Annotated in this window: 48 protein-coding genes, 1 tRNA gene and 2 riboswitches (1 of these 51 only partly in view); of the genes, 29 read left to right on the forward strand and 20 right to left on the reverse strand. The window is 72.3% G+C overall.

What is annotated here, in order from left to right; all coding sequences use genetic code 11:
• The 3 genes from Mco01_RS13400 to Mco01_RS13410 form a co-directional block, all read right to left on the reverse strand.
• On the reverse strand, positions 1 to 413 hold the 5' portion of the coding sequence (locus Mco01_RS13400; protein ID WP_204057214.1) for an ABC transporter ATP-binding protein. It extends 331 nt beyond the left edge of the window; only the first 413 of its 744 coding nucleotides appear in the window; it begins with the start codon at positions 411 to 413; its stop codon lies off the left edge, out of view.
• Positions 414 to 525: 112 nt separating this feature from the next.
• Positions 526 to 1,191, reverse strand: a complete 666-nt coding sequence (locus tag Mco01_RS13405) for a response regulator transcription factor (protein WP_239103589.1) — start codon at positions 1,189 to 1,191, stop codon at positions 526 to 528.
• Between the two features lie 63 nt (positions 1,192 to 1,254).
• Positions 1,255 to 2,430, reverse strand: coding sequence for a sensor histidine kinase (locus tag Mco01_RS13410; RefSeq protein WP_239103585.1), 1,176 nt, complete (start codon positions 2,428 to 2,430; stop codon positions 1,255 to 1,257).
• Positions 2,431 to 2,596: 166 nt separating this feature from the next.
• Between Mco01_RS13410 and Mco01_RS13415 the strand changes: the two genes are divergently transcribed.
• Complete coding sequence (locus Mco01_RS13415) at positions 2,597 to 3,550, forward strand: hypothetical protein (protein ID WP_204057216.1); 954 nt, start codon at positions 2,597 to 2,599, stop codon at positions 3,548 to 3,550.
• Positions 3,551 to 3,563: 13 nt separating this feature from the next.
• Here the strand turns inward: Mco01_RS13415 and Mco01_RS13420 are convergent, their stop codons facing one another.
• Positions 3,564 to 4,172 (reverse strand): hypothetical protein, encoded by a 609-nt coding sequence (locus Mco01_RS13420; RefSeq protein WP_204057217.1) that lies wholly within the window; start codon positions 4,170 to 4,172, stop codon positions 3,564 to 3,566.
• 166 nt (positions 4,173 to 4,338) lie between these two features.
• On the opposite strand from Mco01_RS13420, the gene Mco01_RS13425 reads away from it, so the two are divergent.
• Together Mco01_RS13425 and Mco01_RS13430 are read left to right on the forward strand one after the other, a co-directional pair.
• Positions 4,339 to 6,696: a sensor histidine kinase gene (locus Mco01_RS13425; RefSeq protein ID WP_204057218.1), complete on the forward strand. Its 2,358-nt coding sequence runs from the start codon at positions 4,339 to 4,341 to the stop codon at positions 6,694 to 6,696.
• Positions 6,693 to 7,340, forward strand: coding sequence for a response regulator (locus Mco01_RS13430; RefSeq protein ID WP_204057219.1), 648 nt, complete (start codon positions 6,693 to 6,695; stop codon positions 7,338 to 7,340). The genes Mco01_RS13425 and Mco01_RS13430 overlap by 4 nt, the downstream gene beginning before the upstream one ends.
• A 248-nt stretch (positions 7,341 to 7,588) precedes the next feature.
• Here Mco01_RS13430 and Mco01_RS13435 read toward each other — a convergent pair.
• The 3 genes from Mco01_RS13435 to bcp form a co-directional block, all read right to left on the reverse strand.
• Positions 7,589 to 7,661 (reverse strand) — tRNA-Leu (locus Mco01_RS13435).
• Entirely contained in the window at positions 7,626 to 8,132 is a 507-nt protein-coding gene (locus Mco01_RS13440; protein WP_204057220.1) for an HNH endonuclease signature motif containing protein, read from the reverse strand. Before Mco01_RS13440 ends, Mco01_RS13435 begins: the two co-directional genes overlap by 36 nt.
• A 58-nt stretch (positions 8,133 to 8,190) precedes the next feature.
• Complete coding sequence (gene bcp, locus Mco01_RS13445; protein ID WP_204057221.1) at positions 8,191 to 8,658, reverse strand: thioredoxin-dependent thiol peroxidase; 468 nt, start codon at positions 8,656 to 8,658, stop codon at positions 8,191 to 8,193.
• 134 nt (positions 8,659 to 8,792) lie between these two features.
• Between bcp and Mco01_RS13450 the strand changes: the two genes are divergently transcribed.
• Entirely contained in the window at positions 8,793 to 9,128 is a 336-nt protein-coding gene (locus Mco01_RS13450; protein WP_204057222.1) for a DUF3618 domain-containing protein, read from the forward strand.
• A gap of 150 nt (positions 9,129 to 9,278) precedes the next feature.
• Here the strand turns inward: Mco01_RS13450 and Mco01_RS13455 are convergent, their stop codons facing one another.
• Positions 9,279 to 10,454: an amino acid deaminase/aldolase gene (locus tag Mco01_RS13455; protein ID WP_204057223.1), complete on the reverse strand. Its 1,176-nt coding sequence runs from the start codon at positions 10,452 to 10,454 to the stop codon at positions 9,279 to 9,281.
• A 198-nt stretch (positions 10,455 to 10,652) separates the two neighbouring features.
• Here Mco01_RS13455 and Mco01_RS13460 point away from each other — a divergent pair, with 198 nt between their 5' ends.
• Together Mco01_RS13460 and Mco01_RS13465 are read left to right on the forward strand one after the other, a co-directional pair.
• Positions 10,653 to 11,258 carry a DUF6286 domain-containing protein gene (locus Mco01_RS13460; RefSeq protein WP_204057224.1) on the forward strand — a complete coding sequence of 202 codons (606 nt, stop codon included), beginning with the start codon at positions 10,653 to 10,655 and terminating at the stop codon, positions 11,256 to 11,258.
• 2 nt (positions 11,259 to 11,260) lie between these two features.
• Positions 11,261 to 11,737, forward strand: coding sequence for a hypothetical protein (locus tag Mco01_RS13465; RefSeq protein ID WP_204057225.1), 477 nt, complete (start codon positions 11,261 to 11,263; stop codon positions 11,735 to 11,737).
• Here Mco01_RS13465 and Mco01_RS13470 read toward each other — a convergent pair.
• From Mco01_RS13470 to Mco01_RS40195, 6 genes are all read right to left on the reverse strand, one after another.
• Positions 11,666 to 13,063 (reverse strand): hypothetical protein, encoded by a 1,398-nt coding sequence (locus tag Mco01_RS13470; RefSeq protein WP_204057226.1) that lies wholly within the window; start codon positions 13,061 to 13,063, stop codon positions 11,666 to 11,668. The genes Mco01_RS13465 and Mco01_RS13470 overlap by 72 nt on opposite strands.
• 40 nt (positions 13,064 to 13,103) lie before the next feature.
• Positions 13,104 to 14,477: an L-serine ammonia-lyase gene (locus Mco01_RS13475; protein WP_204057227.1), complete on the reverse strand. Its 1,374-nt coding sequence runs from the start codon at positions 14,475 to 14,477 to the stop codon at positions 13,104 to 13,106.
• A gap of 26 nt (positions 14,478 to 14,503) precedes the next feature.
• Positions 14,504 to 14,893, reverse strand: coding sequence for a glycine cleavage system protein GcvH (gene gcvH / locus Mco01_RS13480; protein ID WP_204057228.1), 390 nt, complete (start codon positions 14,891 to 14,893; stop codon positions 14,504 to 14,506).
• Positions 14,890 to 15,981 carry a glycine cleavage system aminomethyltransferase GcvT gene (gcvT, locus tag Mco01_RS13485; protein WP_204057229.1) on the reverse strand — a complete coding sequence of 364 codons (1,092 nt, stop codon included), beginning with the start codon at positions 15,979 to 15,981 and terminating at the stop codon, positions 14,890 to 14,892. Before gcvT ends, gcvH begins: the two co-directional genes overlap by 4 nt.
• A 31-nt stretch (positions 15,982 to 16,012) precedes the next feature.
• Positions 16,013 to 16,109: riboswitch (glycine riboswitch) on the reverse strand.
• A riboswitch (glycine riboswitch) is annotated at positions 16,110 to 16,207 on the reverse strand.
• A gap of 126 nt (positions 16,208 to 16,333) precedes the next feature.
• Positions 16,334 to 16,654: an AfsR/SARP family transcriptional regulator gene (locus tag Mco01_RS39780; RefSeq protein ID WP_275410490.1), complete on the reverse strand. Its 321-nt coding sequence runs from the start codon at positions 16,652 to 16,654 to the stop codon at positions 16,334 to 16,336.
• Positions 16,609 to 16,839 (reverse strand): BTAD domain-containing putative transcriptional regulator, encoded by a 231-nt coding sequence (locus Mco01_RS40195; RefSeq protein ID WP_204057231.1) that lies wholly within the window; start codon positions 16,837 to 16,839, stop codon positions 16,609 to 16,611. The genes Mco01_RS39780 and Mco01_RS40195 overlap by 46 nt, the downstream gene beginning before the upstream one ends.
• A 356-nt stretch (positions 16,840 to 17,195) precedes the next feature.
• Between Mco01_RS40195 and Mco01_RS13500 the strand changes: the two genes are divergently transcribed.
• From Mco01_RS13500 to Mco01_RS13510, 3 genes are all read left to right on the forward strand, one after another.
• Positions 17,196 to 18,125 (forward strand): RHS repeat-associated core domain-containing protein, encoded by a 930-nt coding sequence (locus Mco01_RS13500; protein ID WP_204057232.1) that lies wholly within the window; start codon positions 17,196 to 17,198, stop codon positions 18,123 to 18,125.
• Positions 18,126 to 18,231: 106 nt separating this feature from the next.
• Positions 18,232 to 19,152, forward strand: coding sequence for a hypothetical protein (locus Mco01_RS13505; RefSeq protein WP_204057233.1), 921 nt, complete (start codon positions 18,232 to 18,234; stop codon positions 19,150 to 19,152).
• A 428-nt stretch (positions 19,153 to 19,580) separates the two neighbouring features.
• Positions 19,581 to 19,877, forward strand: a complete 297-nt coding sequence (locus Mco01_RS13510) for a hypothetical protein (RefSeq protein WP_204057234.1) — start codon at positions 19,581 to 19,583, stop codon at positions 19,875 to 19,877.
• 90 nt (positions 19,878 to 19,967) lie between these two features.
• Here the strand turns inward: Mco01_RS13510 and Mco01_RS13515 are convergent, their stop codons facing one another.
• From Mco01_RS13515 to Mco01_RS13540, 6 genes are read right to left on the reverse strand one after another with little or no spacing between them, the layout of a single operon-like run.
• The gene (locus Mco01_RS13515) at positions 19,968 to 20,273 is read right to left on the reverse strand and encodes a hypothetical protein (RefSeq protein WP_204057235.1); all 306 of its coding nucleotides are present in this window, start codon (positions 20,271 to 20,273) and stop codon (positions 19,968 to 19,970) included.
• Positions 20,270 to 20,569, reverse strand: a complete 300-nt coding sequence (locus Mco01_RS13520) for a type II toxin-antitoxin system Phd/YefM family antitoxin (protein ID WP_204057236.1) — start codon at positions 20,567 to 20,569, stop codon at positions 20,270 to 20,272. Before Mco01_RS13520 ends, Mco01_RS13515 begins: the two co-directional genes overlap by 4 nt.
• 45 nt (positions 20,570 to 20,614) lie before the next feature.
• Positions 20,615 to 21,301 carry a gamma-glutamyl-gamma-aminobutyrate hydrolase family protein gene (locus Mco01_RS13525; protein ID WP_204057237.1) on the reverse strand — a complete coding sequence of 229 codons (687 nt, stop codon included), beginning with the start codon at positions 21,299 to 21,301 and terminating at the stop codon, positions 20,615 to 20,617.
• 9 nt (positions 21,302 to 21,310) lie between these two features.
• Positions 21,311 to 22,075, reverse strand: a complete 765-nt coding sequence (locus Mco01_RS13530) for a 3-oxoacyl-ACP reductase (protein ID WP_204057238.1) — start codon at positions 22,073 to 22,075, stop codon at positions 21,311 to 21,313.
• A gap of 4 nt (positions 22,076 to 22,079) precedes the next feature.
• Positions 22,080 to 23,465, reverse strand: coding sequence for an aldehyde dehydrogenase family protein (locus Mco01_RS13535; RefSeq protein ID WP_425559994.1), 1,386 nt, complete (start codon positions 23,463 to 23,465; stop codon positions 22,080 to 22,082).
• Positions 23,432 to 24,820: a glutamine synthetase family protein gene (locus Mco01_RS13540; protein ID WP_204057240.1), complete on the reverse strand. Its 1,389-nt coding sequence runs from the start codon at positions 24,818 to 24,820 to the stop codon at positions 23,432 to 23,434. The genes Mco01_RS13535 and Mco01_RS13540 overlap by 34 nt, the downstream gene beginning before the upstream one ends.
• 110 nt (positions 24,821 to 24,930) lie before the next feature.
• Between Mco01_RS13540 and Mco01_RS13545 the strand changes: the two genes are divergently transcribed.
• From Mco01_RS13545 to Mco01_RS13640, 20 genes are all read left to right on the forward strand, one after another.
• Positions 24,931 to 25,665, forward strand: a complete 735-nt coding sequence (locus Mco01_RS13545; RefSeq protein ID WP_204057241.1) for a FadR/GntR family transcriptional regulator — start codon at positions 24,931 to 24,933, stop codon at positions 25,663 to 25,665.
• A gap of 51 nt (positions 25,666 to 25,716) precedes the next feature.
• Positions 25,717 to 26,574, forward strand: a complete 858-nt coding sequence (locus Mco01_RS13550) for a hypothetical protein (RefSeq protein WP_232326584.1) — start codon at positions 25,717 to 25,719, stop codon at positions 26,572 to 26,574.
• A 57-nt stretch (positions 26,575 to 26,631) separates the two neighbouring features.
• Entirely contained in the window at positions 26,632 to 30,135 is a 3,504-nt protein-coding gene (locus tag Mco01_RS13555) for a WD40 repeat domain-containing serine/threonine protein kinase (protein WP_204057242.1), read from the forward strand.
• A 72-nt stretch (positions 30,136 to 30,207) separates the two neighbouring features.
• The gene (locus Mco01_RS13560) at positions 30,208 to 30,402 is read left to right on the forward strand and encodes a hypothetical protein (RefSeq protein ID WP_204057243.1); all 195 of its coding nucleotides are present in this window, start codon (positions 30,208 to 30,210) and stop codon (positions 30,400 to 30,402) included.
• A gap of 36 nt (positions 30,403 to 30,438) precedes the next feature.
• The gene (locus Mco01_RS13565; protein WP_036327244.1) at positions 30,439 to 31,128 is read left to right on the forward strand and encodes a hypothetical protein; all 690 of its coding nucleotides are present in this window, start codon (positions 30,439 to 30,441) and stop codon (positions 31,126 to 31,128) included.
• A 139-nt stretch (positions 31,129 to 31,267) separates the two neighbouring features.
• A complete protein-coding gene (locus tag Mco01_RS13570) occupies positions 31,268 to 33,022 on the forward strand; it encodes an ABC transporter ATP-binding protein (protein WP_239103586.1) in 1,755 nt (584 codons plus the stop codon).
• 546 nt (positions 33,023 to 33,568) lie between these two features.
• Positions 33,569 to 34,261 (forward strand): SDR family oxidoreductase, encoded by a 693-nt coding sequence (locus Mco01_RS13575; RefSeq protein ID WP_204057244.1) that lies wholly within the window; start codon positions 33,569 to 33,571, stop codon positions 34,259 to 34,261.
• Entirely contained in the window at positions 34,258 to 35,607 is a 1,350-nt protein-coding gene (locus tag Mco01_RS13580; protein ID WP_204057245.1) for a formimidoylglutamate deiminase, read from the forward strand. Before Mco01_RS13575 ends, Mco01_RS13580 begins: the two co-directional genes overlap by 4 nt.
• A 75-nt stretch (positions 35,608 to 35,682) precedes the next feature.
• Complete coding sequence (gene hutI, locus Mco01_RS13585; RefSeq protein ID WP_204057246.1) at positions 35,683 to 36,831, forward strand: imidazolonepropionase; 1,149 nt, start codon at positions 35,683 to 35,685, stop codon at positions 36,829 to 36,831.
• A gap of 229 nt (positions 36,832 to 37,060) precedes the next feature.
• Positions 37,061 to 37,996, forward strand: coding sequence for a sigma-70 family RNA polymerase sigma factor (locus Mco01_RS13590; protein WP_204057247.1), 936 nt, complete (start codon positions 37,061 to 37,063; stop codon positions 37,994 to 37,996).
• A gap of 333 nt (positions 37,997 to 38,329) precedes the next feature.
• On the forward strand, positions 38,330 to 39,646 hold the full coding sequence (locus tag Mco01_RS13595; RefSeq protein WP_275410489.1) for an ammonium transporter: 1,317 nt from the start codon (positions 38,330 to 38,332) through the stop codon (positions 39,644 to 39,646).
• Positions 39,643 to 39,981 (forward strand): P-II family nitrogen regulator, encoded by a 339-nt coding sequence (locus tag Mco01_RS13600; RefSeq protein ID WP_036327230.1) that lies wholly within the window; start codon positions 39,643 to 39,645, stop codon positions 39,979 to 39,981. The genes Mco01_RS13595 and Mco01_RS13600 overlap by 4 nt, the downstream gene beginning before the upstream one ends.
• A 7-nt stretch (positions 39,982 to 39,988) precedes the next feature.
• Positions 39,989 to 42,295, forward strand: a complete 2,307-nt coding sequence (locus Mco01_RS13605) for a [protein-PII] uridylyltransferase (protein ID WP_204057248.1) — start codon at positions 39,989 to 39,991, stop codon at positions 42,293 to 42,295.
• 232 nt (positions 42,296 to 42,527) lie between these two features.
• Positions 42,528 to 45,602, forward strand: a complete 3,075-nt coding sequence (locus tag Mco01_RS13610) for a sensor histidine kinase (protein ID WP_204057249.1) — start codon at positions 42,528 to 42,530, stop codon at positions 45,600 to 45,602.
• The gene (locus tag Mco01_RS13615; protein ID WP_036327223.1) at positions 45,599 to 46,018 is read left to right on the forward strand and encodes a roadblock/LC7 domain-containing protein; all 420 of its coding nucleotides are present in this window, start codon (positions 45,599 to 45,601) and stop codon (positions 46,016 to 46,018) included. The genes Mco01_RS13610 and Mco01_RS13615 overlap by 4 nt, the downstream gene beginning before the upstream one ends.
• A gap of 18 nt (positions 46,019 to 46,036) precedes the next feature.
• Positions 46,037 to 46,396, forward strand: a complete 360-nt coding sequence (locus Mco01_RS13620; RefSeq protein WP_036327221.1) for a DUF742 domain-containing protein — start codon at positions 46,037 to 46,039, stop codon at positions 46,394 to 46,396.
• Positions 46,377 to 46,961, forward strand: a complete 585-nt coding sequence (locus Mco01_RS13625) for a GTP-binding protein (RefSeq protein WP_036327219.1) — start codon at positions 46,377 to 46,379, stop codon at positions 46,959 to 46,961. Before Mco01_RS13620 ends, Mco01_RS13625 begins: the two co-directional genes overlap by 20 nt.
• A 420-nt stretch (positions 46,962 to 47,381) precedes the next feature.
• Complete coding sequence (locus Mco01_RS39090) at positions 47,382 to 50,537, forward strand: sensor histidine kinase (RefSeq protein WP_239103587.1); 3,156 nt, start codon at positions 47,382 to 47,384, stop codon at positions 50,535 to 50,537.
• The gene (locus Mco01_RS13635; protein WP_036327217.1) at positions 50,534 to 50,956 is read left to right on the forward strand and encodes a roadblock/LC7 domain-containing protein; all 423 of its coding nucleotides are present in this window, start codon (positions 50,534 to 50,536) and stop codon (positions 50,954 to 50,956) included. Before Mco01_RS39090 ends, Mco01_RS13635 begins: the two co-directional genes overlap by 4 nt.
• 132 nt (positions 50,957 to 51,088) lie before the next feature.
• On the forward strand, positions 51,089 to 51,349 hold a 261-nt coding region (locus Mco01_RS13640), incomplete at its 3' end, for a DUF742 domain-containing protein (RefSeq protein WP_239103588.1).

Consider the following 51,349-nt stretch of genomic DNA (forward strand, 5'->3'; position numbering starts at 1 on the left):
AGGCCCACCGTCTCGATCACCCGGTCGAACAGGGCCTGGTCGGCCTGCCGCCCGGCGATCTCCAGCGGAAGCCGGATGTTCTGCTCGGCCGTGAGCGTCGGCAACAGGTTGAACGCCTGGAAGACGAACCCGACGCGCTCACGCCGCAGCATCGTGAGCTGCTTGTCGCCGAGGCCGGTGATCTCGACGTCGCCGATGCGGACCTCGCCGTCCGTCACCGAGTCGAGCCCCGCGAGGCAGTGCATCAGCGTCGACTTGCCCGACCCGGACGGGCCCATGATGGCCGTGAACGCCTGGGAGGCGAAGCCGACGTCGATCCCGCGCAGGGCGTGCACCGCCGCGTCGCCCTCGCCGTACACCTTGGTGAGTCCTCGCGCGACAACTGCGGTGCGGACATCGGTTGCTGTGGTCATGAGATCACGCTAGGGGCGCGATCTCCGCGTTTCCTCGGCCTGCCGGACGGGCTTCGGCTGCCCCTCCCGGAGGGCGTCGCGAGCCGTGTGCGACTTCTGAGGTACGCGTCCGTCAGCCGTGAGGACGATCGGGCGTCACGACACCCGTCTCGTACGCGTACACGACCACCTGGGCCCGGTCGCGCAGCCCCAGCTTGGCCAGGATGCGTCCGAGGTGGGTCTTCACGGTCGCCTCGGCGAGGTGGAGCCGCGCCGCGATCTCACTGTTCGACAGGCCCCGGGCCACGTGGTAGAGCACCTCCCGCTCGCGCGCCGTCAGCAGCCCCGCGTCCCGCGTGCGCGCGTCGCCCTCCGGCAGGAGCACAGCGAAGCGGTCGAGCAGCCGCCGCGTCGTGCTCGGAGCCACCACGGCGTCCCCCGAATGCACCGACCGGATGGCGGTCACCAGCTCCGCCGGCGGCACGTCCTTGAGCAGGAACCCCGACGCCCCCGCCTTGATGGCCGCGAAGGCGTACTCGTCCAGGTCGAACGTCGTCAGGATGAGGACCCGCGGGCCGCCCGGGGTCGCGCAGATGAGCCGGGCCGCCTCCACGCCGTCCATCCGGGGCATACGGACGTCCATGAGCACCACGTCGGCCTCCAGCGTCCGCAGCGTCTCGACGGCCGCCCGGCCGTCGGCCGCCTCGCCGACGACCTCGATGTCCGGCTGCGCCCCCAGGACCATCCGGAACCCCGTCCGCACCAGCTCCTGGTCGTCGACCAGCATGACCCGGATCACCGCCACCTCACCGACACCTCACCGCCACGCCGCCTCCTCGCACCCGCGACACCGTACGGCGGCTCACGCGGCCACGCCGACCGGGATCCGCGCCACCACCTGGAACCCGCCGCCCGGGGAGGGCGCCGCCTCGACCACGCCGCCGTACATCGCGACCCGCTCCCGCATGCCGATGAGCCCGTGGCCCCCCTCGAGACGGGGCGCGGCCGCGCCCCGGCCGTCGTCCCGGATCCGCAGCTCGACCTGGCCGCCCGCGAACCGCACGTCCACCCGCGCCCGCGCGCCGGGCCCGCCGTGCTTCAGCGTGTTCGTCAGGGCCTCCTGCACAATGCGGTAGATCGCCAGCTGCTCGCCCTCCGGCAGGTCGCGCGGCGTCCCCGACACCGCGAACTCGATCGGCAGCCCCGACTCCGTGACCTGCTTCACCAGCTCCGCGAGCTGCGCCACCCCCGGCTGGGGGGCGTACTCCTCGGCCGGGCTCCCGGCGTCCTGCCGCAGCACCCCCACCAGCCGCCGCATCTCCGTCAGCGCCTGCCGCCCCGTCGCCGAGATCGCGTGCAACGCCCGGCGCGTCTGGTCGGGGTCGGTGTCCATCGCGTACGCCGCCCCGTCGGCCTGCACCACCATCACGCTGACGTTGTGCGCCACCACGTCGTGCAACTCCCGCGCGATGCGGGCCCGCTCCGCCGAGGCCGCGATCCGCGCCTGCTGGTCGCGCTCCCGCTCGGCCCGCTCCGCCCGCTCGACCAGGCTCTCGACGTACCGGCGGCGGGTGTTGACGTAGATCCCGGCGATCCAGATGGCGACGACGAACACCGACAACGACGGGAGCGCCCGCAGCGTGTCCCCCCACCAGCGCACGACGGCCAGCAGCAGCCCGAACTCGGCGACCAGCCCCGCCGCGACCGCCCAGCGCGGCGTGCACCGTGTGGCCACGGCGTACATCGCGATCAGCACGGCGAGGTCCCCAGGCACGATCTGGATGTCGGCCACCCACTGCCCGAAGCACAGCAGCGCGACGACCGCGAACACCTCGCGCGGATACCGGCGCCGCCACAGCAGGGGAACCATGAGCACGAACGACAGCAGCAGGATGCCCGACCTGCCGAGGTGCACCGGCGACCCCGGTGAGGAGAACGCCGACGCCGACAGCAGGCAGATCAGCGCCACCGGCGACACGGTGAGCGCGTCCACCAGGGCGCTGTGGTGCGCACCCCAGGCGCGCAGTCTGCCGAACACGCCTACAACCATACGTATCGGCTGCTCAGCGCTGGTCAGCCTTGCGGCGGATCCCCTTGTACGACTCAGGTCGCAGGTTCGGCCCCGTTTACGCCGTCCTTACGGATCTCGGCGCATTCTTACTGGCGGGGGTGCTTCGCTGGATCGGGGTAAAGGGAGATCTGTGATGGCGGATCACGACGCAGGGCCGCGCGGCGCCGAGGACGAGTCGCGCGGCCCGGAGCCTGGGGAGACTCCGGCGTCGTCCGCCGCCCCCCACGACCCCGCCGCCGAGCCCACTGCTCCGACCTCCGCCGCCCACCCGGCCGACCCGGCCGAGGCCGCCGGATCGGCCGATGAGGCGCACGGCCACGGGACGGGCACCACGGCCTACACGACCTCCGCGCCATCAGGCGCACCCGCACCAGGTCCCGCCGCCGAGGCCGCAGGACCGGCCGATGAGGCGCACGGGCAGGGGACGGGCACCACGGCTTACACGACCCCCGCGCCGGCAGCGGGATCGGCCGCTCATCCGCAGGCAGCGGCCGGCGGAGCGGCAGGCGCACCCGGGGTCGCCGACGCGCGCTTCGCCACCGGACCCGGCGGCCCGGCTCACACCTACGGCCCGGGACCCGGGGGCGGCTACGCCTACGGCCCGGGCGGCGCCGGGTGGAACGCGCCCGGATGGGGCGCCCCGCCGCCGGCGCAGCCCCCTACCGCCCTCTCCCGCGCCCTGCCGCCGCCGGGCCGCCGAGGGCCGTTCGTCGCGGTCGGCCTGGCCGGGCTGCTCATCGGCGTCCTGCTGGGCGGCGGCGCCGTGGCCGCCGGCACCGCCCTGTGGCACCGCGCCCACGACCACTACTACCGCGTGAGCTGGGAGGAGCGGGGCCCCGGCCAGAAGGGCGCCCCGTTCGGTCGCCGCTTCGGGCCGGGGATGCCGGGGATGCCGGGGGGGCCAGGGGGGCCGGGGCAGCGCGACGGCGGACTTCCCCGGTTCTGCCAGCGGACCCCCACCGGCTTCCGCTGCGACATGCCCGGCCCCGGCGCGACCTCCTCGGCCCCGCCGGCTCCGCCGGTCCCGTCCGCTCCGCCCGCCCCGCCGACGCCGCCGGTCCCGCCGCAGCCGTCCCCGACCTCGTAGCCGGCGCCGCACTTCAGCGACTCGCCGCACGCTCCCGAGCGCGCCGCGACACCACCACGGCGACCGCGGCGTACACCGCGACGTAGGCCGCGGCGAGCAGCAGAGCCGAGCCGCGGAAGCCCAGCGGTCCGCCCTCGCCCACCGGCCCGCCGACTACCCAGCCGACGGCCAGCGAGAAGCCCGCCCACCACGGCAGCACCTTGGCGAGCAGCAGCGCGACGGCGAACAGCACCACGCCGACCAGCGACACGAGCATCGACAGCAGGTACAGCGGGCCGAGCGACTCGGCGTCGGCGCTGAACAGCGACGCCACGAGCGGCGGGACGAAGCCGATCGTGCCGGCCGTCGTCAGGATCAGGGCGAGCGTGCCGAGCCTGCCGTCCCGGCCCTCGTGCAGCGAGTGGATCGCCGCGACCGACACCAGCAGGGCGCCGATCAGCGGGAACCCGTCCACCGTGAACGCGTAGTCGGCGACGTCGACGATCCGGTCGTGCTCGGGGACGGTCGTGAACAGATCCAGCAGGGCGAGCACAGCGGCCGCCGCCGCGCCGGTGAGGAGCCCGATCCGGGCCAGCAGATACGGCCGTGGGCCGGAGGCAGGGGCGTGCGTCTGTGCGGTCATCGTCGAACTCTCCTCGTCGTAGGGGGATGACCCGCATGACGCTAGGAGCGCACGGCATCCCCGTCGTCCGGCCACGCGGGGAGATCCGGGTCCGCCCGTCGTGCGAGCCGGAAATCCGACCGGGGTGGGACGACGCCCGGGACCGGCGTCGCCTATCGTGCGGGCGATGAGCATGTTCCCGAGGCCGATCTCCGCGCCCTCCGGACCGCCGTCCGGCGCGGTTCGCGGGCGGTTCGCCTCGGCGCTGTCCGCGTTCCCGCCCGCCTCCGTGGACGCCGACCTGCTCCTGGGGGCCGCGATCGCGGCGGCGATGGCCGTCGTCGCGGCGTTCGACGGACCGGAGGGGCTCAGCGGCCGCGTCGGCGCCGTGATCGCGGCGCTCGGCCTGCTCATCCTGGCCCGGCGCCGACGAAGCCCCCTCACCACCGTCGCCGTCGTGGTGACGGTCGCGCTCGTCGAGGCCGCCGCGGTCCCGCACGGCAACCCCGGCCCGGTGTTCCTCGCCCTGATGGTGGCCGCCTACTCGCTCGGCGCTCACGCCGCGACCTGGTCGCTCGTGGGCGGCATGGCTCTCGCCTCCGCCGGGGTGGCGGCCGCGCAGTACCTGACCCCTTCGCAGGGGTACGCGCACGCGACCGCGGACGCGTTCCTGATCGTCCTGCTGGTCGTGGCGCCGGCCTCGGTCGGTGGGATCGTGGGCGCCCGCCGGCGGCTGGCACACCGTCTCGACGCCGGCGGTGAACGGCTGCGCGCCGGCCGCGACGACCGGATAGCCGCCGAGCTCGCCCGGGAACGCGAGGGCATCCTCGCCGCGCTGGCGGTCCTGCTCGCCGGCCTGGACGACGCCAGGAGGCACGCGGCCGTCGACGGACTGGCCGACGTCCGCGCGCTGGAGAGCCTCGGCCGCGACATGCTGACCAGGCTGCGGGCTCTGGTGGGCGGCCTGCGGGAAAGGGACGAGGGCGGCGGCAAGGAGCCCGTCCAGCCGGTCGCCCTGCTGCGCGCGCAGGTGCGGCAGGCCCTCGCCCTCACGGACCTGTCCGACGACGTCGGACAGGTCCGGCTCACCCGCTGGGCCGTGCTCCGCCCCTACCGGCTGGACGCGGTGCTGGCCGTCCTCGCCGGATGCGTGCTCGCCGGGCTCGTGGCGCCCGAACTCGCCGGCGGCCCTCCCGGCCTCGCCCAACGGACCGCACACACGCTCCTCGCGTCGGGCATCGCCGTGCCGCTCGCCTGGGCCCGCCGGCGGCCCGTGACCTCGGCCGCCGTGTGCTCCGCCTTCGCCGCGGCCTACACCTGGGCGACCGCCTCACCCGACCCGCTGGCCGGTCTCCCGCCGTCGGCCGTCCTCATCGTGTCGCCGTTGCTGGCCGGGGCGAGCCGCCCGCTCGGGAGGGCGTTCGCGGGCCTGGCCGTCTGCCTCGCGGGCGGGATCGCCGTCAGCGTCGTGAGCCGCGCCGGGACCGTCACCGCCCCGGAGGCCGCCGGCGCGCTCGCCGTGCTGGTGGGCTGCTGGGGCGCGGGATGGGTGCTGCGCGACGCGACCGAGGTGCTCGCCGCGCGGGCGCAGGCGGCGATCGCCGCGGGTGAGGAGCATCGCGAGCACGCCCGCGCCGCGCTGGCCGAGCAGCGCGCCCGTCTCGCCAGGGAGATGCACGACGCGGCGGGCCACATGATGACCGTCATCGTCCTGCAGGCCACCGCCGCGCGCCGCGTCTGGGACGCCGATCCTGCCCTCGCGGCCGAGCACGTCGACGTCCTGCGCCGGACCGTCGCGGACGCCCTCGACGAGCTCCGGCCCCTTGTGCTCTCGCTGGCGCTCGCGGACGGACGCGCGGCGATCGGGCTCGCAGGCCTCCCCACGCTCGTGGACCGCGCGAGGACCTGCGGCCTGAGAGTAGAGCTCACCATCGACCCCAGCCCCAGCACCAGCCCCAGCACCAGCCCCAGCACCAGCCCCAGCACCAGCCCCAGCCCCGGCCCCGACCCCGGCTCGGGCCCCGGCCCGCGGGTGGACCCCGCGGGCGGCCCGGGCGCCGGCTCGGACCCGGGCCCGCGCAGCGGCGCCGCCCCCGGTGGGGGTGACGGCGAGGAGGCACGCGTGGCCGCGGCGCCGCCTCCCGCCCCGGTCCCAGCTCCGTCTCTCGCGTCGGCTCCCTACCCGGCCCCGGCTGGGCCTTCCGCGCCGGCGGCGCCTCTCGCCCCGGCTCCGGCTGTGGCGCCGCTACCCCGCGCCGTCGACGCGGCGGTGTACCGACTCACCCAGGAGGCGCTGACCAACGTCGCCCGGCATGCCCCCGGAGCGTACGTGCGCGTCCGGATCGTCCGAGCCGAACGCCGTCTGTCGCTCGACGTCACGAACGGCCCACCGGCGTACCGGCCCGCCGCCGTCACGCACGGCGGACACGGTCTCACCGGCATGGCCGAGCGGGTCGCGGCCTGCGGCGGCACGTTCCGGGCCGCCCCCCGCCCCGACGGAGGCTTCCACGTCTCCGCGTCGATCCCGTTGGAGGCGTCGTCGTGACGATCCGCGTTCTGCTCGCCGACGACCAGACACTCGTGCTTGCGGGGCTGCGCACCATCCTGTCGGCCGAACCGGACATGGAGGTCGTCGGCCAGGCCCGCGACGGACAGGAGGCCGTGACGCTCGCCCGCGACCTCGACCCCGACGTCGTGCTGATGGACATCCGCATGCCCCGGCTGGACGGGCTTGCCGCCGCACGGACGATCCTCGCCGGCGGCTCCCGCACCCGCGTCGTCATGCTCACCACCTTCGACCTGGACGAGTACGTGTACGAGGCGCTCCGCGACGGGGCCAGCGGGTTCCTCGTGAAGGACCTCCCGGACGAGCAGCTCGTGAGCGGGATCCGGACGGTGGCCCGGGGCGACACCCTGCTCGCCCCCTCGGTGACGCGCCGCCTCATCGAGGTGTACACGCGGCGGGCCCCCGCCCAGGCCTCCCTGCCGCCGGGGGTGCGGGCGCTGACACCGCGCGAGGTCGAGGTGTGGCGGCTCGTGGCCCGCGGGCTGTCGAACACCGAGATCGCCTCGGAGTTGTTCGTCGGCGAGGCCACGGTGAAGACCCACGTGTCACGGATCATGGCCAAGCTCGGCGCCCGTGACCGCGTCCAGGCGGTGGTCCTCGCCTATCAGCACGGCCTCGCGTGACTCCGGCCCGATGCCCCGGGCGACACCAGCGCCAGGACCTCAACCGGGAGTGCGGTCACTCCTGCTCGGTCTGGGCGCGGAGGAGGGCGATGGCCCGGCGGATGGCCGCGGCCCGCGATTTCGCTCCCTCCGCCGCCACGAATCTCTCCAGAAAGGCGAGGTCGTCCGCGCCCGAACATGAGATTCAATTCACGGGCGGCGTGCGATTCTCGCTATAAATGACGCCGTTTTCACCGGAAGAATTCGAGTGGGGCCGGTGGGATTCGAACCCACACTGTACGGCACCTAAAGCCGCGGTCTCTGCCGTTGGACTACGGCCCCTTGTCGTTTTCCTTTGCCCGCGAAATTCTCCGTCTGAGAATGGCAATTAGGGCAGAGGAAACGTAGATTCTCTTTTCTGTTGTCGAGCCAGTTCCCGTTGATATGGTCGATGTGCAACGTGAGCGGTCGGCCCTGCCAAGTGGCGCCTATCCTACAGTCTGCGCAGTGGTAGGGGACTCCCACTTCCCGCAGAGCTCGTCTGAGCTTGGTGGGCTTCTCGCGAGGCGATCCCGGCGCCATGACGACGAGCACGTCCTCCGGAAGGTGGCGCCGAGGTGAGCGCCTTCCCCGCTGATGCGCCTGTCCCAGGAAGTGGGAGGTGTCGATGTCGAAGTGCTTGAGGCGGCGGCTGATGTGGGCGTGGGTGCCGCCGGACCAGGGGATGCCGAGATAGCGCAGCACATCGGCGATGCTGCTGGACACGGCCGCGGCCTCGGCCAGAAGTTCGGGGGTGTACGTGTACTTCCGCACGCAGGGGAATGTATCTCCCGCCACCGACAGTTTCCGCGACCGCGACAATGCCCATATATCAGGAAACGCCGAGTTCCTTCGTCAGGCGGGCGACGTGACCGGTGGCCTTCACGTTGTAGAGCGCCTTTTCGACCTTGCCGTCGGCGTCGATGACGAAGGTCGACCGGATGACGCCCATCACGGTCTTGCCGTAGTTGGTCTTCTCCCCGTACACGCCGTACGCCTTGTGCACGTCGAGGCCGGTGTCCGACAGCAGCGGGAACGTCAGCGCGTCGCGCTCCCGGAACCGGCGCAGCTTGTCCGGCGCGTCCTTGGACACCCCGAGCACGACGAAGCCCCGCGTCGTGAGCGCGCCGAGGTTGTCGCGGAAGTCGCAGGCCTGCTTGGTGCAGCCGGGGGTCATGGCGGCGGGGTAGAAGTACAGGATGACCCGCTTGCCGCGGAACGACTCGAGCGACACCTCCTGGCCGTCGGCGTCGGTAAGGGTGAAGTCCGGCGCGGCGTCGCCCGGCTCGAGCTTGCTCATGACGTCCTCCTGGGAAGGTGACCCGCGGCGTTGGGCGGGCAAGCGTCCACCAAACTACCGGCTCGGCCGCTGTGCGGGACGCCCGTCCGACCTGGCAGACTGATCACACACGAATACCACAGGAGGGGGATCGCATGGCGGACACCGATCCCGAGGCGCTGGAGCGCGAGATCGAGCGGACGCGGGCGGAGCTGGCCCGCACGGTCGACGCCATCGCGGACCGGGTGAGCCCCAAGCGCGTCGCCGAGCGCGGGGTGGCCAGGCTCAAGGCCAACGCGGAGGAGTTCGTCTCCTCGATCGGGGACTTCGTGGGCGTGGGACGTCCCGCTCCGTACGCCGAGGACGCCGAGGAGGACGGCGAGGCCCGCGACGAATACCCGCCGCCGAACCTCGCGCCGCTGCTCATCGGGGTCGGCGCGGTCGTCGTGATCGGCGCCGCCATCGTGCTGCTGCGCCGCCGCGGCCGCTGACCGCCGTCCGCCCGTGACCCACGGCCGGGCAGTGGGACGAGCGCGCGACCTCACTGTCGAGCGGCGGGACGAGCGCGCGGCCTCACTGTCGAGCGGCGGGACGAGCGCGCGGCGCGGCCTCGATGAGCCGCGGGGCGCCGGGAGGGGCGGTCAGAGGAACGCCTTCCCCTCGCCCCGGTACGTCGGGACCTCGTCCACCACGCGGTCGCCTTCGACGAGGTGGAGGGTGGCGAAGTGCTCGCAGAGCTCGCCGGCCTTGGCGTGGCGGAACCAGACGCGGTCGCCCACGCGGAGGTCCTCGGCGGCCTGGCCGAGCAGGGGCGTCTGGACCTCGCCCGCGCCCTCGTTCGCGTCGTAGCGGAGGCCGGCCGGCAGGTACGGCTGGGGTAGCCGGGCCGGCCCGGGCGGGCCGGAGGCGTGGTAGCCGCCGCCCAGGACGGTGGCCACGGTGGGGGACGGCTTGCGCACGACCGGCAGGGCGAACAGCGCCGCCGGGTGCCCGGAGAAGTTCCGGTAGAAGTCGAACAGCCTGGGGTGGAACAGTCCCGAGCCGGCCGCGACCTCGGTGATCACCCGTTCCGCGGCGGTCTTCTCGATGCTGCCGGTGCCGCCGCCGTTGACGAACTCCAGGTCGGTCACCTGCCGGACGGCCCGGACGACGCGGCCCCGGCGGACGATGAGCTCGCGGCGCGACCGGTCCTGCATCCAGCGGATCGCGCGGCCGTACGGCCCGGGGACGTTGTCGCCCACGCCCGCGATCTGGGCCTCGTACGACATGAGCCCGACGAGCCGGAACGCGGGTCGTCTCACCACGTCGGCGGCGAAGCCTGCGGCCTGGTCCGGCTCGCGGACGGGTGAGCGCAGGGCGCCCGCGCGGAACCTGCCGGCCAGCGTCACGAACGCGGCGTCGATGTCCAGGCAGATACGGACGGGCCGCGGCAGGCCGAGGCCCTCGATGAGGTCCAGGTGCTCGGGGGAGTCGACCATGACGGTGATCTCGCGGGCGGCGGTGTCGTCCGAGCCGAGGGCCCGCAGGGCGTCCGCGTCGACGGTGGGGTAGGCCACGAGGACGTCGCGCAGCCCGGTGGAGACCAGCCAGAGGGCCTCGGGCAGCGTGAACGCCATCACGCCGGCGAAGCCGTTCATGGCGAGGACGCGTTCGAGGATGGGGCGGCAGCGGATCGACTTGCTGGCGACGCGGATCGGCTTGCGACCGGCCCGCCGCGTCATGTCGGCGGCGTTGGCGCGCAGGGCGTCCATGTCGAGGACGGCGAAGGGGGGCCGCAGGCCCGCGGTGGCCGTGTCGAGACGCTGTCGGTCGTCCATGGCGGCAGCCTAATACGAGCACTCCAGATATATGAGCCGTGTTCACGTTAACGACGTGACGGCAAAGTCTGCGGCTGCTCACACCCATGATCGAGCAAGAGCGCGGGTGAGCGCCGCCGCCCGCCGCGTCGGGGTGTACCCATGGGCAGGTGACTACCGAGCGGACCAGGCGCGGTGTTCGGGAGGGGTGAGCGGCTGATGAGCGTCGTGCAGGAGATCCTGGCGGGCTCGACGGCCGTCCATGTCCAGGAGGAGCGCAGGCCGCCCCGGCGTGACGGGGTGCGCGCCCTGCGGCCGGGACGCCGGCCCGCCGCCGTGGCGGTGTCCGCCGCGCTGGCGCTCACGGGCTGGGCGGCGACCGTCGAGGCCATCGCCTCCATGATGGACAGGCCGATCATGTGGCCGGCCGTGCGCCGCCTGCTCGCCACGACCTACGCCCATCCGGCCGTGCCCGCCGTCGCCGTCGCGATGATCCTCGCGGGCGCCGGGCTGGTCGCGCTGGCCGTGGTCCCGGGACGGCCCCGGCTCGTGCCGATCGCGGCGGACGACCCGCTGCTCGTCATCGGGCTGACCCGCGCGGGCCTGCGCCGGACGCTCTCCGCGGCGGCCCGGGACGTCGAGGGCGTGCGGAGGGCGCAGGTGCGCATCCTGCGCGGCCGGATCGAGGTCACCGTGGTCACCGGGACGCAGCGGGTCGGGGACCTGCTGCGCGAGGTCGGCGCGGCGGTGGGGGACCGGTTGTCCGGGCTCGGTGCGCAGGGCCGCTACGAGGTGGTCGTGCGTCTGCGCGGCAGGAGGGCCTGACCGTGTACCGCCATCTGGGGAACCGCGCCGGAATCGGCCTGGCCGGCCTGGCCCTGCTCGCCGGCGGGGTCTACGCGCTGGACGCCCGCGGCGACCGGCCCGGTGCGAGGATCGCCGACCTCGGCTTCCTGACCCGCCACTCGTGGGCGACGCCGCTGGCCGCCGGCGCCGCCATCCTGATCGCCCTGGCCGCGACGCGGTGGCTCATGGCGGCGCTCGGCTGGGGCCGGTACGGCAGCCGTACGGGCGCCGGGATCGCCATGCTCGGCGTGGCGATGAAGGGCGTCGAGGGCATCGGGAGGATCCAGGTCAGGGTCGTGCGGGGGCGCCGGCTGCGGATGTCGCTGTCGCTCGACCCGTCGTCCGACCTGCACGAGGTGATCCGGCGGCTGGACGACACGGCCGTCTCACGCGTCCGCCGCGCGGTGGACGGCGGTGAGCTTCCGGCCCTGGTCCGGCTGCACGTCCGCCGCCGCTGACCGCCACGGGGGCGGCACGGCCCGGGATCCGAGGGCGAGCCCGGCGGCCAGACAGGCGAGGGGCACGACCGGCACGACGTACCGGTGGTCGAAGGCGGCGATCAGCGGCGGCAGCAGGAGCAGCGTCGCGGCGAACGCCCAGGGGAGCAGCGCCGCCCAGCGCCGGGCCGCCACCCCGCCGAGCCCGATGAGCAGGATCGCGGCCAGGAGCGGTCCGCGCAGGAAGCCCACCTCCTGGTAGGCCCGCAGCCAGCCGGCGTACGGCTGGACGACCTGAGTGGCCCCGGACGAGCCCTGGTAGGCCGCGGTGAGCTGGGTGGCCGTCCGTCCCGCCGAGGCGACCTTGGGGCTGAACGGCTTGACCGAGGCGGGGAAGACGTACGCGCTCTGCGGCCCGGGGGAGGGGTAGACGCGGCGGTCCCATTCGAAGGCCCACAGGGCGTCGTGCAGGCCGGTCAGCAGGAAGTCGACCGGCTGGCGGCGGATCGCGAGGGAGGCGAACTCTCCGGCCAGTCGCTCACGGTCGGCGCCGGCCTTCTGGATGGGCGACCGGGCGTCCCAGATGTACGCCGGGGCGGCCAGCCTCGGCCCCGATGGGCACAGGACGGCCAGCTCGCGGGGCGGTCGCATCGTCCCGCAGTCGGCGAACGTCATGGTCCGCGACCACAGCCACATGCTGCTGCCGCCCATGCCGTACGACCCGTAGGCGCTGTGGAACCAGACGGCGTACCCGCCGAGCACCGCCGCGGCGGCGAGCAGCCCGGCGAGCGCGGCCCGCCACCCCGGCCAGGCGAGCAGCAGGGCGACGGCGATCAGCGGCAGCCCGATCGTGCGGGTGACGGTGGCGAGCGCGAGCAGCAGCAGGGCCGCCAGCACGGTCCACGGCGCGGGCCTGGGCCGCCACAGGAGCAGGGTCACGGCCGCGACCACCAGCGCCGTGAACAGCAGGTCGGCCATGACGAGGTGTTCGAGCTGGACCTGGTGGACGTCCAGCAGCACCGGCGCCGCCGCGAGCGCCGCGCCCCACCCGGGCAGCCGCGTACGGCGGCGCAGCAGCGCGTACACGCAGGTCGCGATGGCGAGTCCCAGCAGGTGCTGCACGACGGCGACGGCGGCCAGGCTGTGCAGCGGGCTCAGCGCCCACAGGAACACCGAGTAGCCCGAGGGCCGCGACTCCAGCGGGCGCAGGTCGAGGCCCGAGCTGAGATAGGCGAAGGAGTCGGCCCAGAACCACAGGGCCGGCCGGTACCCGAGCACGGCGAGGGCGCGCAGCACCACGCCCAGGGCCAGCACGAGCAGGAACACCCGGTGCGAGCGCAGCTTCACGACACCTCCAGACCGGCCGGGGACCCGGCCAGCCTAGAGGTCAGCACTCGATGACGTTGACGGCCAGTCCGCCGCGCGAGGTCTCCTTGTACTTGTCCAGCATGTCCCTGCCGGTGTCGCGCATGGTCTTGATGGCCTTGTCGAGCGACACGAAGTGGCGGCCGTCGCCGCGCAGCGCGATCCGGGCCGCCGCGATCGCCTTAATGGAGGCCACCGCGTTCCGCTCGATGCAGGGGATCTGGACCAGTCCGCCGATGGGGTCGCAGGTGAGGCCGAGGTTGTGCTCGATCCCGATCTCGGCGGCGTTCTCCACCTGCTCGGGGGTGCCGCCCAGCGCCTCGGTGAGGCCGGCGGCCGCCATCGAGCAGGCCGAGCCGACCTCGCCCTGGCAGCCGACCTCGGCGCCGGATATCGAGGCGTTCTCCTTGAACAGCACGCCGATGGCCCCCGCGGTGAGCAGGAAGCGGACGACGCCGTCCTCGTCGGCAGCCGGGAGGAACCGCATGTAGTACGACAACACCGCCGGGATGATCCCGGCGGCGCCGTTGGTCGGGGCCGTCACGATGCGGCCCCCGGCGGCGTTCTCCTCGTTCACGGCCAGGGCGAACAGCGTCACCCAGTCCATCGCCTGGAGCGGGTCCCTGCCGTCGGACTCGCTCTGCAGCCTGCGGAACAGCTGGTTGGCCCGGCGGCGCACCTTCAGCCCGCCCGGCAGGACGCCCTCGCGGGTGCTGCCTCGCCGCACGCACTCGGCCATCACCGACCACAGGCGCAGCAGCCCCTCGCGGATCTCCTCCGCGGTGCGGCCGAAGGCCTTCTCGTTCTCCAGCATGAGCCCGGAGATCGACAGGCCGGTGTCGGCGCACCGCGCGAGCAGCTCGGCGGCCGTCGTGAAGGGGTACGGCAGGACGGTGTCGTCGGGCTTGATCCGGTCGGCGCCGGTCGCGTTCTCGTCGACGACGAAGCCGCCGCCGACCGAGTAGTAGACCTTCTCCCGTAGCGGGGTCCCGTCGGCGTACGCGGTGAACCGCATGCCGTTGGGGTGGTGGGGAAGGGAGATCTTGCGCTCGAAGACCAGGTCCTCGCCGACGACGAAGGGGATCTCGTGGAGGCCGTACAGGCGGACGGTCCCGAGGGAGCGCATCTGGGCGAGCCGGTCGTCGACGGTGTCGACGTCGACGAGCTCGGGCTTCTCGCCGGACAGGCCGAGCAGGACGGCCTTGTCGCTGCCGTGGCCCTTGCCCGTCAGCCCGAGCGAGCCGTACAGGATCGCCTCGACCCGGGTGACCTTCTCCAGCAGCCCGTCCTCGTGCAGGCCGCGGGCGAACTTGTGCGCCGCCGCCATCGGGCCGCCCGTGTGCGAGCTGGACGGCCCGATGCCCACCTTGAACAGGTCGAAGACGCTGATCGCCATTGATCAATGCCTTTCGGGGGGCGGTGTCAGGACTCGGCGGCGGTCAGCGCGCCGTACTCGGCCGCCGACAGCAGGTCGTCCGGCTCCTCCTCGATGCGCACGCGGAACAGCCAGCCCTCGCCGTACGGGTCGGAGTTGACCAGCGACGGGTCGTCGACGACGGCCGCGTTCGTCTCCACGATCTCCCCGCCGACGGGCGCGAAGATGTCGCTCACCGACTTGGTCGACTCGACCTCGCCGACCGCGTCACCGGCCGCCACGGTGGACCCCACCTCGGGCACCTGCACGTAGACCACGTCGCCGAGCTGCTCAGCCGCGAAGGCGGTGACGCCGACGGTGACCGTCAGGCCGTCGTCGAGCCCCGCCACCCACTCGTGCTCCTTGGTGTAGCTCAGCTCGTCGGGAATGCTGCTCACTTGGTCCTCCTGTAAAAAGGCAGGTCAACGATGTCGACCGGTTCCTGGCTGCCGCGGATGTCGACCGTCAGGCCGCCGGCGTCGGCCGCGTCCGCGGCCACGTACGCGATCGCGACGGGCTTGCCGAGCGACTGCGACGGCGCGCCGCTGGTGACCTCCCCGACGACCTCGCCGTCGCGGGTGACGGGGTAGCCGTGCCGCGGCACCCGGCGGCCGCGGGCGACCAGGCCGACCAGACGGCGGGCCGGCTCGCTCTCGGCGGCCTGGGCCAGCGCGGCCCTGCCGACGAAGTCGCCCGGCTTGTCGAACCGGACCACCCGGCCGAGGCCCGCGTCGAACGGCGTCGTGCCCGCGCCGAGCTCGTTGCCGTACAGCGGCATGCCGGCCTCCAGGCGCAGCGTGTCGCGGGCGGACAGTCCCGCCGGGACGAGTCCCAGCTCCGACCCCGCGTCCGACAGCGCGTTCCACAGCGGCACGGCGTCATCATTGCGTACGAACAGCTCGAACCCGTCCTCGCCGGTGTACCCCGTACGGGCGATCAGCGCCTGCGCCCCGGCGACCGTGGCGGGCAGGATGGCGTAGTACTTGAGGCCGTCCAGGTCGGCGTCGGTCAGCGAGCCCAGGATCTCGGCGCTGCGCGGGCCCTGCACCGCGACCAGCGCGTACGCGTCGGACCGGTCCTCCACCCGGGCGTCGTACGCCCCGGAGCGCGCGGCCAGCTCCCCGGCGACCGCGGCGTAGTTGGAGGCGTTGGCGACGACCATGAACTCCTCGTCGCCCAGGCGGTAGACGATGAGGTCGTCGAGGATGCCGCCCTCCTCGTCCACGATCATCGTGTAGCGGGCGCGGCCGGGGGTCAGCGCGCTCAGATGACCGACCAGGGCGTGGTCGAGCGCCTCGCCCGCCTGGGGGCCGGTCACGAAGATCTCGCCCATGTGGGACAGGTCGAACAGCCCCGCGGCCGTCCGCACGGCGTTGTGCTCGGCCGACTCGCTGCCGTACCGCAGGGGCATCTGCCAGCCGGCGAAGTCGGTCAGGGTCGCGCCAAGGCTTTCGTGGACCCCGCGGAGCGGGGTGGATCGGGACATGATCGCACCTCGGAAAGGACGGATGAGAGCATCCTCCCCCTCTGTCATGGGTGCCTGAGAGCTTCGTCCGATCTTTGCCGGACTTTCACCTTCGGCGAGGCCTGGGCGGCCTTCTTTCCAGAGGACACCTGGCCCGCACGGTCCTTTGCCTTGAGAGGTTCGCGGGGAGGGCTTGCTCCTTCAGGGGTCCTGACCGGCTGCCAGGACGCTCTCCCGCACGGGATCACTGGTGTCGTGCCAGCCTAACGGCTCACGCCCATCCCCGTCACCCGCCGGCGCTCAGCGCCCGACCGGCCCGGTACGCGCATTTCGTGGGGGATCGAGGCACAGATGACAGCCCGCACCAGCCGGCTCAAATAGTCACGACCAAGGGATCGGCGGCGAGGATGCGGTGGTGGAGGGCCTGAGTGGCGGGGGCGGGTTCCACTCCCGTCTGCTCGACGAGGCGGTGCCGGAGGCGCTGGTAAGCGATCGAGGCGTCGTGCGAGCGGCCGGACCTGTACAGGGCCAGCATGAGCTGCCGGTGGGAACGCTCGCGCAGCGGATGCCGGCTCGTCCACTCGCCGAGCGTGCCGACGATCTCGTGGTGGTAGCCAAGTGCCAGTCGTACATCGAACAGGTCCTCGGTCACAGAACGGCGGTCCTCGTCGAGCCGGTCGCCCCAGGCGACCAGCTCGTGGTCCGTCCCATGTCGAACAGGGCGTCACCCCGCCAGAGCCGCAACGCCTGGTCGAAATGGTTCTCCTCTTCGAAGAGGTTCCCATTCCTTTGGGCGATTCTCCCCTCGGCGGCGAGGTCGCCGAAGACCGCGGCGTCTAGACCATCTCTAGAAATATTCAGACGATAACCGGTGCCCACGGTCTCAATAGGCGCCAGGGCGGTGCCGGCTTATTGAGCATGCTTGCGCGGATAGTGTGGTACGAGTGCTACATCTAGACGAATCGGGTATTAAATTGTGGGGTAATGGGTCCTGGTATCAACGATGGACCGTTATTCCGAAACGCGGTCACGTTCATCGTGTATTGCTGAATATCAACAATGGAGAGGCTGTGTGCCCATAGAGTCGGGGGCGTAGTCAGTGTTATCCTCCCGACACGGCCGACCGGATCACCGACTCCGGATACGCCTACGACGCCTTCGGCCGGCCGACGGCCCTTGCGGCGGCGTCCACGGCGAACGGTGGGGCGGTCACGGCGGGCTACTACGCGGGCGACATGGTCAAGACCCTCACCCAGGGTTCGACGACCAAGACCTTCACCCTCGACCCGCTCGGTCGCGTCCGCCAGACCACCTCATCGGCTGGCGCCCAGACCAATCGCTATGCCTCTGGTGGCGACTCCCCGGCCTGGATCAACGAAGCCAATGGCACCTGGACGCGCAATGTCACGGCGTTCACCGGCCTGGCGGCGACCCAGACCAGCGACGGCACACTCACCCCCCAACTCACCAACCTGCACGGGGACGTGGTTGCCACCTGCGCCGATAGCAGTAGCGCCACGGGAGTGGACAGCTACGCCGAACAAACCGAATATGGGCTGGATCGAGCTATCAACACCAGCGACCGCTACGAATGGCTGGGAGGCGCCCAACGAGCCAGCGACACCGTCGCCGACATCATCCTCATGGGCGCCCGCCTCTACAACCCCACTACAGGCCGATTCCTCCAGACCGACCCGGTTGTAGGAGGCAACGCCAACGCTTACGACTATGTCTTCGCCGACCCGATCAATGGGATCGACTTGAGCGGGAACTGTTTCTGGGACCTCTGCATCGCCGAAGGTATCGGCCTGGTGGAATTGGGGATAATTGTTGTTGGAGCGGTCACTGCGTATGTGGCCGGTCGACAAGTTATGCAGTACTGCCGGCGCAATGGTTGCTCCCTCCGATTCCCCCATGCGCACGCGATTGACGTTCCCTTCCTCAATCCCAAGGCAGAGTCTGCGAGGAGATACAAGAACACAAAGTATATCGTCTATCGGATTGCTACCATCGGCACCGACCGAATCTGGAAGTACGGGATCAGCCGAGTCAGCGCCAGTCGTCCGAAGAGTCAGCTCGGAGAGTGTCAGAGCTGGTTCAAACAGAAATGCGGGTTCATCATCATGGCCAGGGTTACGGGGTGGTACTCAGCCCGTCTACTGTAAGCGGGCCTGATCTGGAACTATGTCACCAAGTATGGCTACTGCCCACCCGGTCAATGGGAAAGCTGCCGCTGATCCTCCGATAGGATGAAATGGGCTGAATCGACACGTGATGCCGCCGTTGGCATTTTTTCCGGCGGCGGCGCGATCGTCGGAGATCTCTGATCGGGACAAGGGTAAAATGAGTGAATATTTGAGCAGAGAGCAATTTTCATCTCTTGCTCGCGCAACGAAAGTGAGTAATCGCGTCATTGCGGCCGGTGACCCCCGAACAGACGCCGACATCCTGCGGCGACTTGCCGATGACGATTCTCCGACAGTTCGCAGAGCCTTGGCAAGCAGGGCCGTCGCGCCGGTCGGAGTCTTGCGCAAGCTCGCGGAGGACCCTGATCGAAGAACCCGTCGGATTCTGGTGGAAAACCCGATATGTCCGCCGGGTGCATTGGTCGATCTCGTCAACGACCCCGATCGCTACATTCGCTGGACCATCCCTGATCGCCCCGGCGCCACCGAGGAGGTCCACCTCGCCATCTGTTCGTCGTCCGATGTTGATCTTCGGTGCCTACTTGCGGAACGGCCTGATTTGGACGGCGCTGTAACAACGCGCCTTGTATCCGACTCTTCTCCCATCGTTCGATCGGCTCTGGCTGCACATACCACAGACACGACCGTCCTTGCCGCTCTTGTCGGCGATGCCCACGTCAAGGTTCGCGCGGGCGCCGCGCAGAATCCCCTGACGAGATCCGAGCAGCGCCTGCGCCTCGCCAGAGACACGGCTCCTGCCGTCCGTTTCACCCTGATCCAGTCCGTCCCTCTCGACGACGAGATCGTACAAATTCTTTTGGTTGATCCCTGCGCTGAGGTGAGGTGGTGGCTGGCGACCATGCCGTCCACACCGAGATGGGCCCTCGAGATCTTGAGGAACGATTCGGACGTGAAAGTCGCCACACAGGCCCAAGCCACTCTTGCCCACCATGAAGTTCCGCCCGTTCGGCTTGGCGAAGCCGAACGCGGAGGCGTCCTGACCTAGCCTCGGGCTTCGGCGCCTTAGCTGTCTCTTCAAGGAGTGCGCCGTGGGCCGCCGAGAATTCGAGTGGACCCTCACAAAACTCGCCATCGTAGGCGTCGTGTGCTTCATCGTCGGGTCCGTGATCGGGGCGCGAGTAAACTTAGGCAGTGCGTTCTCTCAGGTCATCACTCTTCGTGTGATCGCGATATGTGACATGCGAAACAGGTTCGTCGACGACAAGGGACTGATCATTGACCGAACAGGCGCGTACATGGAGCTTCCGCCGCAGAATTCTCCCGATCGCGAGCGTTCTACTGGCAGGATCACCGCTGGTGGTAGCTGCCCTGGGTGACGGATCGGGCCGGCTGGGAAATGGCTGGGTGGGCCTCTGGTGCAACGTCTTGACGGGCGATGTATGCACAGGGTTATCGGGTACCCTAATCTCCATTATGTTCGTCGAGCAGCTCACGATCCTCGGCGTTCCCGCATTGCTCGCCGCTTTCCAACTCCTCTATCACGCGCGTGCCGCACCCGGTGTGTGTCGGTCGGTAATCCGTGTCGCGGCCATTTGGCTGATCGCGTGGTCGGTGCTTGGGTTTGCTCTGATGGCGACGTCCGCCATCCAGCCGACCGGGCTCGATTCACTTCCGGTGGCGATATGTTCGTCGCTGTACTTGGGCTCGGGCGTAACGGCACTCGTCTCCTTGGTCCGAAACCGGGACTCGGATGACGCCGTTGCGAAGTGAGAGGCGCCGGCGGCCGTGCAGGTGCAGACGATGACGGTCGGCGTGTGCCCATGGGTCAGAGGTGGCGGTGCCACATCGTCGACTGCCTCATTAGCGGTAGATGTTGTGGTAGCCGACGGCCAGCCAGGTGATGAGGAGCTCGCCTGAACCGTCGTCCTCGACCGTGAAGGTGAACAGAGCTCGCCCGTCCGGGGACGCGAAGCTCCATGTCAGCGAATAGACGTCATCTATTTTGTGGATGCGTAACCGGCGTGGCCACGGGGCCTTGCCGAGGTGGGCGCCCCGCTCCAATGCGGGGATGAAATGCTCGAACACCACCTGCTGGAAGAGCTTGCGATGCTCGGCCGGGAGTCTGCGGAAATCGACGTCGAACTGAGCGGTGCGGCGGTATCTCACCGCTCGGTCTCCAGGTCGGCGAACATGTCGTCCATCGACTCGAACGTCCTGGTGCGGCCCTCCGCCACATCATCCTTCGCCTTCGCGAGCTTCTCCTGCCACTCAGGTGTGTAAAACCACGCGTCCTCCTCGGGAATGATCCGGGCGAGACGACGGCCGTCCCTGGTGAGGATCGTGTGCACGTGCCCGTAGACCGCCTGGTTGACGAGTTCGGCGAGGTCCTTGCGGGCCTGGGTGGTGCTGACCTCCTGCACCGTGTACGGCGGAGGCGGAAAGTCTGGGGCGGTTTCGTTCATGTACCTAGCGTACGCCTTGTACGTCAGGGCAGCCCCGCATGTTTCTCAGGCGGCGGCCCGGATGAGGGCGTCGAAGAGCGGGCCGTCCTCGTCGGCTTCGGGGTGCCACTGGACGGCCAGCGCGAAAGGCGCGCCGATGACCTCGACGGCCTCGATCGTGCCGTCGTCGGAGCGGGCGGTCACCTCCAGGCCGTCGGCCAGCCGGTCGATCGCCTGGTGGTGGTAGTGCGCCGGGGTCAGGTCGGAGTCGCCGTAGATCGTGGCTAACGGGGGCGAGAGCCGTACAGGGATGCGGCCGAACGTGCCGGGGGCGGGGGAGTGGTCCATGCTCCCGACCACGTCGGGCAGGTGCTGGTGGAGCGTGCCGCCCAGGGCCACGTTGAGCACCTGGAGACCCCGGCAGATCCCCAGGAACGGCAGGCCGGCCCGTAAAGCCGCCGCCATCAGCCCAAATTCGGCCTCATCCCGAAATTTCCGGACGTATCCGGTCTGGGGGGCCGCCACACGGCCGTACCGGGCGGGGTCGATATCGCCCCCGCCCGCGATGATCAGCCCGTCCAGCCGCCCCACCAGGGACGACGGGTCCCCGGCGGGTGGCAGGATGACCGGCTGGCCGCCGGCCCGCGTGATGTGCTCGACGTACATGTACGGCAGCAGCGCCGCCGGCATGTCCCACACGGTGAACTTCGCCGGCTCCACATAGCACGTGACGCCGATGACGGGACGGGCCATCACAACCCCTTACAGCGGCGTGACGTACGCGCCGGAGATGCCTCCGTCGACGAGGAACTCCGAGGCGGTGATGAACGACGCGTCGTCGGAGGCCAGGAACGCGACCGCCGCGGCGATCTCCTCGGCGCGGGCGAAGCGGCCGATCGGCACGTGGACGAGGCGGCGCTGGGCGCGCTCAGGGTCCTTGGCGAACAGCTCCCGCAGCAGCGGGGTGTCGACCGGGCCGGGGCACAGGGCGTTCACCCGGATGCCCTCGCGGGCGAACTGGACGCCCAGCTCGCGGCTCATCGCCAGCACGCCGCCCTTCGAGGCGGTGTACGAGATCTGCGAGGTGGCCGAGCCCATGACCGCCACGAACGACGCGGTGTTGATGATCGAGCCCTTGCCCTGCCGCTGCATGTACGGGATCGCGTGCTTGCAGCACAGGTACACGCTGGTGAGGTTGACCTCCTGCACCCGCCGCCACGCGTCCAGCCCCGTCGAGAGGATCGAGTCGTCGTCCGGGGGCGAGATGCCGGCGTTGTTGAACGCGATGTCCACGCTGCCGTAGGCCTCGAACGCCTCCCGGTACATCCGCGAGACGTCGGCCTCCTGAGCCACGTCGACCTGGACGAACAGGCCGCCGACCTCGTCGGCCGCCTTGGTCCCGGCGACCTCGTCGAGGTCCGCGACCACGACCTTGGCGCCCTCCTCGGCGAACCGGCGGGCGGTGGCCAGCCCGATGCCGCTGCCCGCGCCCGTGATGACGGCGACGCGGTCCTGCAAACGCTGCATGTGTCTACTCCGTGGAAATGAAGACGTTCTTGGTCTCGGTGAAGGCGGCCAGCGCGTCGGGGCCGAGCTCCCGTCCCAGGCCCGACTGCTTGAACCCGCCGAACGGGGTCCAGTAGCGGACGCTGGAGTGGGAGTTCACGGACAGGTTGCCCGCCTCGACGGCCCGGGCCACCCGCAGCGCCCGGCCGACGTCCCGGGTCCAGATCGACCCCGAGAGGCCGTAGAGCGTGTCGTTGGCGATCCGCACGGCGTCGGCCTCGTCGTCGAACGGGACGACCGCGACCACCGGCCCGAAGATCTCCTCGGTGAACGCCCGCCGGAACGAGTCCGAGGACGACCCCGCCAGCACCGTCGGCGGGAACCAGTAGCCGGCGCCGGCCGGGCACGAGCCGGTGACGTACGGCTCCAGGTCTCCGACGTACGAGGCCACCCGCTCCCGGTGCTCGGCGCTGATCAGCGGGCCCATCTGGGAGGCCGGGTCGTTCGGGTCGCCGACCGTCACCTCTCGTACGGCCTCGGCCAGCCGCAGAAGGAAGTCGTCGTAGACGGAACGCTCCACCAGGATGCGCGAGCGGGCGCAGCAGTCCTGGCCGGAGTTGTCGAACACGGCCATGGGCGCCGACTCCGCGGCCCTGGCCAGGTCGGAGTCGGCGAACACGATGTTGGCGCTCTTGCCGCCCAGTTCCAGCGTCACGCGCTTGACCTGCTCGGCGGCCTTCGCGCCGATCAGTTTCCCGACCTCGGTCGACCCCGTGAAGACGATCTTCCGGACGTCCGGGTGCTCGACGAGCCGCGCCCCGGCGACCTCGCCCTCGCCCGGGACGACCTGGAGGACGCCCTCGGGGATGCCGGCCTCCAGGGCCAGCTCGGCGAGGCGCAGCGCGGTCAGCGGCGTCCACTCGGCGGGCTTGACGATCACGGTGTTCCCGGCGGCGAGGGCCGGGGCGACCCCCCAGGTCATGATGACCATGGGGAAGTTCCACGGCACGATGATCCCGACCACGCCCAGCGGCTCGGAGAACGTGACGTCGATGCCGCCCGCGACCGGGATCTGCTTGCCGTGGTCGCGCTCGGGCGCGCCGGCGTAGTAGTTCAGCACGTCGCGGACGTTGCCGGCCTCCCAGCGGGCGTTGCCCACGGTGTGGCCGGCGTTTGCGATCTCCAGCCGGGCCAGCTCCTCCGCGTGGTCCTCCACGAGGGCGGCGAAGCGCCGCAGCAGCCGGGCCCGGTCGCCGGGCGCGACGGCCCGCCAGGCCGGGAAGGCCCGCCGTGCCCGTTCGACCGCGCGGTCCACCTCGGCCGCGTCGGCCATCTCGACCTCGGCGATCACGTCCTCGGTCGCCGGATTGACAATCTTCACAGCCGTTCGAACCCCCGATAGAGCTCCCAGTCGGTGACCGCCGCGTCGAAGGCGGCCAGCTCGACCTTCGCGTTGTTGGCGTAGTGCTCGACGACGTCCTTGCCGAAGGCGTCCTCGGCCGTCCGCGAGCCCTCCCACAGGGCCAGCGCGTCGCGCAGCGTGCTCGGTACGCGCTCGGCGTCGCTGTCGTAGGCGTTCCCCGTGAACGCGTCCTCCAGCGTCATCTCCTCGTCGATTCCGCGCAGGCCGGCCGCGATCATCCCGGCGACCGCGAGGTACGGGTTGACGTCGCCGCCCGGCACCCGGTTCTCCACGCGGAGGGAGGAGCCGTGGCCGCCGACCAGGCGCAGCGAGCAGGTCCGGTTGTCGACGCCCCACTTCACGGCGGTGGGGGCGAAGCTGCCGGCCACGTACCTCTTGTAGGAGTTGACGTTGGGGGCGTAGAGCAGGGTCAGCTCGCGCATCGCCGCGAGCTGCCCGGCCACGAATCGCCGGCCGGTCTCCGACAGCCCGTGAGGGCCCGCCATCACCGGCTCGCCCGACTCGTCGCGGAGGGAGATGTGGATGTGGCAGGAGTTGCCCTCGCGCTGGTTCGGCTTGGCCATGAACGTGATCGACCGGCCCTCCTGGGCGGCGATCTCCTTGGCGCCGTTCTTGTAGATGACGTGGTTGTCGCACGTCGTGAGCGCGTCGGCGTACCGGAAGGCGATCTCGTGCTGGCCGAGGTTGCACTCGCCCTTGGCCGACTCGACGTACAGGCCGGCGCCCTCCATGCCGAGCCTGATCTTGCGCAGCAGCGGCTCGATGCGCGCGGTGCCGAGCAGCGAGTAGTCCACGTTGTAGAGGTTGGCCGGGGTCAGGTCGCGGTAGCCCCGCCGCCAGGCGTCCTCGTAGTCGTTGTTGTAGACGCAGAACTCGAGCTCGGTGCCGACGTACGCGGTCCAGCCGCGCTCGGCGAGCCGGGCGACCTGCCGGCGCAGGATCTGCCGGGGGGAGGGGACGACGTCCGAGCCGTCCTCCCACACGAGGTCGGCCAGCAGCATGACCGTGCCCTCGTGCCACGGCACGCGGCGCAGCGTGGACAGGTCGGGCTTCATGACGAAGTCGCCGTAGCCGCGCTCCCAGGACGACATGGCGTAGCCGTCCACCGTGTTCATGTCGACGTCGACGGCGAGGAGGTAGTTGCACCCCTCGGCGGCGTGGTTCAGCACCTCCTCCAGGAAGTACCGCGCCGACAGGCGCTTGCCCTGCAGCCGTCCCTGCATGTCGGTGACCGCGAGCAGGACGGTGTCCACCCGGCCCGCATCGACGTCGCCGCGAAGCTGCTCAACGCTGAGCACGGCGCCTCCCGTCCAAAAGTCTGGAACCAGACCATTGAAGGGCATGCAAGCACCAGCTCCGCCCCTTAGTCAACAATGGGATTTGGTCTAACCTCGGCGCAGGGGCGCGGGGAATCCGCCGGGGACCGGACGCGTGGGCGGAGGGACGGTACGGGATGGACGGCGCCGCCGGGGTCACCGGGGCGGTCTCGCTGCTGCGGCCGGTCAGGGCCGGCAACGCGTTCGAGGAGACGGTCGAGCGCCTGCTGCAGGCGATCAAACTGGGCGTCGTGGGCCACGGCGACAAGCTCCCACCCGAGCGGGAGCTCGCGGCGCGGCTGGGCATCAGCCGGGTCACGCTTCGGGAGGCGATCCGCGCGCTGCAGGAGGCCGGCTATCTCGACGTGCGGCGGGGCCGGTACGGGGGCGCCTTCGTCGTCTACCGGCCGCCGAGCCCGAGGAAGGGCGACCTGCGCCGGGCCGTCAACGAGATGGGCGAGTCGGACCTGGAGGACGCGCTGACGTTCCGGATGGCTGTGGAGTGCGGCGCGGCCCAGGTCCTGGCCGGCTCGCGGCTCGGCCCGCGGCAGCGGGAGACGCTGAACGCCCGCCTGTCCGCGGTGAACGACGCGGCCCCGGCCGACTACCGCCGGATGGACATCGCGTTCCACCTCGCCATCGCGGAGCTGACCGGCTCGCCGCTGCTGGCCGGCGCCTGCGCCGACGCCCGCCTGAGGGTGACCGACCTGCTCAACGCCATCCCCGTGCTGCGTCCCAACATCGAGCACGCGGCCGCTCAGCACGCCGCCATCGTCGAGGCGATCCTCGACGGCGACCCCGAGGCGGCCCGGCGCGCCGTGGCCGAGCATCTGGAGGGGACCGCCGCGCTGCTGCGCGGTTTCCTCGCCTGAGCGCCGCAGTGGTCGAACCGGGCCGTAGCATCAAGGACCGGGGACCTCTTCATGTCTGACTGGTTTCATGAACGCATCGTCGACACGCATCGGCTGCCGCTGTTCTGCTTCTTCGTGGCGCTGATCGTCGCGTTTCTCTGCACCCGGGTGAACGTGCGGCTGATCCGGGCGCGGGCGCGGTGGTTCGGCAACGTGAACGTCGGCGAGACGCACATCCACCACGTCGTGTTCGGCGTGGTGCTGATGCTGCTCGGGGGCGTCGCGGGACTGGTGCTGTCCGGGGTGTCGACGGGGTGGTACTCCTTCACGGCCGCCGTCTTCGGGGTCGGCTCGGCCCTCGTGCTGGACGAGTTCGCGCTGATCCTGCACCTGCGGGACGTGTACTGGCAGGAGGAGGGCCGCACCTCGGTCGACGCGGTCTTCGTCGCGCTCGCGGCCACCGGCCTGCTGCTGCTCGGCATGCGCCCGCTCGGCTGGGACGGGCAGCCCACCGGGGGCCGCTGGACGGCCGTGGCGTTCCTCGTGGTCAACCTGGTCTTCGCCGTCGTCACGCTGCTCAAGGGCAAGATCTGGAGCGGCATCGCGGGGCTGTTCTTCCCGCCGTGCCTGTACGTCGGGGCGGTCCGGCTGGCGAGGCCCGGCTCGCCGTGGGCCCGCTGGTACTACTCGGAGGTCGCCCGGCGGCCCAAGCCGAGGCGGATGGCCAGGGCCGTGCACCGCGAGGAGCGCTGGCGCCGCCCGGTCATCCGGGTCAAGATCGCCGTCCAGGAGTTCGTCTCGGGGCGGCACGACCTGCCCGCCCCGCAGCCCCGGGCGTACCGGCGGCGGCAGGGCGCGCCCCGCCACCCGCGGCTCGCGGCCGCCCGGGTGGAGCGGCGCTGGAGGTCCCACCGGTCCCGGATCCGCTGAGAACCTCGCCGCCTCCCGCCGCGTCCAACCCGGTGGCCGGAAGGAGGCTGGTGCGGGGTGACGGGGAGGCTGCGTCCGGAGGATCCGGAGCGGTTGGGGGAGTACTGGCTCGCCGGGCGGCTGGGCGCCGGCGGCCAGGGGGTCGTGTACGAGGCGTACGACGGCGAGGGCCGCCGGGTGGCGGTCAAGGTGCTGCACGGCGGCGCGGCGGCCGACCCCGAGACGAGGGAGCGGCTCGGCAGGGAGGCGGCGGCGGCGCGGCGGGTCGCGTCGTTCTGCACCGCCCGGGTCGTCGCCGCCGACCTCGACGGCCCCCGGCCGTACCTCGTCAGCGAGTACGTCGAGGGGCCGAGCCTGCGCCGCGCGGTGACCGAGGGGCGCCCGTTCGCCGGGGACGACCTGCACCGGCTGGCGACCGCGGTCGCGACGGCGCTGACGGCCGTGCACGAGGCGGGCGTGGTGCACCGCGACCTCAAGCCCGACAACGTGCTGCTGGGCCCGGACGGCCCCCGAGTGATCGACTTCGGGATCGCCCGGACCCTGGAGATGTCGCTGACGACCGCGGGCCTGGTCGCCGGCACGCCGACGTACATGGCGCCGGAGGTGTTCACCGGGCAGCGGGCCGGCGCCCCGGCGGACGTGTTCGCCTGGGGCGGGATCGTCCTGTTCGCCGCCACCGGGCGGGATCCGTTCACGGCGGAGAGCCTGGGCGGGGTCATGCACCGCGTGCTGTCGGCCGACCCGGACCTGTCCGCGCTCCCCGAGGGTCTGCGGCCGCTGGTGGGCGCGGCCCTGGCCAAGGACCCCGTGGCCCGTCCCTCAGCTCGCGACCTGCTCATGGCCCTCATCAGCGGCGGCTCGGCGGTCGAGGTGGGCCGCCTGCTGGCCGAGGGGACCAGGGCGGCTAGCGGTGTGGAGGCCCCGGCCGGGAACGACCCGGCGCTGGGCCTGCTCGCCGAGGAGGCGTACGGGTCGCTCGGCGACCGCGAGCGGGACCTGGTGCCCCAGATCTTCCTGCGCCTGGTGGCGGTCTCCCCCGACGGGGAACTCGGCACCCGGCGGATGCCCGTGGACGAGGCGGCGCCCGAGGCGGAGCCGGTCCTTCGGGCCTTCGCCTACGTGCTGGGCAGGAGCGACCGGGAGGTCTCCCTCGCCCGCCCGGCCGTGCTGCGGGCCTGGCCCCGGCTGCGGGCGTGGGTCGCGGACGAGTGGGACGGCCTGCCGGTCCACGCGGGGATCCGCGGCCAGGCCCGGCAGTGGGACGACCACGGACGCCGCGACGGCGACCTGCTGCAGGGGAGCCGACTGGACGCGGCCCTGGGCTGGGCCGCCGCCGGACGGCGCCACCTGCGGCTCAACCCGCTCGAACGGGACTTACTCGACGCGTCCGCGGCGCTGACCCGCCGCCGTGCGCGGCGGCGCCGCCTCCTCACGGCGGCGCTGGCCGTCCTGCTCGCGCTGTCGCTGGCCGGCGGCGGCCTGGCGGCGTACCAGGGCGGCCGGATCGCGGAGCAACGCGACAGGATCGGCGAGCAGCGCGACCAGATCACCGCGCAGCGCGACCAGGCGCTCGGCCGGGAGCTGGCCTTCGTCTCGGGGACGCTGCGCACGACCGATCCCGTGGCCGCGATGCTGCTCAGCGTCGCCGCCTGGCGGCTCGCGCCGGGGGCGGAGGCGAGGTCCGGCCTCCTGTCCTCGCTCTACCAGCCGGAGGTGGCCGCCTTCCGGCCGTGGCGGGACGACGGCCTGCAGGCGCTGAGCGGCGACGGCCGCCGGCTCGTCAGCGCGTCCGACGGGGAGATACGGCTCTACGACGTGCCCGGGCAACGGGAGATCCGGCGGTTCCCGGCGCCGGAGCTCCACGGCGGCCCCCTGTTCGACGTCGCGCTGAGCCCCGGGGCGCGGTCGGTCGCCGTGGTGACGGGGAGCCGGGTGGTGGTCTGGGATCTGGCGACCGGCCGCCGCCGTGCGGAGTTGAGCCTTCCCGGCGCGAGCGCCCAGGGCGAGGTCGACTTCGGGGACGGCGAGTCGGCGCTCGGCGTCCTGGAGGACGGCAACGGCTTCGTCTGGGGCCTGAAGACCGGCGGGACGTACGGCCGCGGCGCGGAGGGCGGCTGGCCCGACGCGGTGCCCGCCGTGTCGCGGTCCGGCCGGCTGGCCGCGGTCGCGGCGGGAGGGGTGACCGTGTGGCGGCTTCCGGGGCGGGTCCGGGAGCCGGGCCCGGGCCGGGCGTGCCCGCGCGACGCCGAGCGCGCCGCGTTCAGCCCCGACGGCCGCGTCCTGGCGTGCGCCGGGCGGAGGCTCGCGTTCGTCGCCGCGGACACCGGCCGGCTGCTCGGCGCGGTCACGGCTGGCGGCCCGGGTGTGGGCGGTGGGCTGCGGTTCAGCCCCGACGGGCGGTTCCTGGTGGAGTTCGCCGGCCACGGCGTCCGCGTGTGGCGGGTGCGGGACCGGCGGCAGGTCTTCGCCTACCAGGCGGAGGACGACGTGCTCGACGCCCGCCTCGACCCGGACGGCCGGACGCTGCGGTGCCTGCTCGCCGACGGCGTGGTCGGCGTGGACATCGCCCCCCGGGCCGTCCCGGCGCGGCCCTCGCCGGGGATCTTCGACACGAGGATGAGCCCGGACGGCCGGTGGCTGGCCGTGGAGGCCGAGGAGGACGCTCCGGTCCGGTTGTGGGACGCGGCGCGGGGCGTGTTCGCCGGCCCGCTGCCCGGATCGGACGGCTGGGCGCCCGCGGACTTCGACCGCGCGGGGCGGACGGTGGTGCTGAAGGACCTGCCCGGCGAGAGGCTGCGGGCCTGGGACGCGCGCACGCGCGCGCCGCTGTGGGCCCACCGGGTGCCCGCGGGCCTCATGGTGGACGGCACCGCCTTCACCCCGGACGGGCGGCTGTTCGCCGCGGCGCTGGTCCGCGACGACAACGGCCGCGGTCCCGACCGGGCCCGGCTGGCCGAGTGGGACGCCCGTACGGGACGGCAGGTGCGGGACGTGCCCCTCGCCCACGCGCTGGGCGCGATCGCCTTCGCCCCGGACGGCCGGACGATCGTCGCCGGCGGCGAGACCGTCGACGCGGTCACCGGCAGGACGATCTGGTCGGGCTTCACCGCGTCACCGGCCTTCGCGGCCGGCCCCACCGGCCTGATCGCCGTGGGAGGCCCGACGGGACGGGTCTTCCTGTGGGACGCCCGGACCCGGTCTCCGGCGCCGCCGGTGCTCCACGGCACGGCGGAGGCGGTCCAGTCGCTCGCGTTCGACGCCGGAGGCGAGACCCTCGCCACCGTGGGCGAGAGCGGGACCGTCCAGCTGTGGGACGTGCGGGCCGGCCGGCGTCTCGGCCCCGCGCTGCGGCTTGCCGCCGACGGCGCCCCGGCCGTGACGTTCGCGCCCGGCGGCGACCGGCTCTTCGTCACCTTCCAGGATGGGGACCTGTTCCGCCTGCCCGCCGGCGGCGACGCGGTGGCCGCGGCGGTGTGCGCGCGGGCCGGGCGGACGCTGACGGTGGGGGAGTGGCGGCGGCGCCTGCCCGGGGTTCCGTATCAGGACGTCTGCCGCCGGTGACCACCGTAGGCATTTCGCCGGGTTCTGTGGGTATTTCTCCTGTTGTAGTCGGTCCGGGGTGGGAGGGGCGGGATGGAGTCACGGGAGCGGTTCCTGTTCCAGAAGATGGCGGCCCAGCTGAAACGGGAGGCGGCCCGCCTGACGGGCGACCGGCTCATGGCGGCCGAGGCCCGTACGGAGGAGGCCGAGGCGCGCCTGTGCCTCACGTGGCACGACATCCTCGACACCACCTGGGAGATCCGCATGCTCTACGGCGTGAGAGGCTAGGACCGTCCTGACCTTCCGCCACCGAAAGGCCACGTAGTGGAGCCGTCCCCGTTCCACCTGCGCCTGATCGACGACGCGCGGCCCGTGCTCGACCGGTACGGCCTGCTGCTCGCGGGCGGCTACGCGCTGCGCGCCCACGGCTGCGTCGACCGCCCGGTCGACGACCTGACGTTCGTGACCGAGGACGAGACGCCGCTGCCCGAGGTGGCGGCGGCCGTCGCGGGCGCCTACGAGGGCAGGGGACTGACGGCCGAGGTGTGCGAGACGGCGCCGCGGGCGGCCCGCGTCGTGGTGACCGACGAGATCAGCGGCCAGGCCGGCGAGGTCACCCTGCTCCGCGAGCCCCTCCGCGACCGGCCCGCCGACCTGGGGCCCTGCCGGGTCGCCGGCCTCGACGACGCCGTGGGGCTCAAGGTCCGCGCGCTGCACAACCGCGGGCTGCCCCGCGACTTCGCTGATGTCGCCTCCGTCGCCGGGCTGTACCCCTTCCGCCTGCTGGAGCAGCTGGGCGCGGCGCACGAGGACGACTGGAGCGCCGAGGACCTCGTCCAGCGGCTGGAGACCGTCGACCTCCTCGCCGACGAGGCGTTCGCCGCCTACGGCCTCGACGAGGAGCGGATCGCCGCCGTCCGCCGGTTCGCCTACGCCTGGGTCGAGGACATCAAGCTCCGCCGGGTCGAGGACGGCGACGCCGAGTTCGACCTCGACGTGCCCGAGATCGACTGACCCCGCCCCCTCCACCACCCCTTCGCCGTCCGGTCACATCCGCCCGCCTTCCATCCTGTCCCGGTGGTCAACCAAGGTTGACACGCGATCTATCGTGAACCTACATTGATCGCGCCGAGGTTCGCGGACAGGGGGATTCATGGGCACAGGGGGACGCGACGGCCTGCCGGCCGGGCGAAGGCCGTGGCGGCTGCTGCTCGACCAGGTGCGGCCGCACCGTCGGATGCTGCTGCTCGGCGGCGCGCTGAGCCTGGTGGGCAGCGCCGCCGGGCTCTCGATGCCGCTCCTGGCCAAGCGGGTGATCGACGCGTTCGGAACCGGCGCCCAGCTGGTGGGGCCGGTGCTCGGCCTGTCGGTCGCGGTCCTGGTGGGCGCGCTGATCTCGGCCGGTGGCCGGTTCCTCCTGGAGCGGATGGGCGAGAACATCGTGCTCGCCTCACGCCGGACGCTCGTGGACCGCATGCTGCGGCTCCGGGTGGCCGACGTGGACCGGCTCAAGCCCGGCGACCTGCTCTCCCGGGTCAGCTCCGACACCACCCTCCTGCGGGCCGTGTGCACGGAGTCGCTGGCCGGCCTCGTGGGCGCGGCGTTCATGTTCCTCGGCGCCGTCGTGATGATGGCGCTCATGGACGGCCTGCTGCTTTTGGTCACGCTGGCCGTGGTCGCCGCGGTCGCCCTGATGGGCACGACGATCGCCCCCCGCATCCGGAAGGCGTCCCTGCAGGCGCAGGTCGCGCTGGGGGAGATGGGCTCCACGCTCGACCGGGCCCTCCAGGCGTTCCGCACGGTCAAGGCCAGCGGCGCGGAGGGGCGCGAGATCGCGGCCGTGGGCGAGGCCGCCGCCGTGGCGCGCGACCGCGGCGTGACGGCCGCCGCGTGGACCTCGGTCGCCGGGATCGGCGCCTGGATGTCGATCCAGCTCGCCTTCCTCGCGGTGCTCGGGGTGGGCGGCGCCCGGGTGGCGTCGGGCGCGATGGCGATCTCGTCGCTGATCGCCTTCCTCCTCTACCTCTTCTACCTGGTCTCCCCGATCGGCCAGCTGATCCAGAGCATCACCCAGATCCAGAACGGGCTGGCCGCGATCACCCGCATCCAGGAGATCACCGAGCTGCCCACCGAGCCGGCGGCGGAGCCGGCCGCCGCCGGGTCCCACGATCCGGTCGGCGTGGCGTTCGACGGGGTCGTCTTCCGGTACGGCGACGACCGGCCGGTCGTGCACGACGACGTGTCGTTCGAGGTGTCCGCCGGCGGGATGACGGCCCTGGTCGGCCCGTCCGGGGCGGGCAAGTCCACGGTGTTCGGCCTGATCGAGCGCTTCTACGAGCCCCAGGCCGGCACGATCGCCATCGGCGGGCGCGACGTCCGCGACTGGCCGCTCGGAGAGCTGCGCGCCGCGCTCGGGTACGTGGAGCAGGACGCCCCCGTCCTCGCCGGGACGTTCCAGGAGAACCTCGTCTTCGGGGCGCCGGAGGCGACGGACGAGGAGATCGCCCGTGCCCTCGCCCGTACGCGCCTGGACGACCTGGTGGCGCGGCTGCCCGAGGGGCTGGAGACGCCGGTCGGCCACCGGGGCATCCTGCTGTCGGGCGGGGAGCGGCAGCGGGTGGCCATCGCGCGGGCGCTGCTGCGCCGGCCGCGGCTGCTGCTGCTCGACGAGGCGACCTCCCAGCTGGACGCGGTCAACGAGATGCGGCTGCGCGAGGTGGTGGCCGAGGTGGCGCGGGAGACGACGGTCCTGGTGATCGCCCACCGGCTGTCCACGGTGACGGGGGCCGACCGGATCATCGTGATGGAGGCGGGCCGGGTGCGGGCGTCGGGCACGCACCACGAGCTGGTCGACGCCGACGAGCTGTACCGGGAGCTGGCCGCCACGCAGTTCCTCGTCGGCTCCTGAGGCTGCCGCAGGGCAAAGCCGTGAGCAGGCTTTACGCCCCCGGACGGCTGTCGCGACCGGAAACCGGGAACCCCGCAAGGTGCGTAACCTCTCCTTCACCACCGCCCGGTCCCGGGTCGAGCGCGCGTGCGGGCGCGTCCGGGGACGGGCAGAAGGGCGGGGCGTCCCGGTTTCGCCGGGACGCCCCGGCCGGTCCCGCCGGGCGCGGGCTCAGCGCGTGAGGTCGCGCATGTCCGCAGGGTCCGGCCGAGCACGACGGCCGGGCGGCTCGCCGGGCTCGCGGCCGGCCGTTCCAGCACTCCGGCGCGGACCTCGGCGATCATGCCGAACCCCACCACCAGCGATCCAGGTCCACGAGCGGCGCCGCGATCCCCACCGGCCGCGCGTCCGGTACGTCGTGCAGAGGCCGCGACCCGTCGATCATCGTCACCGGTCCTCGCAGGGGTCAGGGCAGCTCGTCCCGCTCGACCAGGCCGGCGGCCGGAACGGGATCGTCAACCGGGCCTTGGCGGGAGGAGAGCCGCGGCACGGCCTAAGGTGAGGACCATGTCCGAACGACCGAGGGCGCTCGTCACGGGCGCCTCCCGAGGGGTCGGGGCCGCCGTCGCCCGGGCCCTCGCCCCCACGCACGACCTCCTGCTCGGCGGGCGGGACGGCACGGTCCTCGACGCGCTGTGCGAAGAACTGCCGGGCTCCCGTCCCTGGGCGGTGGAGCTGACCGAGGTCACCGAGGCCGACGTCGAGGGGATCGACCGGCTCGACCTGCTCGTGCACAGCGCCGGCGTCGTCAGGCTCGGCCACCTCGCCGACACCCCGGCCGAGGTGTGGCGGCGGACGCTGGAGGTGAACGTCGTCGCGGTGGCCGAGCTCACCCGGCTGCTGCTCCCCGCCCTGCGGGCGGCGCGGGGCCACGTGGTGCTGATCAACTCGGGGGCCGGGCTGCGGGCCAACCCCAACTGGGGGTCGTACGCCGCCAGCAAGTTCGCCCTGCGGGCCTTCGCCGACGTGCTGCGGGAGGAGGAGCACGCGAACGGGCTCCGGGTCACCACGGTCTACCCCGGGCGCGTGGACACCGACATGCAGCGCGATGTCCGCGCCCAGGAGGGCGGGCCGTACGAGCCGGGCCGGTACCTCGACGCGGACTCGGTCGCGCGCGCCGTGCTGGCCGCCGTGACCGCGACCCCCGACGCCCACGTCACCGAGATCACCGTGCGTCCCGCGGCGGGTCCCACGCGATGAGCGCCGCCGTGACCTACTGGTGCGAGATGGCGTGGCTGCCGCCGGGCGAGGCCGTGGAGAGCGTGGCGATCGAGGTGGAGGGGCGGCGGCTGGGCGAGATCCGGCCCGGGGTCCCCGCCCCGCCGGGCGCCGTGCGGCTCGCCGGGCTGACCCTGCCCGGCCTCGCCGACTGCCACTCGCACGCCTTCCACCGCGCCCTCCGGGGGCACACCCAGACCGAGCGGGGCAGCTTCTGGACCTGGCGCAGGCAGATGTACGGCGTGGCCGCGGCCCTCGACCCGGACGCCTACCTCAGGCTGGCCACCGCCGTCTTCGCCGAGATGTCGCTGGCGGGGATCACCTGCGTCGGGGAGTTCCACTACCTGCACCACGGCCCCGGCGGCGTGCCGTACGCCGACGCGAACGCCATGGGCCACGCGCTCGTCGAGGCCGCCCGGCGGGCCGGGCTGCGGATGGCGCTGATCGACACGTGCTACCTCACCGGCGGCATCGGGGACGCCCTGCAGGGCACCCAGCTCCGGTTCGGGGACGGGGACGCCGACCGCTGGGCCGTACGGGCCGAGGACCTGGCCGCGGCCTACGAGGGCGCCGAGGACGTGGAGATCGGCGCGGCCATCCACTCGGTGCGCGCGGTCCCGCCGGAGCAGATGCACGTGCCGGTCGAGTTCGCCCACCGGCACGCCGGGCCGCTGCACGCCCACGTCTCCGAGCAGCGGGCCGAGAACGAGGCCTGCGTCGAGGCGTACGCCGCCACGCCCGTCCAGGTGCTGCACGAGCACGGCGCTCTCGGGCCGCGTTCGACGGCCGTGCACGCGACCCACCTGTCCGACGTGGACGTGGCCCTGCTCGGCGGCTCGACGACGTACGTGTGCATGTGCCCCACGACCGAGCGCGACCTGGCCGACGGCATCGGCCCGGCCCGCAGGCTCCTCGACGCCGGCGCCCCGATCACGCTGGGCAGCGACAGCCACGCGATCGTCGACCTGTTCGAGGAGGCCCGGGCCGTCGAGCTCGACGAGCGGCTGGCCACCGGCGAGCGCGGCCACTGGCGGGCGGCGGAGCTCCTGCACGCCGCGACCGCCGCCGGCCACGCCTCGCTCGGCTTCCCCGACGCCGGCTGCCTGGTCCCGGGGGCGTGGGCCGACCTCGTGTCGGTCCGCCTCGACTCGGTCCGCACGGCCGGGGCGACGAGAGGCTCGGCCGCCGAGGCGGTGGTCTTCTCGGCCGCGGCGGCGGACGTGCACACGGTCGTCTCCGGCGGCCGCAGGGTGGTGACCGACGGGCGGCACGTGCTCGGCGACGTCGGCGGCCTCCTGCGTGACGCCGTGGCGCTGGTGCGCGATTAGGGGTCGTGGCCCCAGACTGAGGGGTTTGCGCCGCGCGCGCGTTGGCGAGGATCAGAAAGCGTGGGGTCGAGCGGCATGACATCAACGGTTTTCGTCGGCATCGGGCTGCTGTTCACGGCCGACCCGGAGCGTGAGGAGCTGGAGGACGCCGCTCTGCTGGCCGAGGACGGCGTCGTCCGCTGGATCGGGCCCTCCGCCCACGCGCCGGAGGCCGACGAGCGGGTCGACGTGGAGGGCCGCGCCGTCATCCCGGGCTTCGTCGACAGCCACGCGCACCTGGTGTTCGCCGGCGACCGCACCGCCGAGTTCGCGGCCCGCATGGCGGGAGTGCCCTACTCGGCCGGCGGCATCCGCACCACGGTCGAGGCCACCCGCTCGGCCAGCGTCCCCGAGCTGGTGCACAACACGGCGACGCTGGTCTCCGAGATGGCCGTCCAGGGCACCACCACGTTCGAGATCAAGAGCGGGTACGGCCTGACGGTCGAGGCCGAGCGGCGCAGCCTGGAGATCGCCGGCCAGTTCACCGCCGAGACCACGTTCCTGGGCGCCCACGTGGTGCCGCAGGGGACCACGGCCGACGACTACGTCCGCGTGGTGACCGGGCCGATGCTGGACGCCTGCGCGCCGTACGCCCGGTGGGTCGACGTGTTCTGCGAGCGCGGCGCGTTCGACGAGGAGCAGAGCAGGGAGGTGCTGGCGGCGGGGATCAAGGCGGGCCTGCGGGCGCGGGTCCACGCCAACCAGCTCGGGCCGGGGCCCGGCGTCCGGCTCGCCTGCGAGATGGGGGCGGCCTCGGCCGACCACTGCACCCACCTGACCGACCGGGACGTGTCCGATCTCGCCGACAGCGGGGTGGTGGCCACGCTGCTGCCGGGGGCCGAGTTCTCCACCCGCTCGCCGTACCCGGACGCGCGGCGGCTGCTCGACGCCGGGGTGAACGTGGCGCTCGCCACCGACTGCAACCCGGGGTCGTCGTTCACCACCTCGATGCCGTTCTGCGTCGCCCTCGCCGTACGGGAGATGGGGATGACGCCGCGTGAGGCCGTGCGGGCGGCGACGCTGGGCGGGGCGCGGGCGCTGCGCCGCCACGACGTGGGCATCCTGCGCGTGGGCGCCAGGGCGGATCTGGCCGTCCTGGAGGCGCCGTCGTACGTCCACCTCGCCTACCGGCCGGGAGTGCCACTGGTGGCGCAGGTCTGGCAGTCAGGCCGCCGCCTCGTTTGAGTCGCCCCCAGAGGGGTAGTCCGGCATTTTCCAGCCGCGCATCCTCCTTCAGGAGGAACCGGAAACCATTCTGCGGTCGTATTAGTTTAGGGAATCTTTGCCCTGGACGGACCGTTGATCGAGTCAGGATCGGTGAATCCGGAAGCCCGTGCAGAGCGGGGCGCGCGGGCTCGGGGGAACCGGTTCCGACACAACGTGCATAACGCCGCGCGGAACGAGGTGCCATCGGATGGCGACGGGGAATCGGACGCAGGATCAGCACGTCTCTGACCGGGACCTGCTGGGGACCTATCTGGCCGAGATCGGCCGGATCCCCCTTCTGACGGCCGAGCAGGAGGTGGAGCTCGCCAAGCGGATCGAGGCGGGCCTGTTCGCCGAGCACCTGCTCGACGGCGGGCGGCCGGAGCCGAAGGTCTCGGACGCGGCCGACGAGGAGCTCGAGCGCATCGCGATCTCCGGGCGGCGGGCGAAGGACGAGTTCATCCAGGCCAACCTGCGCCTGGTGGTGGCGGTGGCCCGGAAGTACTCGGGGCGGGGGATGCCGCTGATCGACCTCGTCCAGGAGGGCAACCTGGGCCTGGTGCGCGCGGTGGAGAAGTTCGACTACCGGCGGGGGTACAAGTTCTCGACCTACGCCACCTGGTGGATCCGCCAGTCGGTGGGCCGCTCGATCCACGAGCAGGCGCGGCCGGTGCGCCTGCCCACCCACGCCGGTGAGCAGATGACGCGGCTGATGCGGGTGCGCAGGGACATGCTGGCCGAGTTCGACGCCGAGCCGACCGACGCCGATCTGGCCGAGGTGCTCGACCTGCCCATCGAGCGGGTGCAGGAGCTGCGCCGCTGGGCCTCCGACCCGGTCTCCCTCCAGCTCGGCGTGGGCGACGAGGACGAGACCGAGCTGGGCGACATGATCGCGGACGAGACCTGGGCCGACCCGGAGCAGCAGGCCATGGCGACCCTCGACAAGGAGCGCCTGGAGGAGTGGCTGACCGGCCTGGAGGGCCAGATCCGCGAGATGTTGCGCTGGCGCTACGGCCTGGTGGACGGGCGTGAACACACCCTCACCGAGGTGGGGGAGCGGTACGGCATCGGCCGCGACCGGGCCCGCCGCCTGGAGCGCGACGCCCTCGTGCGGCTGCGGAAGATGGCGAGCGCCGCCGCCTGATCACCCGCCGGCCGCCGGGCGGAAGAATCACGGGAAACATTGTTCACAGACGCGCACCTCTCCGGGGTGCGCGTTTCTGTGTTCTTGAACGGCCCGAAACGCGGATGAAACATCACCGTGCCGAGTTTCACACATGCGAAACACGCAGAGTCGCGACCTGAAACGGCGGAAGAACACGCTGTCGCCAACGTCAGTGCGCCAGCCGGTCGACCCCCGCGCACGGCGACAGCTCCGGGCCCGCGGAGAGTCGCCGTGAACCGGGGCCACCCCCCGGACGAAGCCACTGCGGGAGCGATAACCGGCCACACGCCAATTGTAAGGAGGGCCGCGTCGGTGAAGATCGATACCGGCACCACCGCCTGGATGATCACGGCAACCGCGCTCGTGCTGCTGATGACTCCGGGCCTCGCGTTCTTCTACGGGGGCATGACCAGGGCGAAGAGCGTCCTGAACATGATGATGATGTCGTTCGTCAGCATCATCACGGTAACCATCGCATGGGTTCTGTACGGGCACACCATCGCCTTCACGACGTTCGGCGACGCCGACAGCTTCACCAACAAGCTCATCGGCGGTTTCGACGCCGTGGGGCTGCAGAGCCTGGTGGACACCGCGACCAAGGACGACGGCACCGGCATGCCGAGCCTCGTGTTCTCGGCGTTCCAGCTCACCTTCGCCATCATCACCGTGGCCCTCATCAGCGGTGCGATCGCCGACCGGGCGAAGTTCGGGGCGTGGGTGGTCTTCTCCGTGGTGTGGGCGACGCTGGTGTACTTCCCCGTGGCGCACTGGGTGTGGGGCGGCGGCTGGCTGGCCGGCCTCGGCATCGAGGACTTCGCGGGCGGCACGGTCGTCCACGTGAACGCCGGTGCCGCGGGTCTCGCACTGGCGCTGGTCCTCGGCAAGCGCTCCGGCTGGCGCAAGGACCCGATGCGCCCGCACAACCTGACGCTGGTCCTGCTCGGCGTCGGCCTCCTGTGGTTCGGCTGGTTCGGCTTCAACGCCGGCTCCGAGCTCGCGGTCGACGGCACCGCCGGCCTCGCGTTCATGAACACCCAGGTCGCCACGGCCGCCGCGGCCGGCGCCTGGATCCTCGTCGAGAAGCTCCGCGACGGGCACTCGACCACGCTCGGCGTCGCCTCCGGCGCGGTCGCCGGCCTCGTGGCCATCACCCCCGCCTGCGGCTTCGTCGACCCCTGGGCCGCCGTGGTCCTGGGCGCCCTCGCCGGCGCGGTCTGCGCGTACGCGGTGGGCCTCAAGTACCGCGTCGGCTTCGACGACTCCCTCGACGTGGTCGGCGTCCACCTGGTCGGCGGCGCGCTCGGCGCGGTCTCCCTCGGCATCATCGCCCGGTACCCCTTCGCCGACGGCCAGAACAAGGGCCTCATCTACGCGGGCCCGATCTCCCAGCTCGGCGTCCAGATCCTCGGCCCGGTCGCGGTCGGCCTGTACTCCTTCGTGATGGCCTACGTGATCGGTAAGATCATCGACAAGACCATCGGCTTCCGCGTCACCCAGGAGGACGAGGTCACCGGCATCGACATCACCACCCACGCCGAGACCGGATACGACCTCGGCACCATCCACTCCTCCGGGGTGGCCTCCGTCAACGGGCCCGTCCCGGCTGAGGCGAAGAAGGTCGACGCATGAAACTCATCACCGCAGTGATCAAGCCGTTCAAGCTCGACGACGTCAAAGCGGCGCTGGAGCAGTTCGGGATCAAGGGCATGACCGTCTCCGAGGCGAGCGGGTACGGCCGGCAGCGCGGCCACACCGAGGTCTACCGCGGCGCCGAGTACCAGGTCGACCTGGTGCCCAAGGTCCGGGTCGAGGTGCTGGCCGAGGAGGACGACGCCGAGGACGTCATCGACGTCATCGTCAAGGCCGCCCAGACCGGCAAGATCGGCGACGGCAAGGTGTGGTCCGTCCCGGTGGACGCCGTGGTCCGGGTCCGCACGGGGGAGCGCGGGCCGGAGGCCCTGTAACCGGATGATGAGAGGGGAAGCTCGCTCGTTCGCCGCGGCCCGCAAGGACCGGGCCGCGGACATCGACCGGTGGCTCACCGATCTGTTCCGCACGGCGGCCACCGGGCCTTACGCCCGTGACGGACTGAGCGGATCGGGGGCCACGGGCTTCCCGGAGGAGCGCGGCTCCGCGGGTCCCAACGGGATCGGCGGGGTCGCCCTCGTCGCCGTGGGCAGCCTGGGGCGGGGAGAGCTCGCCCCGGGCAGCGACCTCGACCTGGTCCTCCTCCACAACGGCCGGGACGACGTGGCCCGGATCGCCGACCGCATCTGGTACCCCATCTGGGACTCCGGGGTCGGCCTGGACCACTCGGTCCGCACCGTCGACGAGGCGGTGAAGGTGGCCAGGGAGGACCTCAAGGCCGTCCTCGGGCTCATCCAGGCGCGGCACGTCGTCGGCGACCCGGAGCTCACGCGGGCCGTCCGCGAGGCCGTGCTCGCCGAGTGGCGGGCCGACTCGCGGCGCAGGCTGGCCGAGCTGCGCGCGGCCGCCGACAAGCGGGCGGAGGCCGGCGGGGAGCTGGCCTTCCTTCTCGAACCCGACCTCAAGGACTCCAGGGGCGGCATCCGCGACGTGCAGGCCATGCAGGCCGTCGCCGCCGCGTGGGTCGCCTCCGCGCCCGGCCCGCGCGTCCGGGAGGCGTACGAGCTGCTGCTGGACATCCGGCACGGCCTGCACCTGGTCACCGCGCGCGGCACCGACCGCCTCGTCCTGCAGGAGCAGGACGCCGTCGCCGGCACGCTCGGCATGCTGGACGCCGAGGCGCTGATGCGCCGTCTCGCCGAGGCGGGCCGCACGATCTCCCACTCCTTCGACGCCACCTGGCGCACGGTCGACCGGCTCCTGACCGGTCCCGCGCCCCGCGGGAGGCGGCCCCTCGCCGACGGCGTGGTCGAGCACGGCGGCGAGGTCGTGCTGGCCCGCGGAGTGAACCCCCGCACCGACCCGACGCTGGTCCTGCGCGCCGCCGCGGCCGCCGCGGAGGCGGGCCTGCCGCTCGCCCCGGCCACCGTGTCGGCGCTCGCCGCCCAGTCGCCGCCGCTGCCCGTCCCGTGGCCGCCGGAGGCCAGAGCCGCGCTCGTCGCCCTGCTGGGCGCCGGCCGGGCCGCCGTGCCCGTGTGGGAGGAGCTGGACCAGGCGGGCTTCCTCGTGCGGCTCATCCCCGACTGGGAGCGCGTACGGCACCGCCCCCAGCGCAACCCGGTCCACCGGTACACGGTCGACCGGCATCTGATCGAGACCGCCGCCGGCGCCGCCTCCTTCACCCGCGAGGTCTCCCGGCCCGACCTGCTGCTGATCTCCGCGCTGCTGCACGACATCGGCAAGGGATGGCCCGGCGACCACTCCACGACCGGCGAGATCGTCGCGCGCGACATCGGGACCCGGATCGGCCTTCCCCCCGCGGACGTCGAGGTGCTCGCCACCGTGGTCCGCCACCACCTCCTGCTGCCCGAGACCGCGACCCGCCGCGACCTGGACGACCCGGTCACGATCGCCAGGGTCGCCGAGGCCGTCGGGTCGCGGGAGGTCCTCGAACTGCTGGCCGCGCTCGCCGTGTGCGACGGGCACGCCACCGGGCCGGCGGCCTGGAACTCCTGGAAGGCGTCCCTCGTCTCCGACCTGGTGCGCCGGGTGCGCTCCGTGCTGTCCGGCACGCCGCCCGTCCCCGCGCCGGTCCTGTCGGAGGAGCAGGCCGCGCTCGCCCGGCACGGCGGCGGCGCGGTGCGGGTCAACGGCACGGCCGTCACCGTGGTCGCGCCCGACCGTCCCGGCCTGCTGTGGCGGGCGGCGGGAGTCCTGGCCGCGCACCGGATGGTCGTGCGCTCGGCCTCGGCCGCCTCGGCCGGCGCGACCGCGGTCATCGAGTTCGCCGTCGTCCCCGAGTACGGCACGCCGCCGGACCCCGCCACGCTGGAGGCCGACCTGCGCCTGGTCCTGGCCGGCCGCCTCGACATCGAGCAGCGCCTGGCCCGGCGGGCCAGGTCCGTGCGCCCGCCCCGGGTGCCGGTCGCCCCGCCCCGAGTCACCCTGGTGGACGACGCGTCCACCACCGCCACGGTGGTGGAGGTGCGCGCCCACGACCGTCCGGGACTCCTGTGGCGTATCGGACGGGCGTTCGGGGAGTGCGGCCTTGACGTACGAGCGGCGCGAGTGGAGACTCTGGGCGCAGAAGCGGTGGATGTCTTCTATGTGGCGGATCGTACTGGCCGCCCGATCACCGACGAGCAACAGCGTCTCCAGGTACGGGAGCACGTCCTCGCTGCTCTGCGATGAGTCGGGCGACGATCCTCTTACCTCTTGGTAACAATTAAGGTGCTGCGACAGGGGTAGGGCCGCAGGCCGTCGTGACCTTGTGGTCGAATTGTCCCCGCTTATATAGCTGTGTCACTTCATGCTGTCCAGACGCGTGAAGGCGAGCCGAAAGATGGCGGGGCCGGTGAGCATGGAGCAGTCGAATACCGATAACCGCAGGCGGAAGAGGCGTCTCTCGCCGCGGAACTGGCGGGTGCCCACCCGGTTGACCGCCCTGATCGTGGCCCCCACGCTGGTCGCGGTGCTACTCGCGAGTATCCGGGTCGTCGGCTCGATCGACAGCCTGAACGGTTACCAGCGGACCAGGTCGGCGGCGGAGTACTCCCTCCACCTGAGGGACCTGGCCGAGCAGCTCGGGCTGGAGCGCGACCTCTTCGTGTGGGGCGGCAACCGCCAGCGCAAGTTCAACATCGACGGGCAGACCGAGGTGACCCGCAACCAGCAGCGGGCGACGGTCGACCCGCTGGTCGAGCAGGTGAAGGCCGACCTCAGGAACATCGACGAGGGCTTCGGGGCGCGCGCGGTCGAGCAGGCCCAGCAGGCCGAGAGCCGCATCGAGAGCCTGCGCGGCATCCGGGCGAACGGCGCCCCCGAGGACTACAGCGCGATCATCGCGAACCTCCTGCGCCTGCAGGACGAGCTCAGCAACACCAACGAGGACGCCGAGATCGTCGGCAACGAGCGGGCCCTCGCGGGTCTCGCCCACGCCAAGGAGGAGGTCGCCCTCCAGCGCTCGATGCTCACGCGCGAGCTGCTGGAGCGCAACGAGCAGTTCACCACCGTCGAGCTGCAGGACTTCCTGGCCTCCCAGTCACGCCAGACGGGCTATCTGGCCACGTTCTACACCGAGGCGCCGCCGGCCGAGAGCAGCCGGCTGGTGACCCTGTTCGGCGACAAGGACGTGGTCAACAGCGAGCTGACCAAGTCGTGGGCGCTGACCCTCGGTCTGCAGAACCAGTCGCTGAGCAGCTACCGGGGCCGGGACAAGACGGCCCAGGGGTGGTTCCAGGACAGCACGAAGTCCATCGAGCAGATGCACACCGTCGAGCAGCGGGTGTCGGGCTTCGTGCTCGACCGGGCCCGCGAGCTGCAGTCGGCCGAGCAGCGCAACGCCCTCATCGCCGGCGCGCTCATCCTGGCCCTGCTGCTGCTCGTCCTGGCGACCACCGTGCTCATCGCCCGCTCGATGGTGTCGCCGCTGCGCCGCCTGCGGGCCGAGGCGCTCGACATCGCGGGAAGGCGGCTGCCCGACGTGGTGCGCAAGATGCGCGAGTCGGACGACCCCTCCCGCGAGGCCCAGGTGCAGCCGATCTCCGTCGGCACCGAGGACGAGATCGGTGAAGTGGCGCAGGCGTTCGACGAGGTCCACGCCCAGGCCGTGCGCCTGGCGGCCGAGGAGTCCCGCCTGCGCGCCAACGTCAACGCGATGTTCGTGAACCTGTCGCGCCGTACGCAGACGCTGGTGGAACGGCAGATCTCGCTGATCGACGGCCTGGAGCGGGGCGAGGAGGACGGCGGCCGCCTGTCCGACCTGTTCAAGCTCGACCACCTGGCCACCCGCATGCGCCGCAACAGTGAGAACCTCCTGGTCCTCGCCGGCCACGAGCCGCCGCGCAAGCGGAGCCAGCCCGCCCGCCTCGTGGACGTCGTCCGCGCGTCGCTGTCGGAGGTCGAGGACTACGAGCGGGTCGTGGTCCGCGTGCACCGGGGCATCGCCCTGGCGGGCCACGCGGCCAACGACGTGGTCCACCTGCTCGCGGAGCTGGTGGAGAACGCCATCGCGTTCTCCCCGCGCAACACCAAGGTCGTGGTGTCCAGCAGCCCGGTCGAGGGCGGCGCGGTCATGCTCGGCGTGACGGACGCCGGCATCGGCATGTCGCCCGAGGAGATGGCGGAGATCAACCGCCGCCTCGCCGAGCCGCCGACGATCGACGTGTCGGTGTCCCGGCGGATGGGCCTGTTCGTGGTCGGCCGCCTGGCACTGCGCCACGGCATCCGCGTCCAGCTCCGCCGCGGTGACGTCGCCGGCGTCATCGCCATGGTGCTGTTCCCCGCCCAGCTCGTCTCCAGCGCCGACCAGGCCGTCGCCGGGGCGGGAGGCCTGGGCGGCGCCCAGACGACCGGCAACCTGGCGGTACGGCAGGCCTTCGCCGACCCCGGCCCCGGCGCCGGCTTCGAACCGTGGAGCGGCGGCCCCCGCGTCCCCGGCGCCAACGGGCTGCCGTCGCGGCGGGCGCCCCTCGAGAACGGCGCCTCCCCGGGCTTCGGGACCGGTCCGCTGGCTCCCGAGGCCCCGCAGGCCCCCGCTTTCGGTACGGGCCCGCTGGCTCCCGAGGCGCCCGCTTTCGGGACCGGTCCCATCACGCCCGAGGCTCCGGCCGCGCCCGCCTTCGGGACCGGCCCCCTGCCGTCCGAGGTCACCCCGGCCCCGGCGTTCGGGACGGGCCCGCTGCCCCGCCCGGGCGGGAACGGTCCGGCCGCGGGCCTCGGGAACGGCGCGGGCGAGCCCGGCCGCGGCGCCTTCGCGCCGTTCTCCGCGCCCCCGAGGGAGGCTCCGCCGCCCCCGCGTGAGCCGCTCGGCTTCCCGTCGTTCGCCGAGACGGCCGACCCGTCCAGGAGCCCGTCGGCCTTCACCGAGCACTCCGGCGCCTTCCCCGTGGGGGACCCGGGCTCGGTGACCGGGCCGCTGCCCAAGGTCGAGGACTCCCCGCTGGAGCACGGGGACGAGTACCTGCCGATCTTCGCCTCCGTCGAGTCGGCCTGGTTCCGCCGTCCCACGTCGGACGCGAACGGCGCGGGCGCCGGAGCGGGCACGGACACGGGAGCGTTCGCCGTCCCGAGGGCCTCGGCGGCCGGACCGGGCAACGGGATCCCCGGCCCCGGCGGCAACGCCGCGGCGCCCGCGCCGGGCATGCCGTCACGGCACGGCGCGGACCCCGATCCCGCGACGACGGGACCGGTGGTGCTCCCGCCGGACAGCGGATGGCGCTCCCGGGCCGACAGCGGCTACCAGGCGGCGGCCAGTGCCCGGGACCCCCTGCTGGGCGGCGTCACGTCGGCGGGTCTGCCCAAGCGCACACCCAAGGCCAACCTGGTTCCGGGCTCGATCGGGGCGGACGCCCCGGCCGCGTCCGCCCCGCGCCCGCCGATCTCGGCCGACGCGGTGCGCAGCCGCCTTTCCAGCTTCCAGCAGGGTGTACGGCGGGGCAGGGCCCAAGCGGCCGAGGGCTTCGCCGAAGGGTCGGGAAATGAGGAGGAGGGCTCGTGACTGAGCTGAGCGTGGAAGCACGCAGGTTCGACTGGCTGATCACCGAGTTCGTCGGCAGCACGCCCGGCGTCGCGCACGCGGTGGTGGTGTCGTCGGACGGCCTGCGGCTGGCCCAATCTGACGGGTTCCCGCCGGACCGTGCCGACCAGCTCGCCGCGGTCGCCGCCGGCCTTCTCAGCCTCACCGTCGGCGCCTCGCGGGTGTTCGAGGGCGGCTCGGTGACCCAGACGGTCGTCGAGATGCAGCGGGGCCTGCTGCTGGTCATGGCGATCAGCGACGGCTCCTGCCTGGCCGTCCTGGCCGCGCCCGACTGCGACATGGGCCTGGTGGCCTACCAGATGACCCTGCTCGTCGAGCGGGCCGGTCAGGTGCTCACCCCGGCGCTGCGCGCCGAGCTCCAGACGTCACGCCGATGACGGCCGCGGGAGAGGGGCATGCGCGCGGGTGACGGAACAGAGGACGAGCCTCTGTTCCGTCCGTACGCTGTCACCGGCGGGCGTTCCGAGCCGCGTTACCACATGGCGATGGAAACCCTCGTATCATCGGTGACCTTGAAGAGCGATGACTACTCCCTGCTCACTCCAGAGCAGGAATCGATCATGATGCTATGTCGTTCCGTACGATCGGTCGCGGAGGTCTCGGCGCTGCTCCGGGTCCCCCTCGGCGTGGCCCGCGTGCTCATCGCCGACATGGCCGACGAGGGTCTGGTGCGCCTGCACATGCCTCAGCTGAACCAGGGGCAGCCAGACCTCAACCTGCTCGAAAGGGTGCTCAGTGGACTACGCAGGCTCTAGTCGTGGTCTGACCTCGACGAAGATCGTCGTGGCGGGTGGGTTCGGCGTCGGCAAGACGACCTTCGTCGGGGCCGTCTCCGAGATCCTTCCTCTGACGACGGAAGCCGTGATGACCGACGCCAGCGCGGGCATCGACGACCTCGGCCTCACTCCGAACAAGACGACGACCACCGTCGCCATGGACTTCGGCCGGCTCTCGCTGGACCAGGACCTGATCCTGTACCTGTTCGGGACGCCGGGCCAGCACCGCTTCTGGTTCATGTGGGACGACCTGGTCCGCGGCGCGATCGGGGCGGTCGTGCTCGTCGACAGCCGCAGGCTCGCCGACTGCTTCCCGGCGATCGACTACTTCGAGGAGGCCCAGCTGCCGTTCCTCGTCGCGATGAACGGCTGGGACGGACAGTTCCTCCACTCGGAGGACGAGGTGCGCGAGGCGCTGTCGCTGCCCGCGCAGGTGCCGATCGTGCGCACCGACGCCCGTTCGCGCGAGGCCGTCAAGACGACGCTCATCAGCCTCGTCGAGTACGTCCTGACGGTCCGGGCGGCGTACGGCCGGGCCTACTAGGACGACCGGGACGACCCGGACGACGGGGGCGGCGCCTGCGGGGCGCCGCCCCTCATTCATGCGCCGGATGCCTTGCCCTTGCTCACAGGGCACAATTTGGTAATGATGGCGACCTGATATTTAAGTAATTAACGTCATACCCATGCCTTTCTAGGCTATTTGTGCACGGGTGTTCGGTTGGCCTCCCTGGTGTGGGTGTGCTGCAATTACCCTCGCCTGCAGGACGTCTCTTCTGTCACGAGAGCCACGCCCGTGATGAGACACTCCCCCTGTGCGCAGTTACGGCGAGAGGTTGCGAAGCCTGTGAGGACACTAGACCCCCGGACTGACGAGAGCCCCGGGACAGGGGTTGCGGCTGAGCAGGAGCCAGACGAGGGAAGCCGGTTCCTCCTGCGCAACTGGCGGGTGCGCTCCCGGCTCGTGGCCCTGATCCTCATCCCGACCGTCGCGGCCCTGCTGCTCGGCGGGCTGCGGGTGGCGACCTCCGTCAGCACCGCCGCCGACTACCAGCAGATCAACGACCTGGCGCGGCTCGTGGACGGCGTCGCCGGCCTGACGCACGAGTTACAGGCCGAGCGGGACCGGGCGGCGTGGAACGCGACGATCGGCCGGCCGCAGAAGGCCACCGCCGCCGTCGTGGCCCAGATCGCCCTCGTCGACAAGGCCGCCGCCAGTGTCCGCTCGCTCGCCACGAGCGTCCGCTCGAACGTCGGCAGCCGGGCGGGCGACGAGGTCGAGCACATCCTGGGCAAGCTCGACAGCCTCGAGCCCCTGCGCCAGCAGGCCGTGCAGCGCGGCACCCTGCTGCCGAGCGCGGTGCTGGAACAGTACTCCCTCGTCATCGAGGACCTGCTGGCCCTGCAGGACGAGCTCGCCAAGGGCACGCTGGACGACCAGCTCGCCGCCATGTCCGTGACGCTGTCGGCGCTCGCCAAGGCCAAGGAGGCCGCCTCCGACCAGCGCGGCATCCTCACCACGGTCCTCCCGAACGGCCGATTCGAGCAGGCCCAGCTGCAGGACTTCCTCGGCGCCCTGTCCGCACAGGACCGCGAGCTGCGCACCTTCCGCAAGAACGCCACCCGCGACGAGCGGACCGACTACGACACCACCGTCTCCGGCGGCAAGGTCGACCAGGCCGAGTTCCTGCGCACGCTCGTCCTCGACCGTGCCAACGCGGGCTTCCCCCTCAACAACCCGCACCTCGACCTCACCTCGCGCGACGACACCCGTGAGTGGTACGACGCGATGTCGCAGCCGATCAACCGGATGCGCACGGTCGAGGCGAAGCTCACCTCCGCCATCGTGGCCCGCAGCCAGACGCTGAAGGACGACGAGCAGCAGCGCGCGATCGTCATCGCGGTCGCGGTCGCCCTCCTGCTGATCGCGGTCCTCGTCATCACCACCGGCGTCGCCCGGTCGCTGGTCCGGCCGCTGCGCCGGCTGCGCAGCGAGGCGCTGGAGATCGCGGGTCACCGTCTCCCCGACACCGTCCAGCGGCTCCGCGAGGCGGGCGACGGGTCGGAGACGCCGGCCATCGCGCCGATCGGCGTGGTCGCCCGCGACGAGATCGGGGAAGTGGCGCGGGCCTTCGACGAGGTCCACCGCGAGGCGGTGCGGCTGGCGGGCGACGAGGCCCGGCTGCGCAGCAACGTCAACGCGATGTTCGTGAACCTGTCGCGCCGCACGCAGACCCTCGTGGAACGGCAGCTGTCCCTGATCGACGGGCTGGAGCAGGGCGAGCAGGACGAGCAGCGGCTCGGGAACCTGTTCAAGCTCGACCACCTGGCGACCCGCATGCGCCGCAACAGTGAGAACCTCCTGGTCCTCGCCGGCCAGGAGGCCGCGCGGCGCTGGGGCCAGCCGGTCCCGATCGTCGACGTCGTCCGCGCGTCGCTCTCGGAGGTCGAGGGCTACGAGCGGGTGAACCTCCAGGTGCAGCCCGGCGTGGCGGTCGTCGGCCAGTCGGTCAACGACGTCGTCCACCTCGTCGCGGAGCTGGTCGAGAACGCCATCTCGTTCTCCCCCCGCGAGACGAAGGTCACGGTGTCGAGCAACCGCATCGACGGCGGCGGCCTGATCATCTCGGTGAGCGACCAGGGCATCGGCATGACGGCCGAGGAACTGGGACAGACGAACTACCGGCTCGCCAACCCGCCCGTCGTGGACGTGTCGGTGTCCCGCCGCATGGGCCTGTTCGTGGTCGGCCGCCTGGCGCTGCGCCACGGCATCCGGGTGCAGCTGCGCCAGCAGGACTCCGGCGGCCTGACCGCCATGGTCCTGCTCCCCGAGGCCCTGCTGGCCCAGAGCGGTCCGGCGTTCCCCGGGGTCCCCGGGATGCCGCAGCCGGAGCCGGCCGGCTCGATGCCGTCGATGGGCGCCGGCCCGCAGTTCGGGACGCCGGCCGGGATGCCCGCGTTCGGGGCCCCGGCCCTCGCCAGCCCGACGCCGTTCGAGCCCGCCGCGCGCACACCGGTGTTCGGCTCGGACGCTCCCGGCGTGGGCACCCCGGGCGCCGACCCGTTCGAGCGGGGCCCGTTCGAGACGTTCCCCCGCGAGCCGGTGGGCTTCGAGCAGGACCCGTTCGCCCGCAACCCCTTCGGAGGCGGCGCGCCAGGCGAGTCCGACCCCTTCGCCCGCAACCCGTTCGACTCCGGCTCGTTCGACTCCGGCCCGTTCGACAGGTCGCCGTTCGACCCGGCACCCAAGCAGGAGCAGCGCGGCTTCGACACCGGGCCGTTCGAGCGCAACGCGTTCGAGAAGCCGTCCTTCGACCAGCCGCCCGCCGAAGGCGGGGCCTTCGGCAGGACGCCGTTCGACAGCGGCGCGTTCGACAAGAGCACGTTCGAGAAGACCACGTTCGACAACGACCCCTTCGAGACGACGACGTTCGACGCGAGCCCCTTCGACACCAACCCCTTCGACCGCGGACGGATCGGGGAAGCCCCGGTCGACACGCCATGGCCCGGGCACCTGCCCCCTCCGGGGAGCACGTCCTGGCCGGGCGGGAGCCAGGGCGACGGCGGGTGGCCGGGGCGCTCGGGACGCGGCCCGTTCGACGGTGACGACAACACCGGTCCGCTGCCCGTCGTGCGCACCTCGCCGCTGGAGGCCGAGGAGGAGTTCTTGCCGATCTTCGCGGCGGTGGAGTCCGACTGGTTCAGGAAGGTCGACGGACCGGCGGAAAAGAGCGAGTCCGACGGCGAGGCGCAGCCGGAGGCCAGGACCTGGTCGTCGCCGGCGGACGCGGGCTGGCAGGCCGCCAAGGCGGCCGCGGAGCCCACACTCGGCGGGGTCACGTCCTCCGGCCTGCCCAAGCGCGTGCCGAAGGCCAACCTGGTGCCCGGCTCGGCGACCGCCGGGGCTCCCTCTGGGGAGCCGGTCGCCGCCGCGCCGCCCGTTGCGCCGCCGCCCGTGCTCTCACCGGAGCGCGTGCGCAACCGCCTCTCCAGCTTCCAGCAGGGCGTCCGGCAGGGCCGGGCGGTGGCCCGCGGGGAGGCGGACGAGAACCAGGGATATCCGGGGGCGGCGCCCCTGGGCGACCCACGTGCCCAGGACACCGAGAAGGAGGACACATGAGGGAAATGAGCCAGGCCGCGCGCGGCATCAACTGGTTGATCACGGACTTCGTGAACAACGTGCCGGGCGTGGCGCACACGGTGGTGGTGTCCTCGGACGGGTTGCCGCTGGCGTACTCGGACGGGTTTCCGAAGGATCGGGCGGATCAGCTGGCGGCGGTGGCGGCGGGGTTGATCAGTCTGACGCAGGGGGCGTCCCGGGTGTTCGAGGGCGGTCCGGTGACGCAGACGGTTGTGGAGATGCAGCGGGGGCTGTTGCTGATCATGTCGATCAGCGACGGCTCGTGCCTGGCCGTCCTGGCGTCGGCGGACTCGGACATGGGACTGGTGGCCTACCAGATGACGTTGCTCGTCGAGCGGGCCGGGCAGGTGCTGACGCCCGCCGTCCGCGCCGAGCTCCAGGCGTCCCACCCGCGGTGACCGGCCCCCCGCCGGCGGCCGCCGGCGGTCCGGGCACGACATGGGGCACAGGGCGGGGGAGACGGCCCGGAAGCGGGACGGCCTCGGGGCCGCTGACTTCCGGAGCGAGCACGAGCAGGTCAGGAGGACGGCGTGGCAGGCGGCGGCTGGAACGGTGAGCCCTACCCGCCGGTGGACGACGCCCACCGGTACTACGGCGGCACGAACCCGGTGCCCGCACCCCCCGCCGCACAGGCGGAGCAGAGCTCCCTGGTGCGGCCGTACGCCGTCACCGGTGGGCGGACGGCGCCCCGGATGCAGCTCGCCATGGAGGCACTCGTGTCCTCCGCGACCTCGGTCCACCAGGACCTTTCCATCCTCACCCCGGAACGTCAGGCGATCTGCTCGTTGTGT

Source organism: Microbispora corallina, assembly GCF_016863035.1.
Classification (GTDB): Bacteria; Actinomycetota; Actinomycetes; order Streptosporangiales; family Streptosporangiaceae; genus Microbispora; species Microbispora corallina.

Excerpts from the sequence above, each read along its gene's own strand:
- Mco01_RS13460 (WP_204057224.1), top strand. The coding sequence starts at position 10,653 with ATGAGCGTCGTGCAGGAGATCCTGGCGGGCTCGACGGCCGTCCATGTC.
- Mco01_RS13605 (WP_204057248.1), top strand. The coding sequence starts at position 39,989 with ATGAGAGGGGAAGCTCGCTCGTTCGCCGCGGCCCGCAAGGACCGGGCC.
- Mco01_RS13510 (WP_204057234.1), top strand. The coding sequence starts at position 19,581 with ATGTTCGTCGAGCAGCTCACGATCCTCGGCGTTCCCGCATTGCTCGCC.
- Mco01_RS13600 (WP_036327230.1), top strand. The coding sequence starts at position 39,643 with ATGAAACTCATCACCGCAGTGATCAAGCCGTTCAAGCTCGACGACGTC.
- gcvT (WP_204057229.1), bottom strand. The coding sequence starts at position 15,981 with ATGTCCCGATCCACCCCGCTCCGCGGGGTCCACGAAAGCCTTGGCGCG.
- Mco01_RS13580 (WP_204057245.1), top strand. The coding sequence starts at position 34,258 with ATGAGCGCCGCCGTGACCTACTGGTGCGAGATGGCGTGGCTGCCGCCG.
- bcp (WP_204057221.1), bottom strand. The coding sequence starts at position 8,658 with ATGAGCAAGCTCGAGCCGGGCGACGCCGCGCCGGACTTCACCCTTACC.
- Mco01_RS13620 (WP_036327221.1), top strand. The coding sequence starts at position 46,037 with ATGCGCGCGGGTGACGGAACAGAGGACGAGCCTCTGTTCCGTCCGTAC.
- Mco01_RS13560 (WP_204057243.1), top strand. The coding sequence starts at position 30,208 with ATGGAGTCACGGGAGCGGTTCCTGTTCCAGAAGATGGCGGCCCAGCTG.
- Mco01_RS13450 (WP_204057222.1), top strand. The coding sequence starts at position 8,793 with ATGGCGGACACCGATCCCGAGGCGCTGGAGCGCGAGATCGAGCGGACG.
- Mco01_RS13475 (WP_204057227.1), bottom strand. The coding sequence starts at position 14,477 with ATGGCGATCAGCGTCTTCGACCTGTTCAAGGTGGGCATCGGGCCGTCC.
- Mco01_RS13545 (WP_204057241.1), top strand. The coding sequence starts at position 24,931 with ATGGACGGCGCCGCCGGGGTCACCGGGGCGGTCTCGCTGCTGCGGCCG.
- Mco01_RS13570 (WP_239103586.1), top strand. The coding sequence starts at position 31,268 with ATGGGCACAGGGGGACGCGACGGCCTGCCGGCCGGGCGAAGGCCGTGG.
- Mco01_RS13530 (WP_204057238.1), bottom strand. The coding sequence starts at position 22,075 with ATGCAGCGTTTGCAGGACCGCGTCGCCGTCATCACGGGCGCGGGCAGC.
- Mco01_RS13575 (WP_204057244.1), top strand. The coding sequence starts at position 33,569 with ATGTCCGAACGACCGAGGGCGCTCGTCACGGGCGCCTCCCGAGGGGTC.
- Mco01_RS13455 (WP_204057223.1), bottom strand. The coding sequence starts at position 10,454 with ATGGACGACCGACAGCGTCTCGACACGGCCACCGCGGGCCTGCGGCCC.
- Mco01_RS13415 (WP_204057216.1), top strand. The coding sequence starts at position 2,597 with ATGGCGGATCACGACGCAGGGCCGCGCGGCGCCGAGGACGAGTCGCGC.
- hutI (WP_204057246.1), top strand. The coding sequence starts at position 35,683 with ATGACATCAACGGTTTTCGTCGGCATCGGGCTGCTGTTCACGGCCGAC.
- Mco01_RS13590 (WP_204057247.1), top strand. The coding sequence starts at position 37,061 with ATGGCGACGGGGAATCGGACGCAGGATCAGCACGTCTCTGACCGGGAC.
- Mco01_RS13420 (WP_204057217.1), bottom strand. The coding sequence starts at position 4,172 with ATGACCGCACAGACGCACGCCCCTGCCTCCGGCCCACGGCCGTATCTG.
- Mco01_RS13520 (WP_204057236.1), bottom strand. The coding sequence starts at position 20,569 with ATGAACGAAACCGCCCCAGACTTTCCGCCTCCGCCGTACACGGTGCAG.
- Mco01_RS13635 (WP_036327217.1), top strand. The coding sequence starts at position 50,534 with ATGAGGGAAATGAGCCAGGCCGCGCGCGGCATCAACTGGTTGATCACG.
- Mco01_RS13525 (WP_204057237.1), bottom strand. The coding sequence starts at position 21,301 with ATGGCCCGTCCCGTCATCGGCGTCACGTGCTATGTGGAGCCGGCGAAG.
- Mco01_RS13425 (WP_204057218.1), top strand. The coding sequence starts at position 4,339 with ATGAGCATGTTCCCGAGGCCGATCTCCGCGCCCTCCGGACCGCCGTCC.
- Mco01_RS13550 (WP_232326584.1), top strand. The coding sequence starts at position 25,717 with ATGTCTGACTGGTTTCATGAACGCATCGTCGACACGCATCGGCTGCCG.
- Mco01_RS13540 (WP_204057240.1), bottom strand. The coding sequence starts at position 24,820 with ATGCCCTTCAATGGTCTGGTTCCAGACTTTTGGACGGGAGGCGCCGTG.
- Mco01_RS13500 (WP_204057232.1), top strand. The coding sequence starts at position 17,196 with ATGGTCAAGACCCTCACCCAGGGTTCGACGACCAAGACCTTCACCCTC.